Origin of the sequence: Streptomyces sp. NPDC021100, from assembly GCF_044333095.1 — a bacterium.
In the GTDB taxonomy this organism is placed as follows: domain Bacteria; phylum Actinomycetota; class Actinomycetes; order Streptomycetales; family Streptomycetaceae; genus Streptomyces.
The window spans coordinates 1-57,671 of sequence record NZ_JBIRQH010000029.1 but is presented as its reverse complement, the minus strand read 5'-3'; the positions used below and the strand labels follow the sequence as shown (position 1 = coordinate 57,671).

Sequence of the window (57,671 nt, the reverse complement as noted above, 5' to 3'; positions counted from 1 at the left end):
GGGCCTCGCGCAGGGCGTCGAGGAGCGGGCCCTGCGCGGTGTCGAGGGTGAAGGGCGGGAGATCGCCGGACGTACCGTCCTCCGCGCCCGTGGCGAGGGCGTGGATGCGCTCGCGGTAGGCGGCGGCGTAGGTCCGCACCAGCTCGGTGATGGTGTCGTCGCTGAGTGCCTTGGCGTGGCCGAGCAGGGCGACGGAGGCGGCGAAGCGCTTGAGGTCCCAGAGGAAGGGGCCGACGTACGCCTCGTCGAAGTCGTTGACGTTGAAGACGAGCCGGCCGCCCGCGTCCATGTAGGTGCCGAAGTTCTCGGCGTGCAGGTCGCCGTGGATCCACACCCGGGACGTGCGGTCGTCCAGGTAGGGGCCGGCGTCCCGTTCGTGGGCCAGGTCGTGGTAGAAGAGGCAGGCCGTGCCCCGGTAGAAGGCGAAGGCGGAGGCGGCCATCTTCCGGAACTTGACCCGGAAGGCGGCCGGGTCGGCCGCCAGCAGCTGTGCGAACGCGGTGTCGAAAACGGCGAGGATCTCCTCGCCGCGCTGGGCGGCCCGGTCGTGCTCGAGCGCCATCGCTGGTCCTCCTGGGGTGGCTCGTTCGTGCGGGTGCCCGTGCGCCCGCCGTTCCTCGCGTGAGGCTACCGTCACGTGCCGGCGTCCCATGACGGCGGGCGGCGCCGCCCGGCTCCCGGCCCGCGCCGCCCGGCCCCCGCCCGTACGCATCGCCGGCCGGTGCCGGGGGAAGACGGTGGGAGAGCACACCGGCGAGCGGGCGGGGAGGGGTCGCCATGGCGGTGAACGAGCGGTCTGCAGGAGGCGGGGGCGCGGAGGAGGAGCGGCGGCGGGCGGAGGGCTCGGCCGAGGGCCGGCTGGAGGCGGAGCGCCTCGCGGGGAAGGAACCCGACGACCGGTTCGCCAACCCGCGGACGACCCGGGCCGAACTGTCCCTGTCCGGGGCCTCGTCGGGCGTCGCCACGCTCACGGCGAGCGGCGGCAACGCGATCCCGAAGGGCATCCGCGTCGTCGACGAGTCCGGCACCCTGATCGCCGCCTACATCGGCCTGGCCCTGGACGACCTGAGCGTGGCCAAGTCGGCCCGTTCCTCGGTCGCCGGCGCGCTCGCGCGCGCTCTCGACGGCACCGACGCGGAGGACGAGGCGAAGGCGGAGTCGCCGGCCGGGGTCATCGTCGGCCGGGTCGGCGGGGACGTGCCGGTGCGGCTGACGCCGGAGGAGTTCCGGAACCGCGCCGTGGACCTGTTCGCGGGCGAACTCATCGACCTCTCGCAGGAGTTGCGGGGCGCGATCCACCGGGAGGAGGGCGGGACCTCCTGAGCCGGCGCTCCGCCGGGCGCTCAGCCTTCCGGAGGGAAGACGAAGATGGTGCAGCCCGTCGTCGTCTGCGGGATGTGGGAGGAGCCGGCGGGGGCGTGGCGGAAGGTGCCCGCGGGGTCGTCGCGTTCGCCGTCGTTGAAGACGCCGGAGACCACGAACCTCGCCCGGAACATGGTGATGCCGCCGCACCGGGAGGGCGGGCAGTTGCAGTACGCGGCTCCGCCCAGCCCGAGCAGATCGACAGCTCGCTCGCGCCGCTGCTGGACTGGGCCGCCGGCCGGCTCCACGAGCCGCTGACGCTCGACCGGCTGGCGGCCCGGGCCGGCTGCTCCACGCGCACCCTCGCCCGCCGCTTCACCGAGCAGCTCGGCGTCAGCCCGGGGCAGTGGCTGCTCGCCCGGCGGATCGTCGCGGCCCGCGAGCTGCTGGAGACCTCCGACCTGGCGGTGGACGCCGTCGCCCGCCGTACCGGGCTCTCCTCCGCGACCAACCTCCGCGGACGCTTCCTCAGCGCCCTGGGCGCCACTCCCAGCGCCTACCGCCGGGCCTTCCACAGCGCGTCGGACGCGGCGCCCGGCGCGGCCCGGGCCGCCCGCGGCCCGCGTTGAGCGCCCGGCGAACGCCCGCTACGCGCACCGCGCCGCGCCGCGCTCCGGTACCGCCGGCCCGCGCCGAGCGCTCCCGCCGGCCGGCACCCGGCACCCGTCATGGCCACCGCCCGTTGGCCGTTGGCAAGCCACCTCACGAGCCGGCACAGGAGCAGCGCCGGGCACAGCGGCCACCCGCCCGCGTGGACGGCCCGGACACCCGCGAGGGTCAGGGCGGATGGTCAGACGAAGGCCACTTCCACGACCGGCGAATGCCCCGCTCGGGACACAGGTACCGGCCCCGGATCCGAGCCTTTCGGTACGGCCAGGTCCCGTCGCAGTCGCATTGCGGGGCGCCGGAGGTGACCCGGTACGCCAACTCACCGTCGTGTGCCGCGTAGGTGCTTTACGCGCTCGGGGGCACTCATCGCGTCAATCGTCGCAATGCCTACTCATCATCACAAGTTAAAGAACAAGCAGGCAATTCACCCCTTGTAGGCACCCGGCGGTTACGTCATGATCACCCAATTGGTGCTCTTCGCCCCTCAGACGGTGCGGAGTGCCCGAAAACACCGCCCCGGCACGTGACTTCGCGTCCGGGGATCCTTCGCTGTTGAGGAGTGATAGGCAGCATGCCCGGTTCAGGAATGGCGAGAACACGTCCCGGCGGGCGCGGACGGCACAGACGCCTGCGCGGCGATTGCCTCATCGCGTTCGCCTTGGCGATGGCGTTGCTGATGGTCGGGGCCGCGGGGCCGGCGGTGGCGCAGGGGCCCACCAAGGGACCTGGTGAGGCGTGCGGCGCGCACGCCACGTCCTTCACCGTCGAACAGGACACGCCCGTGACGCTCCGGATGGGCTGCGCCCGTGACGCCGGGACGCTCGGGACGTTGGGGAAGACCGATGACGACTTGATCATCGCCCTCGATTTCCACGTTCCCCCCGAACGCCAGGATCAGTTGGACCAGGTCAAGTCGGGCTGGGCCGACTCGATACGTGCCGACCAGGACGCGGGCATGACCGTGGGTGAGTCGGTGGCCAAGCGGCTCCAGCAGCACAGCGTGGGGATCTACCCCCCCAAGGACTGGAGCAGCACCGCCGACCTCGACGGGCGCGTGGTCTCCGTCGGGGACAGCCTCGTGTTCGTGGTGGCCAAGGACAAGGTCGGTACCACGGCGAACTGGTGGCAGAAGTGGGTAGCCGGTGGTGTCTCTCTCGCCGTCACCATCGTCTCCGGAGCCGCGTGCCTGATCGCGTTCAACGTGGGGGCTCCGGCGGCGGCTCCGGTATGCGGAGCGGTGAGCGGGGCGTTGGGCGCACTCGTCGGTGAGCTGATGAACGCCTATTTCGACAACCGTTCGCTGGGCGACGCCGATGTGTGGACGGAGGCGCTGGCCGTCGCGATGTGGGGCGGCGTCAGCGGCGGCCTCGGCGGCCAGCTGCTGAAATGGGCTGCCTCGGGCACCACCTCCGTGATAGCGAATGCTCAGACGGGCCTGCGGGGCATGATGACGAAGCTGGGGAACATGGGCAATGTCCTCGGCTTCATGGCCGACCGCCTCCAGGGTATGGGTCCGAATCTGTACGCGTCCCTGCAGAGGCTCTCCCGCGGTGTCGGCCAGTCCAAGGTGCCGCTGAAGGTCATGGTGGTGGGCGATTCGATGTCGCAGGGCTATGAAGGTGACTGGACCTGGCGCTACCGCCTGTGGGAATGGTTCAAGAAGGAGAAGATCGACGTCGATTTCGTCGGCCCGTACGAGGGAACCCGGCCGCAGGAGGCTCCCAAGGCCCCGACCGCGCCGCCGCTGCAGGGGCAAGCCCCGCAACCGGCCGAGAGCGCTCCCGTCACCTCGGGCGGGTACGCCGCCGGGGTCGCGCCGGACTTCGACACCGACCACTTCGCGGTCTGGGGCCGGCAGGCCGCGCAGGACCAGAAGCTGATCGCCGAACAAGTGGCGAAGTACCAGCCCGACCTGCTGCTGGTGGGACTCGGGTTCAACGACATGGGCTGGTTCGTCAGCGGCCCGGACGGCACGCTGGACAGTATGCGGACGCTGGTCGAGCAGGCCCGCGCCGCCAAACCGGACCTCAAGTTCGCCCTGGCCAACGTTCCGCAGCGGACGTTCATCGGCGGCCGGGACGACCTTCCCGTCAACACCACGAAGTACAACGGCATGCTCGCGGACGCCATCCCGAAGTGGAGCACCGACAAGTCCCCCGTGGCCCTGGTCGACTGGGCCGGCAACTACAGCTGCGACAGGAGCAGCTGTCCCGTCGGCTACGACGGGCTGCACCCCAACGCCATAGGCGAGTACCAGATCGCCCAGGCATTCGTGCGCACCTTGCACAACAGCTACGGTCTCGGCAGTGAACTCATCGACATCCCCGCGCACATCCCGGACCGGCCGACGCCCGCGCCGGGCACGATCTGGATCGACTCCGGACCGAGCGGCATCACCCTGAAGTGGAAACCGGTCTACGGCGCCCGCGGATACACCGTCCGGCACCGGATCAAGGGCTCCGGCACCTGGAACGAGACACCGGTCAGAGCGGCCCGCTTCGACACCACCTGGACCCTCGACGGCTGGGAATGGGAATACCAGGTCCGCACCGACAACGCCGGCGACGGGAAGTCCGGGTGGTCCGAGACGCTCAGTGCCACCGCGCACCCGAAGACCGCCGCGGCACCCAAGGGGATCGTCACCCGCGCCACCGCCACCGGCGTGGACGTGTCCTGGGACGCGCCGACCGGCCCGTACACCGACACGATCGACCGGTACGAGATCATCACCTGGGACAGGGACACCCCCGGAGCATTCATCAACAGCACTGCGGTCAAGGAAAATTCAGCGCACATCAACGGGTTGCACCAGGGCCACCACTACCTCGTCGCGGTGGTCACCTGGAACGCCGCCGGCGGCGGAATGCCGGGCGTCGCCCGGTCCGTCACCGTCGGGGCCGGCACACCTCCGGCGCCCACCGGCCTGAAGGTCACCTCCACCGACGCCACCACCGTCCAACTGTCATGGAACGGGTCCGACCAGGCCGCCGGTTACCGCGTCTGGGTCCGTAACGTCAACGACGGCAGCGCGTCCAAGGCCGACGAGTACGTCACCAACGAGACCAGCCGGGGGATCGCCTTCCTCTTCCCCGGCGTCTGGAACTACGAATTCTGCGTCACCGCCGTCAACGGCGAAGCGGAATCCGGCAAGTCCAACTGCGTGATCGCACCGCGGCCTGGGATGAAAGGCAGCGGCGCGACCCCGCCGACGGACACCAAGAAGCGGGGCAACCCACTCTCCGCCCTGATCCGGGCTCCCCGGACACCGGCCGCGTCGGCCGGATAGCCCCACCTGACGAGACGGCGGTAGGGAACACCCCCTGCCGCCCCTCGCCTGCCGCGGCCGGCGGGTTGCTGCGCCGGGGCTGCGCCTTGCCGTGCGGCTGGGCGTCTTCCCGCTTCGCCGCGGGGCCGCCCCTTTCCTGTGGCACACGCGGGGAGCCGGGCGGCCGGGCCGGAGGCCGCCCCGGCTTCTGCGTTTCCGGGCATCCCGCGGCGGGCGTGCGGGCGGAAGTGAGGTTTGTCATCACCTGCGCGTGGAAAGGGGCGTGCCGGCCGGTCAGGCGCGCAGGTGCTCCAGCACCGGGGCGAACTCCTCCATGTACGGCTCCAGGATGGTGAAGTAGCCGAAGCCGTAGCGTGCGTGGTGGGCGCGCACCCGGTCGGCGATCTCCGCGACCGAGCCGGACAGGAGGGCTGGGTGGGTCGCCAGGTCCTCGTCCGTGAAGTGGGACACGTCTCCGATCAGGTCGCCCTTCCTCGCGAAGGGGTCGCCGTCGACGGTGACGATCTGGACCAGGAAGTTGAGCTCCGCGGGGGCCAGTTCGGCCGGCCGTTCGGCGGCCTCGAAGCGGCGGTAGACCGCGACGCGCTCCTCGAGGGCGTCGGGAGCCAGCAGTTGCGGCACTCCGCCCGGGCCGATGCCGCCTCCGGTGAAGGCCATGGTGGTGGCGTGCCGGGCGGCCGTGCGCAGGAGGCGGTCGCCGCTTCCGCCGATCACCACCGGGACGCGGGGCTGGGCGGCCGCGGGGACGTGTGCCGGGTCCGCCAGCAGCCGGCCGACCTCGGTCACGGTGCGGGCCAGGTGATCCACGCGCTCGCGCGGTGAGCCGAAGGGCAGTCCGGCGCTCTCGTGCTCGGCCTGCATGTAACCGGCGCCGAGGCCCAGTTCCAGCCGGCCGCCCGTCAGTTGGTCGGTCGTGGCCACCTCTCGGGCGAGCAGGGCCGGGTTCCAGAAGCCGGAGTTGAGCACGTACGTCCCCAGCCGGGGCCGCTCGGTGACCTCCGCGGCGGCCACCAGGAACGGGAACGGGGCCGGCATGCCCAGGTGGTCCGCCACCAGGATCACGTCGTAACCGAGCTCCTCGGCCCGGCGGCACTTCGCGCGCCATTCGGCGCCCGTGCCCGTGCTGAACATGTTGACGGCGAAGCGGAGAGGCCGGTCGGCCTGGTTCGTCATCGGGAATCCCCCCTCGGTGGATCGTTGACCGGCACCTTACCGGAGGACCCCTCCGATACTTCCGGCCGCCGCCCCGGGGGCAGGTGCGTCCGCTCCGGGCCATCGTGCCGTACGCGGGCCGCGCGGCGCGTGCGGTTTTCCGCCCGCCGCGGCCCGGCACGGCCCGCCGGACCCGCCGGACCCGCCGGACCCGCCGGACCCGCCGGACCCGCCGGACCCGCCGGACCCGCCGGACCCGCCGGACCCGCCGGACCCGCCGCCGAGGCTCCGCCCACGGCGTCGGCCGCCGACGGCGGCGCTTTTTCGTAACACTCGTTGCGACAAATCGCACGGCTCCTTACGGTGCCACCCATTGCCGCCTTCAGAACGGTAGACCGGAATCGACCTGCACGACACGGCAGCGAGCGGGGCCGGCTTCGCCGGCGTGACGTATTCGGCGTTCTCCGGCTGGGCCGACCGGCCCACCGATTTCACACCGATGCCGGAGGGCGAACTCACGTGCGACATCGCCGTCATCGGGGACGGTTACGCCGGCATGGCGGCGGCACTGCGGTTGGCCGAGCACGCCGCCGATGTCGTCCTGTCGGAGTCCGGGTTCTGCGGACGGGGCGGCAGTTCGCGCAACGCCGGTTATCTGCCGAACGCTTTGGCGGGTGACCCGCAGCTGCTGAACACGCTGTACGCGCACCGGCTGCCGGGTCTCGTCCGCTACGCCGACGAGGCGGCCCGCTTCACCGAATGGCTGATCGGGCGGCCGGCCGTCGACTGCGACTACGTGCCCACGGGCAACGTCATCGCCGCCGTCTCCCCGGGACAGCTCCGGCGCACCGAACGGTACGCCGGGATCCTCCGACGCGCGGGGGCGGACGCCGAGTTCGTCGAGGGCCGTGACTTCGGCCTGCCGCACACGTTCCTCGGCGGCGTCTTCGAGCGGGCCGGTGGGCTGCTGAACCCCGGGAAGTTCGCGCTCGGCCTGCGCGCCGCGCCGTCTCGGACCGCTTCCGCCGCCGGACGCTGTCGTCGCCGAAGCGCTGACGGCCGCGCGCCGGCGGCCGTTTCACCGCCGGCACGGTGCCTTCTCCGACGTCGCGGTGCTAGCGGCCGCCCAGCGCGGACACCAGGCTCGCCACCGTGACGGTGTTGAAGACGAACGCGACGACCGTGTTCGCCGCCACGGTCCGCCGCATGTCCCGCGAGGTCACGTTGACGTCGGTGGTGCCGAACGTCGTCATCGCCGCCAAGGCGAAGTAGACGTAGTCCGCCCAGGCCGGCGCCTCTTCCCCGGGAAAGTCGAGCGCCCGCTCGTCCTCCACGAGGTTGTCGGCCTGGAAGGTGACCGCGAAGGCCAGCACCACGCAGACCCAGGCGACGACGACCAGCGCGAGCGCCACCAGCGTGCGCGGGACGGCGGAGAAGGCGGTGCCGAGATGGCCGGGAAGCCAGAGCACCGCCACCACCAGAGCCGCGGCCGCGATGAAGAGGGACGCCCCGGGTCCGGGCGCGGTTCCGAGGACGTAGCGCTGTATGAACGTCCCCCGGGCCTCGCGATGGGCCCACGACCGGACCTGTCCCGGGTCGACGCCCCAGAAGGCGACCAAGGTCGACGCGAGATACGGGAGCAGGTAGGCGAAGAGTACGAACACGCCGATGTCCGCTGTCGAGACGTCCACCACGCCGCCGCCGGGGAGGACCGCCGCCGCGCACACCGCGAGGGCCAGGCTCACCGTCGACCGGCGCCGTTCGGAAAGCCAGCGGTGCACGGACGGGCCTCTCTGGACGGTCGTCGCCGGGATGGCACTGACGGGAAGGTCCCTGCCGATGCTATGAGGGCTCCGGCGCTCGGGCGGCGGCATCGAGGGCGTGTCTCGCGGTGGTTCCGCCGATGCGGACCAATGTGCACAACGAGCGTTACGTTAACGGTGTGGCGAAATCACAGGATGCCCGAGAATCCCGTCCGCCCGGCGACCGCCGATCACGGAAGCCGGCCGGCCGGGCGGCGCGGACGGCCGACGGGTGACCACGAAGCGAGACGGGCCGAGCTCCTGGAGGCGGCGGCCTCGGTGATCGCGCGGGAGGGCTACGCCAACACCTCCCTGCGCAAGGTGGCCCAGCGCGCGGGATGCACCACCGGGACGGTGACGTACTACTTCGCGAACAAGGACGAGCTGGTCGCCGCGGTGACCCGGAGCCGGTTCGACGGCTTCGACGCCATGCTCGAGCCCGGCCGGGACAAGCCCGGCATCCGGACGGTCCTGGAACGGTGGCTGTCCCGCGCCGCCGGCGCCCCCGAGTTCCGGCCCGTGATGTCCCAACCGCTCGTCCACGCACGGTACGAACCCGCCTTCGCCGCCGTCATCGAGCAGCGCCACGCCCGCCACCGCGAGATCCTCGCCTCGCTCCTGGCGGCCGGGCGGGCCCAGGGCACCGTCCGCGACGACATCCCCGCCGACCTGCTCGCCGACCAGCCGGCCGCCATCGCCGACGGCTGGATTACGAGGTTCCCCATCGAACCCCGGAGGTTCACGGCGAACCGGGTCCAGGCCCTCCTCGACGCGGCGATCACTTTGATCACCCCGCCGCCGGGCGGGGCCCGCGCAGCCGGCGGCTGAGTCAGGCCCCCTCGAAAGCCGCGGGGATCACTCGGAAGCAGCACGGATCACCCGCCGGACGCACGCCGCACGACCGGTGTGAACGGGCCGGCGGGGTGCGCCGCCGCCGATGTACGGCGCGCCCCGCCGGCCGCGGTGCCGCGGTCAGCGTCTCCGCGCCGCGCCGGGCACGCCGGGGTTGACGACGAAGTCGAAGGCCGCTTCCTTCGCGGGACCTGCCTGACGGACCGTCATGAGCAGCCGCGGGTCGAAGAGGGAGTCGGTCTGGTTGCGGGGTTCGCCGGGGAAGTACAGCTGGGTCGTGAGGATGGGGCCGCCCGGCGCCTGGACCTTGACGTGGAGGTGCCGGGTGCGGCCTGGGTAGAGGCCGGGGACGATCGTCGTGAGGGTGAACGCCCCCCGGTCGTCGGTGTATTGGTGGCCCCGCAGCCGGAAGCCGCGGTTGTCGTAGGCGCCGGCGTTGTCGGCCTGCCAGAAGTCCAGCAGGGCGTGTGCGACGGGGCGGCAGGTCGGGCCGAAGACGAAGCCGGCGACCGTGAGGCGGGTGCCGCGCATGCCCGGTTCGAGCAGGGAGGCGCGTTCCGGTGAGCTCGGTTTGAAGTAGGGGCCTTCTATCTGGGGCGGGGTGGGATCGTCCCCGTCGTCGCAGTACGGGGTGTGGGGTAAGGGCGCGTCCGCGGGCCGCCGGTCGCGGGCCAGGGCCACGCCGCCGCCCAGCAGGGCGGGCAGGGGTACGGCGAGGAGGGCCGCCTTGAGCACGGTCTTGCGGCTGATGTGCCGCCGTTGCTCGGTGCCTTCGCCAGGGCCGTGGTCGTGGCCGCCGGCCGTCCCGCCGGTGGGCAGGGTCTCGTCCGCCATGGTTCCGCCTCCTGGGGGTGGGGTGGGGGCGTGCGCCGCAGGACTTCGCCTGTGCGTTGAGGAACCTAGGGCGGCGGACGGGACGGATCGATGCACTCCGTTCGGTGAACGTGGTGTTTACTCCGGTGATTTCTCCGGTGTTCCTTCCGGTGTCCTTTCCGGCGGGCACCCGCCCGCCGCCCGGCGGAAGTCGCCGGGACTGACGCCGGTCTCCCTCCGGAAGAAGCGGCAGAAGTAGGCGGGATCGCCGAACCCCACGCGCCGGGCGATCTGGGCGACGGTCAGGCCGGAGCCGGTGAGCAGGCGTTTCGCCTCCAAGGTGCGGGCGGCGCGGACCAGTTCGCCGGGCGTCCGGCCGGTGGCCTGCTTGACGGACTCGATGAGGTAGCCGACGGAGACGCCGAGCCGGTCGGCGTAGGCGCGGACCGCTCCCCCGGCGCCCGCGGTCTCGGCGAGCAGCGCGTCGAACTCCCTGGCGACCTCGGCGGACCGGCCCGCGTCCGCCTCGGGTCTTCGCTCCCCCGGCAGCCGCAGGGCGCGGACGAGCAGGATGTGCAGGTACGCCTCCAGGACGGAGGCGTAGCCGTCGGCGCGGGCCGTGAACTCCCGTTCCATGGCCCGTATCAGGGTGCCGATCCCGGCCGTGTCGCCGCCGTCCGGACCGGTGGGCAGGCGCGGCACCCGCCGCTCCCCCAGGGCGTGCAGGAGGTGCCGGTCGTCGGGGCGGGACAGCAGGAAGTCCTCGGTGAACAGCAGGAGGACGCCGCTGAGGCCGGCGGCGCGGTCCCAGTAGTGCACCTGGCCGGGCAGGATGACGCACAGGTGGGGCGGGCGCAGCGGGTGGCGTACGACGTCGACGACGTGGGTGCCGGTGCCGGCGGTGACGTAGGCGATCTCGTAGAAGGTGTGCCGGTGGGGGTATCCGGCGCGGGACTCGGGGCCGAGGGCGTCGAAGGAGCCCATCGCGAAGGGTGGTGGGCAGGCGGCCGGGACGGCGAGCCGGTGCAGGGGCACGGGGTCGGCGGGCAGGGGTGTGTCCTGGGCGTGGGGGGCCATGCCGGGCGTCCTTCCCCGGGGCGGTCCCGGTGTCGGGGGCGGGGCGTGGGCCGCCAGGGTGCCGCATCGCGGGAGAGGCGGCAAGGCGCGGGGTTGTGGGCGCGTGGGGCCGGCTGGCGTCCCTGGGGCCCCATCGGCCCTGATCCCCCGTCAGCGGCCCTCCGTCAGCGGGCGAAGGCTCCGCGCAGCGCCACGGCGAACTCCGCCGCGTGCGTCAGGTACCCCACATGCCCGCCGGGGAACTCCGTGACCCGGGCGCCCAGTTGTTCCGCCAGGCTCGCCGTCGTGCGGTACGTGAGCGCGCGGGGCCGCTCCTCTCCCGTCACCAGGGTGCACCGGCCCGCGCGGAGCGCCTCGGTGTCCGGGCGGAAGCGGGTGAACGAGCGGAGTTCGTACTCCAGGCAGAACGCGCCGTTGGCCTCGACGCGGCTCAGCATCTCCCGCGCGGGCGCGGGCAGCGCCTCGTCCGGCTCGGGGGCGTCGTCGAGGCCGATCTCCTCGCAGAGTCGCCGCATCGCCGGGCGCGGCCCCTCGCGCCGGTGGAGGGCGTGGATCTCCTCGAAGAGGGCGTGCCAGCGGTCGGCGTCGGGCAGCAGGTCGATGACGAACGGGTCGTGGGCGACCAGTGCCCGTACCCGGCCGGGGTGGCGGGCCAGGAGGTCCATGCCGGTCATGCCGCCGTAGCTGGTGCCGAAGACGTACGCCGGCCGCCCGGGAGCGACCGCGTCCAGCAGCAGGTGGGCGTCGTGGCCGCGCTCCTCGATCGTCTGTTCCCGGGGCGGGGCCGTGAGGCGGCTGCGGGAGTTGCCGCGCGGGTCGAAGGTGACGACGGTGTGGTCCTCGGCCATCAGGCGGGCCAGCGGGCCGAACATGGCGGCGTCGCCGTCGCCACCGTTGATCAGGAGGAGGGGCGGGCCCGCTCCGCGTACCTCGTAGTGGATTTCGGCGCCGGGAACGGTGAGCGTACCTGTCTCCATGGGTCCCCCAGGGTGCCGTGCGGAGCGGACGGTCCGCAATGGTGCGGTGGTGGTGGGTACGGCGGCCGGGCCCGGTGCTACCTCGGGCAGGTCGCGTCCGTCGCCGGGAGGCGGCCGGTGGCGAGGTAGGCGTTCACCCGCCCGTCCACGCACGCGTTGCCGTACTCGCCGTAGAGGCCGTGGTGCTCGGCCCCCTCGACGGTGAGGAGGCGGGAGGACGGCAGCAGGCCGTGCAGGGCCTGGCTTCCGGCGTACGGGGTGCGCGGGTCGCCGGTGGCGGCGACGATCAGGGCGCCGGCGTCGGTGCGGACCTCGGTGGGCCGTTCGCGCGGCGGTCGCGGCCAGAAGGCGCAGGGGTTGGTGTTGTTCGCCAGCGGGCCGAAGAGGGGGTGCGCGGCGCGGGAGTCCTCGACGGCGCGCCGGTACGTCTCGGGGTCGCGCGGTGCGGCGACGTCGCCGCACAGGATCGCCGCCTGGACGCTGCCCGCCGCGGAGGCGGCCTCGCTCAGGGTGGCGGCGAGGATCTCGGCCAGTCGCCCGGGCGCTTCGACGGTGTCACCGCCGCGGGCGGCCCGGTGGAGCGCGGCGACCGAGTCGGCGAGGGCGGCGCGGTTGGGGTCCCGGTCGTCGGCCAGAGCGCTGAAGAGGAGGGACGGGACGACGGTGTCGTCCACCCGGTACGTCCGGTCCCCGGCGCGCAGGGCGAGCGGGCGCCGGGCGGCCGTGCGGACGGTGTCGTCGACCGCGGCGAGGACCTGTGCGCGGGTGCCGCCGAGCCCGTACCGGGCGTCGCGCCGCGCCGTCCAGTCGGCCCAGTGCTCCAGGGCGCGCTCGTTGGCGTCGATCGCCGTGGTCAGCAGCCGGGGGTTGTACGCGCGGGGGTCGAGGGCGCCGTCGAGGACGACCCGGTCGGTGCGGCCGGGGAACATCTGGGTGTACACGGTGCCGAGGTAGGTGCCGTAGGAGTAGCCCAGGTAGGAGATCCGGCGTTCGCCGAGGACGGCGCGGACGACGTCCATGTCGCGGGCGGTGTCGCGGGTGGTGACGTATGGCAGGACGTCGCCCGCCGCCCGGCCGCAGCGCTCGGCCAGGTCGCGCTGGAACGCGGCCTGCCGGTCGAAGCCCTGCCGGTCCGAGCCGGCGGAGCGGAGCCAGGTGCCGGTGGGCCAGTGGCAGTCCAGCGGGGTGCTGCGGCCGACGAAGCGGGGGTCCATGCCGATGACGTCGTAGCGCTTGCCGACGTCCTTCATGACCTCGCGGATGTCGGCGGCGAGGCCGAGCGACGGGCCGCCGGGGCCGCCGTTGTTGACGAGGAGCGCGCCGGCCCGGTGGGCGGTGTCGGTGGCCTTGATGCGGGAGACGGCGAGGGTGAGGGTGCGGCCGCCGGGGTCGGAGTAGTCCAGGGGTACGGTGATCGTGGCGCAGCGGGCGCCGGCCCGTTCCAGTGCCCGGCCCGTCTCGTCGTCCGGCCCCTGGAGGCAGCTCTTCCAGTCCGGCCGCTGGTGCCGGTAGCGGGCGAGCCCGGCGGACGTGGCGGGCTCGTCGCCGCCGCCCGTACCTGTGCCGGCCTCCGCCGCGGCGGGCAGGGCGGCCAGGCAGGCGGCGGCCGTCAGCACGGCGGCGGCTCTGCGCAGGGGTGTCATCGCGTCTCCTTCACCATGAGCGGGGCGTTCCGGCACCGGGCGGCCGCGGCGGCCGCCCCGAGGTGGTCCCGCGACGGATCGGCGGCGGGCGGGGCGACGCGGTCTCCGGGGCCGGGCGCGCCCTGGGCGCGGGGCGCCGGCGGCGGCGCGGCCGGTAAGACGGCGGGCGCCGGCGCGGCCGAAACCGCGACGGGGGCCGGGGCCGCCGCGACGGGGACAGAGGCCGGGGCCGAGACCGGAACGGGAACCATACGCCTCACGCTAGGCACCAGCCCGGCCCGGCTCACTGGTGAAGGCCCCCGAACGGTGGGTGGGGCCTCCCCCACCCACCCTGGATCCGACGGCGCGTCATATCAGTGCGACGCCCCCGCCACAGCGGCGCGGGCGCCCGGACGGTCACTGGTGCCAGGCGTGTCCGCCGGTGTTGCGGATGAACCGCTGCAGCACCTTGAGTGTGGTCAGGTACTCCTCGTCGGAGATGCCCCGGTGCCGTTCCGCCCACAGTTCGCGCTGGAGAACCGCGGTCTTCTCCTGGAACGCCCGCCCCTCGGCGGTGAGGCGCAGGCGCCCCTCCGCGTCCTCGGTGAGCCAACCGCGGGCCACCGTCTCGTCGATCTCCGAGGCGACGGTCTCCGCCCCGGTGTCGAGGTAGCCCTCCAGGACCCGGATCACGTCGGCGCGGGACGGAGCGGTGTCCGCGCGGGCGACCTGTTCGAGCACCCAGCACCGGGGTTGCGTCGTGCCGATCCCGGCGAGGGCGTCGCGTGTCCGGCCGACCGTGGCCTTGAAAGCCGCTGCTCCACCACTCGGGGGCGACGCGCGGGTTCACCGCCTTCGCGGGCTTCCTGCCGAGGTCGGGGGCGGGCCTCGCCGCGCTGGTCAACGCGGGTCCGACCCCGGCGGCCGGCTTCGTCCAGGCGGCCTACGAGGCGCTGTGCGCGCTGGAGCGCTGAAGGGCACGTTCCGTTCCGCGTACCGCCTACTGTCCCGTACCTCCTACCGGGCCGGCCGGAGCGAGCGCCGGGTGACCGGGAAGTCGAAGTACGTGTCCGGGAACGTCTCCGGCTGGTACGTGTAGTGCCACCACTCTTCCGGCAGGTTCCGGAAACCGGCCTTCTCCAGACCGTTCTTGAGCAGCAGCCGGTTGGCGCGCTGGGTGCCGACGACGCGCGGGTCGAGGGTGTGCGACAGGGTGTCGAAGCAGTCGAACCCGGTGCCCATGTCCAGGGAGTTGTCGGGGAAGCGGTCCCGCTGCGGGCCGTAACACGGCTTCAGCGGTTCGCCGGGGTGGTACGGGCGGGTGGGGAGCGCGGGCAGCCGGACGAGGGTCAGGTCGACCGTACTGCCCCTGCTGTGGCCGGACTTGGCCGCGATGTAACCGTCGTCGAACAGCCGCGTCTTGTCGACGCGTGGGTAGAACTCCGCCTTCATCCGCTGGTCGTCGAGGTCCTTGGCCCAGCGGACGAAGTGGTCGACGGCGCGCTGCGGCCGGTAGCAGTCGTAGACCTTGAGGGAGTAGCCCTGCCGGAGGAACGTCCGCTGCGCCCGGCGCAGTGCGGCGGCCGTGTCGCGGGTGACGACGCACAGGGGCTGCCGGTAGCCGTCGATCCGCTCGCCGGTGAAGTTGTGGCGGGTGCGGTAACGCATCTCCTGCGGGATGGTCGGGTCGACGTCCCGGAGGGCGACGAACTCCGGTGGCGCCTTGGGCTCACGGCGCTCCTGCGCCGTGGCGGTGGCGGGCACGGCCGTCACCACGAGGGCGGCGGCCGTCCCGGCGACCAGGCCGCGGAGAACTCTTCGCATCGGATCGAACCCCTTCGCGCGTGTCCGGGGTGCCGCGGTGGCGCTCGGCACCCGGCGGCATCCTGGCGGAGGCGCGCCGGGGCCGTCCAGTGGACCGGGACGGCGGAATCGGTCATGCCGACCCGGCCGGCTCCCCGGCCGTCTCACGCCGCCGGGCGCCGCGCGTGGAAGATCCCCCATCGCAGCCGTCCGCTCCGGGCCGCGTCCACCCACAGCGGCAGGTTGAGGAGGAGGCCCTGGAGGTAGTCGGGGCTGATGAGGTCCCGGAGGGTGTCCTTCCGGGATTCGGTCTCCTCGGTCAGCCGGACGTAGTGGCGCACGAGTTGCTCGCTGTGGTCGTCGAAGCCGACGTCCTCCAGGCCGAGCGCGGTCAGCCGTTCCCGGTAGAACGACGGTGTGGCCAGCGCGTCGACGCCGAGCCGGGCGACGACGGGCCGCAGGGCCTCGTCGGGGGTGCCCTCGGCGGCCATGACGTCGGTGAACGCCAGGGCGCCGCCGGGTGCCAGGACGCGTGCCGCCTCGGCCAGCGCGCGGGCGCGGTCGTCGCTGTGGCAGAGCGCCTCCAGCGAGCAGACGGCGTCGAACTCGCCGTCGGCGTAGGGCACGTCGTGGAACGAGCCGGTGACGACGTCGACGAGACCGTCCAGGCCGCGCTCGGTGTTGGTCTTGCGGTGCCGTGCGTTCTGCGCCTCGCTGAGGTTGAGGGCGACGACCCGGCACCCGAACCGCCCGGCCAGGTAGCGGGCGGTGCCCCCGTACCCGGAGCCGAGGTCCAGAGCCCGCCGCCCGGGCCCCAGCCGGTCGGCGAGGTGCGCCGACAGCCGCTCCACGGTCCGCCGCGACGCGTCGGCGACGGGCTCCCCCTCCCGTTCGTAACTTCCGGTGTGGATGTCCTCGCCGCCCCAGACGGCGTCGTAGAAGGCGTCCACGTCACGGGTCTCGTAGTAGCGCCGCGTCGCCTCGTCGTGTCGCTGCACTCCGCTCACCTCACCTTGGGGGCTGGGCCTTGGGCTGAACCTTGGGGCTGATCGTTTCCGCCCGTCCCCAATCTGCCGTCGTGGACGGGCGGTGAACAGAGGGCGTGGCCGGGGCGGCGGTTACGGACGGGTGTGCCGGGCGGTCAGCGCGCGGGCGCCGCCGGTTTCTCCGGCGGCTCCGCGATCTCCCGGACGTTCTCCCCCCAGGGCGAGGCCGAAGACGGAGTCCGAGTGCTCCCGGTACCGCCACGCGGCCGGGTCCGCGAGCAGCCGGTCGAGTTCGGCACCGGTGATCCGCCGCCCGTCCATCCAGGCGGGCGGCTGCGGCCCCTCGTACACGTCGATGTACCCCTTCCGGCACCACTGGGAGACGATCTCGGCGAAGAGCGGGACGTGCCGCTCCCATTCCTCCTCGTCGTCACTTTCCGACCAGTCGGAAAGGAACACCCAAAGGTCCGAGCCCTCCCGGGAATTCCAATAGACGTACTCTTCCTCTTCGGTGATCCAGTACATGCTCGGTGCCCGGGAGTTCCTGTTCGGCCTCGGCGGGGAACGCGGCGTTGTCGTCGCTTCCCGCCAGCCTAGTGAGGCCGGGCCGCCTCCGGTCAGGCGGGCTGCCTGCGCGTGGCCACATAGGCGAAAGGCGCCGAGACGCCGGCGCTGTGGTGGTCGGCCGCCGAAAGAGCCAGTTCCAGGCGTTTCCGCGGCTTCAGGTCGAGATCCGCCGTGGCGTGCAGGGCGCCCAGCGCGAATCCCTCGCCGCAGCCCACGGCGGCGTACCCGTCGGCGGGTTCGGCTATCTGATAGTCGTCGTAGACGGCGAACAGACGGCCGTTTATGCCGACGAGGAATGTGCCGGCGGATTCCTGTTCGGCGTCCTTGCGCGCCCAGCCGCCGTCCTTCAGGCACTTGCGCAGCTTGTCGACGAAGACGGTCGTCATGAAGCGGTCCAGGTCGCCGGCGGGTTTGGGGGCGCGGAACGCGTGGTGCAGCAATTGGCCCATGCGGAAACTGGTGGTGAAACCCATGACGTACGGGCCGTTCCGGAAGATCTTAGGATCCCGGCGAACGGTGATCCGGAGGCCGGCGACCCCGGCCGAATCCCCGCCCAGGTGCACCCGCCCGTTGTGTACGAGCCCGGTGATCACGGTCATGCGTCGTCCCCCTCCGCTGTACCCCTGCTCCTCTGCTCCCCTCCTCGATTACTGCGCCCGGGGCGGCGGCCGGAAACCGGCGGCCGGGCTCAGCGGGTGACGGCGGTCTCCCGTTCGAGGCGGGACAGCTTCTCGGGGTTGCGCACGGCGTAGAGGCCGGTGACGCGGCCGTCGTCGAACCGCACCGCCAGAAGGGTGTCGACCGCGCCGTCGAGCCGGACGACCAGGGCCGGGAAGCCGTTGGCCCACACGGGGCGCAGCGACGCCGCAGCGGCAGGGATCCGGGCGAGCACCCGGGCCACCGTCCCGGCCCCGCCCAAGTCCCTCCGGGAACCGGTCTGCCTGCGCGCCGGCCAGATCAACGGCTGCGGCTTCTGCGCCGACGTCCGCACCAAGGAGGCCACGGCCCCCGGCGAGTCCCCGCTCCGGCTCGGCCTGGTCGCCACCTGGCGCGAGTCCACCGTGTTCACGGACGCCGAACGGGCCGCGCTGGCGCTCGCGGAGGAGGGCACCCGGCTCGCCGACGCCCACCAGGGCGTGTCCGACGAGACCTGGGCGCGGGTGCGCGAGCACCACGACGACGATCAGGCCGCGGCGCTGGTCGGGCTCGTCGCCATGATCAACGCGGCCAACCGGTTCGGCGTGATCCTGCGCCGGCCGGGGGGGCTCGTACGAACCCGGCGTGTTCGCCGTCCTGCGGGACTGACCGGCGGGACCGGCCGGGGGACGGCCGGGGGACGACGACAGCCGTGGGCGGCGTCCGGAAGGGACGCTACCCACGGCTGTCGTTGGTTTCCGCCGGTCAGTAGGCGGAGTTGACGTTGTCCATCGAGCCGTACTTGTCGGCCGCGTAGTTGCAGGACGCGACGATGTTGGCCACCGGGTCGTAGATGTCCCAGGACGTGCCCTCGACGTGGTACGCCTTGAACGTCGGGTCGATGATCTGCAGCAGACCCTTCGACGGCACACCGTTGACCGCGTTGACGTCCCAGTCGTTGATCGCGTGCGGGTTACCCGTCGACTCCCGCATGATGTTCCGCTTCACACCGTCGTAGGAGGCCGGGATGCCCTTGGCCTTCATGATGTCCAGAGCCTGCGAGATCCAGCCCTCCAGGTCATTCCCGTACGCCTTCGGCGCCGGAGCGGCGGGAGCGGCCGGCTTCTGCAGCGGCTTACGGGCGGTGGAGCGGTTCGCGGCCTGCTTCTGCGCACGGTCCTTGTCCGCATCGGCCTTCGCCTTGGCATCCGCCTTGGCCTTGGCATCCGCCTTCGCCTTGGCGTCGGCGTCGGCCTTGGCCTTGGCGGCGTGCTTGGCCGCGGCGGCGTCCGTCCGGGCCTGCTCGGCCGCCTTGTCGGCGGCGTCCGCCCGCTCGGCGTCCTGCGTCTGGGCGAAGGTCTCCGCGTTCCAGGCCACCGGCTTGACCGGCGCCGGAGCGGCCACGGCGTGCGAGGCGGCACCGAACGCGACGGCGGCGGCACCGGCGGCGGTCAGCGCCGCGGCGGAGAACTTGTGGGCCTTCGTCAGACGGGTATAGCCGGAGTGAGTGGAACGCATGAGAAGGGTGAACCTTTCGGATCGGGGAACCGCGACGGGCCTGGACCGGCGCAAAGAAAAGCGCCGTTCTCGGTCGGACGGCGCCGTGCGGTCCCACCATTCTTAGCGGCGGTGAAATCCCCTGGCAAAGACCGCTTCTACGGCCCTCTTTCGCAGGTCGGAGCCCGTCCGGACGCGAGCGCTCCGGGGCCTTCGCGGGCGGTGGCGCGGCGGCCGGATACGGCCTAGCACCGTAGGTGACGCGGGTCTCATGGGCGGGCTCACATCCGCCGCCCCTCCGGCTCACGGCACGTCGGCCGGGCGCTACTCGGCGGAGCCGGATTCCGGGGCCGGCGCCGGTCCGTGTTCGATCGCCCGACGCGGGGCGAGCACCCCATCCGGCGCAGGGCCGCCGGATGCCGGACGCCGGGCCGGGCGCAGGGACAGGAGCCACGCCGCGTCCGGCGTCGGCCTCCGCGGCCCGCTCGGGACCGGGCTTCGCGCCCTTCGCGGGTGGGCGGTCCACCACTCGACGCGGAGCCGGAGCCGCGCCCGGCACAGGCAGGGAAACCACGCCCCGCCCGCGACCGGACCCCGGTCCCCCGGAGGGCCGGACTTCGCGCCCGGCACAGGACGGCTCACCGCACCCGACACAGAGCCGGACGCACCCGGCACACACACGGAAACCGCACCCCGCCCACGACCGGATCCGACGCCCTATGCGCAGCCGGGCTCGACGCCCCGCACGGGAACGGGCGCACCCCGCACGGAACCGGGTTCCCCGCCCGGCCCGGGGGCAGGCACCACCCCCCGCCCAGGCGCGGCATCCGCGCCCGTCGCGAAGCCCGGTTCCCCGCCCGGCGCGGGCGCACGCGCCACGCCGCGCGCTGGCCCGGATTCCCCCTCCGCCCCCGCCCCCGGTTCCGTCAGCAGTTCCCCCGCACACGCGGCGAAGGCCGTCACCAACCCGCTCCGGTCCCCCGCCCGGGTCGCCAGGACCACGTGGCTCGGCTCGACGCCGTCCAGGGGGACCACGGTCAGGTCAGGGCGGAGGCCGGCTGTCGCGCCGGTGGCCATGATGGCGACGGCCTCGCCCGCCGCCACGTGCTCCAGCTTGTCCTCCATGGACTCGATCAGCGGGCCGCCGGGTGCCGGGCGGCCGTCCGGTCGGGGGTCGATGCGCCAGTACGCGTCCCATACCGGGTCGGAGTCGCGCACCCGGGGCAGGGGCTCGTCGGCGATGTCGTCCAGGGTGGCGCTCTTCCTGCCGGCCAGCCGGTGGTCGCGGGGCACGACGAGGACCCGTGGCTCCGAGTACAGGAGCGTCACACGGAGTCTTTCGGTGGGGAAGGGCAGCCGGGCCACCACGGCGTCCGCGCGGTGGTCGAGCAGGGCCGTGCTCACGTCGTCCCACCGCAGGTGTACGGTCGCCACCTCCGCTTCCGGATGCCGGCGGCGCAGCTCGCGCACCGCGGACGTGACGATCAGGGGCGGGAGGACGCCGACGGTGACGCGGTCGGGCCGGGCGGCGGCGCGGGTACGGGAGGCCGCCTGCGCCGCGGAACGCAGGAGCGCCTTGGCGAGCGGTAGGAAGACCTCTCCGGCCTCGGTGAGCCGGGTGCCGCGCGGGGTGCGGTCCAGCAGCCGGGCGCCCAGCCGCCGCTCCAGGCTCCGGATCTGCCGGCTCAGCGACGGCTGGGCGATGCGCAGGGTTTCGGCGGCGCGGCCGAAGTGCCGGTGCTCGGCGACGGCGGTGAAGTAGCGCACCAGCCGCAGGTCGAGATCCGGCGCGGGGCCTGCTGGTTCGGGCATGCCGGAAGCGTACTCCCGCCGGGTACGCGGAGGTTCCCGCACGCACGCTCTGGTCTGCGGTGATGCCTGTATCGCATGACCGTATGCGGAACGGGACCTGGATCCGGCGCGCTCTCCGCCCGGAGGATGGGGCCGTCGCCTCCGCCGCCGTTCGGGCACCGGGCGGGGCGGGCGGTACCGCATCCCCCCTTCGCACCTCTGGAGTTCACCATGCGTGTCTTCGTCACCGGCGCCTCCGGTTTCATCGGTTCCGCCGTCGTCCGGGAACTGCTCGGCGCCGGGCACCAAGTCCTCGGTCTCGCCCGTTCCGACCGGAGCGCCGCCGCCCTCGCGGAAGCCGGTGCCGAGGTGCACCGGGGTGACCTCGACGATCCGGAGAGCCTGCGTGATCCGGCCGCCGCCGCGGACGGCGTCGTCCACCTCGCCTACCGCCACGACCTGATGTACGCCGGGGACCTCACCACCGCGGGCGAGGTCGACCTGCGGGCCGTGGAGGCCCTCGGCGCGGCGCTGGAGGGCTCCGGCAAGCCGCTGGTCTCGGCCTCCGGCTCCGCGATCGTCCAGGCGTCGGGACCGCTCGCGACGGAGGAGGACCCGGCCGCCCCGGGCACCCACCGGACGCCGGCGGAGGACGCGGTGCTCGCCCTGGCCGGGCGGGGCGTCCGTGCGTCCGCCGTCCGCCTTCCCCCGACCGTGCACGGCCGCGGCGACCGCGCGTTCCTCCCTGAGGTGATCGGCCGCGCCCGCGCCCGCGGGGTGTCGGCGTACGTCGGCGACGGCGCGAACCGCTGGCCCGCCGTGCATCTGCTCGACGCGGCCGTCCTGTTCCGGCTGGCCCTGGAGTCCGCGTCGGCCGGGAGCCGCCTGCACGCCATCGCGGAGGAGGGGGTGCCGTTCCGCGACATCGCGTCCCTCGTCGGCCGCCGGCTGGGGCTTCCGGTGCGGGGTCTCTCCGGCGACGAGGCCGCCGCCCATTTCGGGTGGCTCGCCCCGTTCGCCGGGCTGGATGCCCCCACCTCCGGCGCCCTGACGCGGGAGCGGCTGGGCTGGCGTCCCGTCCGCCCCGGCCTCCTCGCGGACCTGGAGGAAGGGCACTACTGGCAGGTGTGACGAGGCACGCCCCGGCCACACACGTGCATTTCGCAACCAGTGCAAAGCACAAGGAAAACTTCCTATAGCCCTTCTCGACTCCCTTCAAGCCCCGCTGAACCAGCCGGGGTTGAGGTCCCTCGTGGATGCGGAACGGAGCTCGCCGCAGTCCGGCGGAGGCTCGGATCCGTCACGCGAAGGGGTGAGGTGCCTGGCTCTTCGTCGCGCCCGCGACAGGGCGGAGGCGGCCGCCCGGCGCGCTCGTGCGGCGCCGGGCCGTGCCGCGAGCGCCACTCCTCGGCCGCCGGCCCGGCGGGGCCGCCCGTCGCGGTGAGCCGCACCACGCGGGGAAGACGCCCCGCCGGCAGGACGGCGGCGGGGCGCCCGGACCCGTTACGGAGTCTCCTCCCGCGCCGTCGCCCGGTGCCGGACGCCCGAGCGTACGGCCCAGCGGAAGACGCCCAGCGCGAAGACGGCGACGGCGAGGGAGTCGTAGGGGGCCGGGAGGCGGCCCGAGCCCTTGAAGGTGCCCAGCCAGGACAGCAGGGTCAGCACCGCCAGGTAGCACACCAGCCAGGCGCCCTCGCGGAGTTCGGCGGCGAGCGGGCCGTCGGCGGCGGAGCGCCGCATGGCGAGGAAGATCAGCAGCCCGGCCAGCACGACGGGCAGGGCCAGCCGCAGGTCGTGCCAGCCCGACCAGTACACGAACTCGGTGGCCACGACGAAGCTGACCGGAGCGATCCAGCGCAGGCCGGGCACCCAGCCCGCCATCGGGGTGCCGGGGTCGGCGCGGAAGACGGCGACCGCCACGGCCGAGGCCGCGTAGATCAGCAGGTACATGTCGCCCATGATGCTGACGATGCGCTGCCACTCGCCGAAGGGCAGCAGGAAGACGACGATCACCACGAGGTTCAGGGCGAGCGCCCGGTGCGGGATGCCGGACCGGCGGTCCACCCGCATGAACGTCCGGGGCAGGGTGCGGTTCTTGGCGAGGGCGTAGGTGTGGCGGGCGTTGAGGGCCACGCCGACGTACGCCGAGCCGCCGGGCGAGAGCACCGCGTCGGCGTAGAGCAGGCTGGAGAGCCAGTGCAGGTTGAGGATCAGGGCGAGCTGGCCGAAGGGCGACTCCAGGTCGACGCCCTTCCAGCCGTGGCCCAGGAGGCTCTCGGGAACGGTGAAGAGGAAGGCGAACTGGAGCGCCAGGTACATCAGGAGCGCCAGGCCGATGCCGGTGAGGACGGAGGCCGGGATGGTGCGGCGGGGGTCGCGTGCCTCGCCGGAGAAGTCGAGGGCGGCCTGGAACCCGTTGACCGAGTAGACGATGCCGCCGCCGGCGAGGGCGGAGAGGCAGGCGGCGTAGCCGTAGGGGGCGAAGCCGCCGTGGTCGGTGAGGCGTCCGGAGTGCCAGCCGGAGGCGAACAGGGCGATGACCGTGACGACCGGCACGGCGATCTTGAAGATGGAGACGAGGTTGTTCAGCCGTGCGAACAGGCGGACCGCGAACCAGTTCAGCGCCGTCAGCAGCACGCTCAGGCCGACGGCGAGCGCGAGGCCGGTGGGGGTGAGCACATGGCCGCTGTAGAGGTCGGGCAGGTAGTGGTCGGCGTACTGCATGATGGCGCTGATCTCGGCGGCGGTGCCGCCCACCGACAGCAGGACGGACCAGCCGATCAGCGTCCCGACGAGCCGCCCTCCGGCGTACAGCGGCCAGCGGACCGTGCCGCCGCCCTCGGGCCGTGACGCGCCGAGCTCGATCATCACCAGGGCGACCAGCCCGCAGAGCACGCCGGCGCCCACCCAGGTCAGCAGGGAGGCGGGCCCGGCGGTGCGGGCCGCGTACATCGCCGCGAAGAGCCAGCCGGACCCCACGATGTTGGAGAAGCCGATGGCGGTGAGCGCCCAGAAGCCGAGGTCCCGCCGGAGCCTGCCTTCCTGCACGGCCGTCTCGACGGCGGTGTCCGCTGCGGCGTCGTGATCCGCTGGCACGTTCTCTCCCTGTCCGAGGCGTCCCGACGAGGTGCGGGTGAACGGTCACTCAACCTTAGGTGACACCTCGTCATTCCCTCCGGTCCCACGGGGCCCCTCGTGTCCCGGAGGGTGTGCGGTTCCGTGCACGGCGACAAGTGATCGAAATGGCCGGAAGTCGTCGCATGGGCGACCTGCCCGATGATGAGCACAACGCGCACAACGTCCCCCACTGGAGAATCGCCGCCGCCCGGCCGCACGGACGAAGGGTTCCTTGCACGCACGCCGTTCGATTTCAGCCAATCGAATTTCCGTCAACTGAACACTTTTATAAGGTTGTTGCGCGAACAGGGGGCGGAATGGCAGGTTCCGTCACGCCACGCTCAGGGTGACCGCAATCAACCGAACTGGGTTGCTATGTTTACGGCTCATGGCCCAGGTATGGTCGCGCGCTGGGGGGAATATGGATGTGCTGCGCAGTCCGGATAATGCCGAACGTAAGGCGGAGTTGGCCGCGCTCGGGGGGTTACTCACGGAAGCAGGGGCGGGGCGTGGGAGTGTCGCGCTGGTGAGCGGACCGGCGGGCAGCGGAAAAACCCACCTCCTGCGAACATTCTGTAAAGAGGCGGAGAATTCCGGCGCTCTCGTGTTGACCGCCATGGCGTCCCGGGCCGAGTCCGGACTGCCGCTGGGCGTGATGGACCAGCTGTTCCGGTGCGAGACGCTGCCGGGGGGGCTCCGGCGCCGGGCGACCGCGCTGCTGGCCGACGAACCGCCCGGGGCCCGGGGGCCCGACGCCGGGCCGGGGACGATGAACCAGCCGAGCGTCGAGGTGGCCAACGGTCTGCGGTCGATCCTGCTGGAGCTGAGCGACCGCGGCCCCGTCGTGGTGGGCATCGACGACCTCCAGTACGCCGACGGCCCGTCCCTGCAGATGCTGCTGTTCCTCCAGCGCCGGATGAAGACCTCCCGTGTGCTGCTCCTGCTCGCGGAGCTGTCCACGGTGCGCTCTCCCCATCCCGTCTTCCACGCCGAGCTGTTCCGCCAGCCGAACTGCCGCAAGATACGGCTGGACCTGCTGAGCCGCTCGGGCGTCCACACCCTGATCGAGGCCCGGCTCGGCCCGGCGAAGGCGCGGGAGCTCACCGAGGCGTACCACGCGGCCTCCGGCGGCAGTCCGCTGTTCCTGACCGCCCTGCTGGACGACCACGAGGCCGCCCACCGCCCGGGCGGCGAACCGGCCGCCCTGGAACCGGCAGCCTCCGAGGCGGCCTTCCGCACCGCGCTGACCGACTGCCTCTACCTCGCGGAGCCGTCGGCGCTGGCGGTCGCACGGGCGGTGGCCGCGCTGGGCACGGCCGGTTCCCCGGCCCTGATCGGCCACGCCCTCGGGATGAACACGTCCACGGTGGAGCACGCCATCGCCTCACTGGCCGCCACCGGACTGCTCGGTCCGGAGGACTTCCGGCACCCCGCGACCCGCACGGCCGTCCTGGCGGAGACGCCGCCCGACACTCGGCACGACCTGCATCTGCGGGTGGCGGCCGCGCTGCACCACGCCGGGGCGCCGCCGGGTCCCGTCGCCGAGCAACTGCGCGCGGCGGAACGGGCCCCCGAGGCATGGATGATCAATGTCCTGCGGGAGGCCGCGCGCGGCGCGCGCGGCGCCGGCCGGCGGGCGACCGCCTGCGCCTACCTCGATCTGGCCCTGAAGGACTGCGCGGACCGCCGGCAGCTCGCCGCCCTCACCGCGGACCGGATGCGCGTCGAGTGGCAGAAGTCGCCGCTCAAGGCCATGCGGCACGTGGAACTGCTGTGGGAGGCGCTGCGGGCCGGGCATCTGAACGGCCACGACGCCGGGCTGCTGACCCGCGGTCTGCTCTGGCACGGCAGATACCGGGAGGCCCGGGAGGCGCTGGCACTCTGGAAGGCGTACGGCGCCGCGTCCGACCCCACCGAGTCGGAGGAGCTGGCGGCCCTCACGACCTGGATGGCGTACTCGCATCCGTCGCTGATGACGTCCCCCGGCGGAACCCTGGCCACCGCGCCGCGGACCGGCCCGGACGCGGCCCGCCCGTTCGGCCGGCACGCCGTCAGCGTGCTCTACCGGCTGCTCGCGGACGGCGCCGGCGAGGCCGCCGCGGCCCGTGCCGAGGCCATCCTGCACAGCGTCGTCCTGAGCGGCGCCACCCTGGAGTCACTGCACGCCGCCCTGCTGACCCTGCTCTGCGCCGATCATCCCGACAAGGCCGCCGCGTGGAGCGACGAACTGCTCAAGGAGGCCGAGCAGCACGACGCGCCGATGTGGCAGGTCGTGTTCGCGACGATGCGCGCGGACGCGGCGTTCCGGCAGGGCGACATGGCCACCGCCGTGCGCCACGGCGAGATCGCGCTGGCCCGGATCCCGGCGTCGGCCTGGGGCGTCGCCATCGGCAGCCCGCTCGCCGTGCTGATCCTCGCCACGACCATGATGGGACGGCACGACGAGGCGGTGCGGTACATCCGGCAGCCCGTGCCGGACACCATGTTCGAGGCCCGCTACGGCCTGCACTACCTCCACGCGCGCGGCCACTTCCACCTGGCGACGGGCCGGCCGGCGGCGGCGCTCACCGACTTCGAGAGCTGCGGCCGGCTGGCGACCGCCTGGAAGCTCGACCTGCCCGCCCTGATCCCCTGGCGCGGCGGCGCCGCCGAGGCCGCGCTGGCCCTGGGGCTCACGACCCGGGCCCGGGCCCTCGTCGAGGAGCAGCTGACGCGGCCCGGCACCCGGCAGCCCCGCACCCGGGGCACGTCCCTGCGGCTGCTGGCCGCGACCGGGGCGCCGGAGGACCGGCCGGGGCTCCTGCGCCAGGCCGTGGAGCTGCTGCGGCCGGACACCGGCCGCTTCGAACTCGCCCGGGCGCTGGCCGATCTCCGGGACGCCCACGAGGCGCTGGGGGAACGCGAGGCGGCCGAGGAGGCGGGGCGGCGGGCCGCCGAGATGATGGCGTCCTGCCAGGTGCCCGCGGAGTGGGAGCGCCCCGAGGTCGTCGTCCGGCCGGCTCCGGCCGCGCCGGCCACGGCGGTTTCCGCGCCTTCGGACGTGGCGCCGACCGCGTCCGGGCGGCCGGCCGGTCCAGCCGGTCCGCTCAAGGAGCCGAGACCGCCCGCCGCCGAGGTGCTGAGCGACGCCGAGCGGCGCGTCGCCGAACTCGCCGCGGCGGGCGTGACCAACCGGGCGATCGGCCGGAAGCTGTTCATCACCGTCAGCACCGTCGAGCAGCACCTCACCCGGGTCTACCGCAAGCTGGACGTCAGCCGGCGGAGGGACCTGGCCGCCCGGCTGGGCCTGGACGCACCGGACGCCGAGTCCGCCTGAGCGGCCGGTTCCGGTGCGCCGGCCCCGCCCGCGCGCCCGCTCGTGGATCCGCCGTCACGGCTCGTAGATCCACTCCAGATAGCGTTCGATCTCGTCCGCGGCCCGGCGTGCGCCGCCCGCCCGGCGCGCCTCGCGCTGGAGTCCGCGCACCCGGTGCAGGGTGTCGGCGTCGTCGAGGAGGGTGTGGACCGCCTCCACCAGCCGTTCCGGAGCGGCGGCCTCCGGCGGCAGCCGTACGCCGAGGCCGAGTTCCGCCACGCGGTCCGCCACCACCCGTTCCGACGCGGTCGTCGGCACGGCGACCAGCGGGGTGTTGAAGTAGAGGGCTTCCATGACGTTGCCGGCGTCCGGATGGCAGATGTACGCGGAGGCCCGGCGCAGCACCACCGAGCGCGGCACCCGGGCGTGCACCTCCACGTTCGGGGGTAACCCGCCCTGGTCCCGGCCGCGGTCGTCCGCGCCGCCGGTGGTGACGACCAGGTGCAGCGGCAGGCGGGCCAGCGCCGTCGCGCACTCCCGGAGGTAGCCCGGGTCCCGGTGGAGCAGCGCGGGGTCCAGGGCGAGGAACACCACGGGCAGCCCGTCCCCCGCCGGCATCCAGCGCTCGTCGATGCGGCGCTCGGGGATGCACGGCCCGACGAACGCCACCCGGCTGTCGAAGCGGTCCCCGCCGCTCTGGAACGCCCTGGGCATCAGGGCGATGGACAGCGGCTCGGCCCGGGTGTAGAAGTCCTGCGGCGGTGCGCCGGCGTGCTCGGCGTAGGCCAGGAACCGGGCCAGCCGTCTTCGCAGCCCGTCGGGGAGGCGTGCCAGGCACTCCTCGGACGACCGCCCCTCGGGCACCGGGGCGTCGGGCCCGCGGCCGTCGTCCCAGGCGAACGAGGGGTAGACCTGGACGCCGGGCCGGTTCCAGCGGCAGGTGAGCAGGCGGGCGACGACGCGGGTGGAGGACTCGTACAGCACGAGGTCGGGGACGTCGTCGGCGAACTCGGCGTGAATCTCCTCCGCGCAGTCGAGCGTCTCCTCGACGCTGGAGAGGTCGAGCGCCGCGGCCGGGTCCCGCGCCTCTCCGTACGGCCCGTATTCGGGCCGGGACTCGGGCACGAGGACGTCCACGCCGGCGGTGGCGGCCCGCTCGGCGAACTCCATGGTGGTGATGTACGTGATCCGGTGGTCCCTGCGGCGCAGTTCGCGCACGATGGGCAGCATCGGCCGGGTGTGCGCCTCGTCCGGCGCGCTGATCACGGCAATGGTGTAGCAGGGCTTGGGGGGCTCCTTCTCCATGAGCGCGACGCCCCCTCGCGGCACGGGTCCGAGGTCCCTCCCACCGGCCCGCGCGGTACCCGGACGAATTCTCACGGGGGTCACATGCCCCGGTATCAACTCGCTGATGAGATCGCATCCTTGGCCTGGCGCCGGAGCGTAGCACGCGTGCGGCGCGGTGCGGACGCATCCGACGGCCCGCCCCCGGCGGCCGGGCATTCCCGGCCGTTCCGGTGGCGGTCGAATGCGCGACGGATGTCGCTTGTACAGGGGAAAGACCCGCGTCCGGTCCTTCGAACTTTTCGCGAAACCGTCTGTGCGTATGCCCCCCGTGACTGACTTTCCGGTGGCAGGATCCGGCAATCGTGGCATTGATCACAAACAGGGCCAGAAGCTGACGGAGTATCAGGAAAGCCATGACGGGAGGCCCCGGCGTGCCGGTCGGGCACCGCCGGGACCTGGGACCCGTCGTCAAGTCCGTGCTCAGCGCCCGCCGCGGTGCCCGTCGAGTGCCGCCACCCACGCCTCGACGGCGTCGGCCGTCGTGTCCGACGCGCCTTCGAGGAGGGTGAAGTGGTTGCCGGGGACCTCGCGCAGGGTGTGCGCGGCGGGCCAGGAGGAACGCCAGTCGGCCTCGCCTTCCCCGGCCTCCGCCTGCCCGGGGAAGGGCTCCGTCGGCCGGACGAACAGCACGGGCGCCGCCACGGGCCCGGGGGCGCACCGGGTGATGAAGAGGCTGTAGCGGCCCATGGCGGAGAGCCGGTCGGCGGTGAACGTCCCGAAGACGTCCTCGCGTTCCAGCATGCCGTCCAGCATCCCCGCCCACAGCGCGTCGCCGCCGGCGCCGGTGTCGTCGTCCGCGTCGTCGGTGGGCAGGTAGGTGTCCAGCAGGACGATCGCGGCGGGCCGCGTGCCCCCGGCCTCCAGCCGGCCGGCCGTGGCGTGCGCGAACTGCCCGCCCGACGAGTAGCCCACCAGGACGAACGGCTCGTCGTCCGCCAACTCCCGTACGCTGTGCGCGAAGTGGTCGACGGCGGCGTCCACGGACGCGGGCAGCGGTTCGCCGGCCGCGAAGCCGGGCGAGGTCACCACGTGCACGTCCCGCACGCCCCGGAAGTGCGCGGCGAGCCGCGCGTACTGCTGGGGACCGGCGAGGGCCATCGGTGACGGGAAGCAGATCAGGGCCGGGCCCCGGGAACCGCGGGCCAGGGTCACCGGCTCGCGCACGCCCCGCGCCTCGGCGGCGGTACGGAAGGAGGGGCGCAGGTCGGCCGCGGCGTTCAGCAGGGCGGTGCCCGCCGCCATCTTCCCTTCCCGGACCGCCGCCCGGAACAGCTCGCTCAGCGTCTCCGCGGGGCGCGGTACGGCGGACACCTCCCGGACGGAACGAACAGCGCCGTCGGGGAGCGCGGGGGCCGTGTCCAGCGCGGCCCGCAGGTGCGCGGCGAGCCGGGCCGGGCTGCCGAGATCGAACACCGCGGCGGGGTCGATGTCCAGCCCGGTGGCCCGCCCCAGGGCGCGGCGCAGTTCGGCGGCGGACAGCGAGTCCACGCCCGCCTCCAGGAACCCGCGTTCCGGGTCCACCTCGGCCACGGACCCGTACCCGAGCACCAGGGCGACGTGTTCCACGACCAGCTCGGTGAGCGCCTTCTCCCGTTCCACGTCCTGGAGTTCGGCCAGCCGGGCACGGAGCCGCTCGGGAGCGGCCGGGTCCTCCCGTGGTTCGGCGGCCTCCGGCGTGTCCTGTCGGGCGGTGCCGGAGCCGGAGCCGGGTCCGCCGAACAGGGCGGGCGAGTCGATCCAGTAGCGGCGGTGCTGGAACGCGTAGGTCGGCAGGTCCACCACACGCGCGCCACTGCCCTCGAAGAACGCCGCCCAGTCCACGGAGACACCGGCGGCGTACAGCCGTCCCACGCCCGCCACCACCGCCGGGGCCTCGTCCCGCCCCTTGCGCAGCAACGGCACGACGGCCGCCCGCTCGGCCTCGTCCGGCTCCAGGCACGCCTCCACCATGCCCGACAACACCGCGTCGGGACCGACCTCGACGAACCTGACGGCACCACGCGCCACGACGGCCCGCACGGCGTCGGCGAAGCGGACGGGGCGGCGGACGTGCTCGACCCAGTAGTCGACGCTCGTCAACTCCTCTGCCGTCGCCGCCAGTCCGGTGACGGTGGAGACGATCGGGATGCGGGGCTCGGCGAACGACAGGCCGGCGACGACCGTGCGGAAGTCCTCCAGCATCGGGTCCATGAGGGGTGAGTGGAAGGCGTGGGAGACCTTGAGTATCGAGGTCTTGCGGCCTTGCTCGCGTAGCTTGTCCACGATCGCGGTGACCGTTGCCTGCGCACCGGAGACCACGACCGCGCGCGGGCCGTTGACCGCGGCGACGGAAGCATCCTCAGCATCACCGAGCAGACCGAGGGCTTCCTCCTCGGTGCACTGGAGGGCGGCCATGACCCCGCCTTCGGGCAGGGCCTGCATCAGCCGGCCGCGTGCGGCCACCAGCGTGCAGGCGTCCTCCAACGACAGCACCCCGGCGATATGGGCCGCCGCGATCTCCCCGATGGAGTGCCCGGCCAGCACCTCAGGACGGACACCCCACGACTCCACGAGCCGGAACAGTGCCGTCTCGATGGCGAACAGGGCGGGCTGTGCGTACTCCGTGCGGTTCAGCAGCTCGTCGTCATCGCCGAAGAGGACGTCCTTAAGCGGCTGTTCGAAGTGCGCGCACACCTCGTCCAACGCCTTGGCGAACACCGGGAACGCCTCGTACACCTCCCGGCCCATCCCTGCCCGCTGTGCGCCCTGTCCGGTGAAGAGGAAGGCGGTTTTGCCGGTGGTGCGGGCCGTGCCCTGGGTGAGGCCGGGGGCAGGGGTGCCGTCGGCGAGGGCGGTCAGGGCCGTGACGAGGTCGGCGCGGGTGCGTCCGGTGACCACGGCGCGGTGGTCGAAGTGGGCACGGGTGGTGGCCAGGGAAAGACCGATCGACGCGAGGCCGTCATCGTCCGAAAGCGCCTCCCGCAGGCGGCGGGCCTGGGCGCGCAGGGCCTGCGGGGTGGTCGCGGAGAGCGGCCAGAGCACCGGGCCGGTAAACGTCTCCGGGGCGGGAGCGGGGGCCTCCTGCGGTGCTTCCTCCAGGATCACGTGCGCGTTCGTCCCGCTGATCCCGAAGGACGACACCGCCGCGCGGCGTGCCCTGTCCGACGTCCAGGGGCGGGCTTCGGTGAGGAGTTCCACCGCGCCCGCCGTCCAGTCCACCTTCGACGACGGCGCATCCACATGCAGCGTCTTGGGCAGCACACCATGACGCATCGCCATCACCATCTTGATGATGCCCGCCACACCCGCCGCCGCCTGCGTATGCCCCAGGTTCGACTTCACCGACCCCAGCCACAACGGCCGTTCCGCCGCACGGTCCTTGCCGTACGTCGCCAGCAACGCCTGCGCCTCGATCGGATCGCCCAGCGTCGTCCCCGTACCGTGCGCCTCCACCACGTCCACCTGCTCTGCCGACAGCCGTGCGTTGGCCAGCGCCGCACGGATCACCCGCTGCTGCGCCGGACCGTTCGGTGCCGTCAGCCCGTTGCTGGCGCCGTCCTGGTTGACCGCGGACCCCCGGACGACCGCCAGCACCCTGTGCCCGTTCCGCCGCGCGTCCGACAGCCGCTCCACCACGAGCACGCCCACGCCTTCCGAGAACCCGGTGCCGTCCGCCGCCTCGGCGAAGGACTTGCACCGGCCGTCGGGGGACAGCCCGCGCTGGCGGCTGAAGTCGACGTACGTGCCCGGGGTGGCCATGACGGTGACGCCGGCCGCCAGGGCGAGCGAGCACTCGCCGTTGCGCAGGGCCTGCCCGGCCAGGTGCAGGGCGACCAGCGAGGACGAGCACGCCGTGTCCACCGACACCGCCGGGCCCTCCAGTCCGAGCGTGTAGGCGACGCGGCCCGACACGACGCTGCCGCTGCCGTAGCTGTTGACGTAGTCGTGGTACATGACGCCGGCGAACACGCCCGTCCTGCTGCCGCGAAGGGCGCGCGGGTCCAGCCGGGCGTGTTCCAGCGCCTCCCACGACGTCTCCAGCAGCAGCCGCTGCTGCGGGTCGAGGGCGTGGGCGTCGCGGGGTGCCACGCCGAAGAAGGCGGCGTCGAAGTGGGCGGCGTCGTAGAGGAATCCGCCGTGGCGGGTGGTGGAGGTGGCGTCGTTCCCGGCATCGGAGTCGGGATCGGGGTCGGGGTCGTACAGGGCGTCGACGTCCCAGCCCCGGTCCTCCGGGAACTCCGCTATGGCGTCGGCCTCCTCGCCGACCAGCCGCCACAGGTCCTCCGGGGAGCTGACGCCGCCCGGGTAGCGGCAGGCCATGCCGACGATGGCCAGCGGTTCGCGCAGGGCGCCGGACAGTCTCCGGTTCTGTTCGCGCAGCCGCTCGGTCTCCTTGAGCGAGGTCCGGAGGGCGTCGACGAGCTTCGCCTCCGGGGCGGCGACGGCCTGCCGGGGCGCGGGGTCGGGCCGGCCGGGCCGGCTCGGCTGACTGGGCTGGGTCATGGTGATGTCACTTCTCCCGCGTCATGTCAGTGGCGTCGAGGACGTCGACGTCCTGGTGGCCCGATCCGCCGTGCTCCTCCGGGTCTTCCCCGAAGACGTCGTGGGCGTCGTAGGCGTCGTACTCGTGGTCGTACTCGGCTCCGTCCGCTCCGTCGCCGTCCCGCGCCGCGCCCGTCTCGGCGAGGGCCATGCTGATCAGGGCGTCGGTGTCCATCGCGTCGATGGAGTACGCGGCGCCGCCCGCCTCCTCGTCGGCGGCCAGGGCGTCGGTGCCGAGCCCCGCGAGCTCCAGGAGGCTGTCCATCAGGCCGGCCTCCCGCAGCCGGGAGAGCGGGATGGCGGCGAGCGCCGCGCGGACGCGGTCCTCGGCCGAACCGGAACCGCTCCCGTCCGCCGCCGGCTCCTCCTCCAGCCGGGGCGCGAGCTCCTCCCACAGGTGGTCGGCGACGGCCCGGCTGCTCGGGTGGTCGAAGGTGAGCGCGGCGGGGAGCCGGAGGCCGGTGGCGGCGTTGAGGCGGTTGCGGAACTCGACGGCGGTCAGCGAGTCGAAGCCCAGGGCGTTGAACGACCGGTCGGCGTCGACGCCCTCGGCGTCGGTGTGCCCGAGCACCGCCACGACCTGCGCCCGGACCACCTCCGTCAGCAGGTCCCGGCGATCCGCCGCGGGTGTCTCCGCCAGGCGGGCGAGCAGGTTCCCGGTGCCGGCGGACGGCTCCTGGGCCGACCGCGCGGTGCGCCGGGCCGTCGTCCGGACGAGGCCGCGGAAGAGGGGCGGCAGCTCTCCGGGATCGCCCTGCGCCAGGAGGCGCGGGTCCAGCGCGACCGGGACGAGCAGTGCCTCGTCCGGGGGCGCGAACCGCCCGCTGCCGGTGAACGCCGCGTCGAACAGCGCCAGGCCCTCCTTGGCGGAGAGCGCGCCGGCGCCCGAGCGCGCCATGCGCCGTACGTCCGCGTCGCTCAGCCCGCCGGCCATCCCGCTGTCGTCCGCCCACATGCCCCAGGCCAGCGAGGTCGCCGGCAGTCCGGCGGCCCGGCGGTGGTGTGCCAGGGCGTCCAGGAAGGCGTTGGCGGCCGCGTAGTTGCCCTGTCCCGGTACGCCCAGGGCGCCGGCGATGGAGGAGAAGAGGACGAACGCGGACAGGTCGAGGCCTCGCGTCAGCTCGTGCAGGTTCCAGGCCGCGTCGGCCTTGGGCCGGAGCACGGTGTCCATGCGGTCGGGGGTCAGCGAGCCGATGACGCCGTCGTCGAGCGCGCCGGCGACGTGCACCACGGCGGTCAGCGGGTGCTCGGCGGGTACGGATTCGAGGAGCGCCGCCAGCCGGTCGCGGTCGGCGATGTCGCAGGCGGCGAACGTCACCTCGGCGCCCAGTTCCGCCAGTTCGGCCGCCAGTTCCGGGGCGCCCGGGGCGTCCGGGCCCCGGCGGCTGGCGAGCAGGAGGTGTCGTGCCCCGTGCTCGACCACCAGGTGGCGGGCGACCAGCACGCCCAGGGCGCCGGTGGCACCCGTGACGAGGATCGTGCCGTGGCCCTCGCGGGCCTCGTCGGGGCCGGCGGCCCGTACGGTCGCGGGGACCCGGGCCAGCCGGGGTACGGACAACTCTCCGTCGCGGACGGCGAGATACTCCTCGCCGGTGGCCAGTGCGCGGGGCAGGGCGGCGAGGGAGGCGTCGGTGCCGTCGGTGTCGACGAGCACGATCCGGCCGGGGTTCTCCGCCTGGGCCGACCGCACCAGCCCGCCCACCGCGGCGCCCGCGAGGTCGGTGACCTCGGTGGCGCCCGCCGGTGCCGCGCCCCGGGTGACCACGACGAGCGTCGAGCCGGCGAACCGCTCGTCCGCCAGCCAGGACTGGAGGTCGGCCAGCATCCGGTGGGTACGCTCACGTGCCGCACCGGCCTCGTCGTCTCCGGTGCCCTCGGCCACGGCCGGCAGCACGACGACGTCCGTCGTACCGGCGTCCGGCAGTCCGGGGGCCGCTTCGGCGCTCGTCACCTGACCGGCCTCGGCCAGCACCCGCGACCAGGCGGACGCGTCGGGGCCGGCCACCGTCCACGTCCCGGCGGGGACGCGGGCGGGCGCCGGGACCGGGGTCCAGTCGACGCGGTAGAGGGAGTCGTGGTACTCGGCGCGGGCCTGGGCGAGCTGCTCCTCGGAGATCGGCCGTACGTCCAGCCGCTCCACCGAGACCACCGGCCGGCCGGTGGCATCCGCCACCTCCAGCCCCACCGCGCCCTCGCCCAAAGGCGACACCCGCACCCGCAGCGCCGACGCACCCGTCGCGTGCAACTCCACACCGGACCAGGCGAACGGCAGACCGGCCCGCTCCCCCACCCCCGTCAGACCCACCGCATGCAGCGCAGCGTCCAACACGGCCGGATGCACGCCAAACCCGTCCACGCTCACACCATCCGGCAACGCCACCTCGGCGAACACCTCGTCACCCGACCGCCACGCGACCCGCAGCCCCCGGAACACCGGCCCGTACACCAGCCCGCCCTCGGCGTACCGCTCGTACAGGCCCTCGACCGGCAGCGGCTCCGCGCCCTCCGGCGGCCAGACGCCCAGGGTGGCACCGCCGTCGCCGGGGCTCACCGTCCCCAGGGTGCCGCTCGCGTGCCGGACCCACACGCCGTCGCCCAGCGTGTCCTCAGAACGTGAGTGAATACTGAAGGCGCGGTCTCCCGAGGCGTCGGGAGCCTCGACCACGAGCTGGGTGTGTACGTCCCCGTGCTCGGGGAGGACCAGCGGCGCCTCCAGGGTCATCTCCGAAAGAACCGTGCGTCCTACCTGGTCACCGGCCGCGATCGCCAGGTCCACGAAGCCCGTGCCGGGGAAGAGGACGGTGTCCCCGATCGCGTGGTCGGCGAGCCAGGGGTGCGTCCGGAGGGAGAGCCGGCCGGAGAACAGCAGCCCCTCCGAACCGGCCAGCGACACCGGCTTCCCCAGCAGCGGATGACCGCCGGCACCGGAGGCCGCGCCGAACGGGGAGTAGCCGTCGATCCAGTAGCGGCGGCGCTGGAAGGGGTAGGTGGGCAGGTCGACCGGGCCGGTGGGGGCTGTGGCGTTGAGGGCTTCCCAGTCGACGGGCTGGCCCTGGACCCACAGGCGGGCGAGGGCGGTGAGGGCCTCCGGCTCCTCCGGGCGGTTACGGCGCAGCAGCGGGACGCAGGTGGCGGTGGCGTCGTCGGGGAGCGCGGCGGTGGCCATCGCGGTGAGGACGGCGTCGGGGCCGATCTCCAGGAAGGTGGTGATGCCGTCGGTGATCAGAGTCGATACCGCGTCGGCGAAGCGGACGGGGCGGCGGACGTGCTCCACCCAGTAGTCGGTGCTCGTCAACTCCTCTGCCGTTGCCGTCAGTCCGGTGACGGTGGAGACGATCGGGATGCGGGGCTCGGCGAACGACAGGCCCGCCACGACCGTGCGGAAGTCCTCCAGCATCGGGTCCATGAGGGGTGAGTGGAAGGCGTGGGAGACCTTGAGCATCGAGGTCTTGCGGCCTTGCTCGCGCAGCGTCTCCACGATCGTGGTGACTGTTGCTTCCGCGCCGGAGACCACGACCGCGCGTGGGCCGTTGACGGCGGCGATGGAAGCGTCCTGGGCGTCACCGAGGAGGGTGAAGGCTTCGTCCTCGGTGCACTGCAGGGCGGCCATAACACCGCCCTCGGGCAGGGCCTGCATCAGCCGGCCGCGTGCGGCCACCAGCGTGCAGGCATCCTCCAACGACAGCACCCCGGCGACATGGGCCGCCGCGATCTCTCCGATGGAGTGCCCGGCCAGCACCTCAGGACGGGCACCCCAGGATTCCACCAGGCGGAATAGTGCCGTCTCGATGGCGAACAGCGCCGGCTGCGCGTGCTCCGTGCGGTTCAGCAGCTCGCCGTCCTCGCCGAAGAGGACGTCCTTAAGCGGCTGTTCGAAGTGCGCGCACACCTCGTCCAACGCCTTGGCGAACACCGGGAACGTCTCATACAGTTCCCGGCCCATCCCTACCCGTTGTGCGCCCTGCCCGGTGAACAGGAACGCCAACCGCCCTTCCGCAGCCGTGCCGCGTACCAGACCCGCCGCGTCCTGCCCGGCCGCCAGTGCGGCGAGCCCGGCGGTGAGGTCCGCGCGGTGGGTGGCGGTGAGGACCGCGCGGTGTTCCAGCTGCGCCCGCGTCGTCGCCAGCGCCACCGCCACCTCCCGCACCCCCGGAGCATCCTCACGCTCCAGCAGGTCCAGCAGCCGCGCCGCCTGGGCCTTCAGCGCGTCGGCGGTCGCGCCGGACACGGGCCAGAGCGGCGTCGGGGAGCCGTCCGCCTCCTGCTGCGCGGGGACGGGTTCGGGGGCGGCCTGTTCGATGATGACGTGGGCGTTGGTGCCGCTGATGCCGAAGGACGACACCGCCGCGCGCCTGACGCCGTGGGACTCCCACGGGCGGGATTCGGTGAGGAGTTCCACCGCGCCCGCCGTCCAGTCCACCTTCGACGACGGCGCGTCCACATGCAGCGTCCTCGGCAGCACACCATGACGCATCGCCATCACCATCTTGATGATGCCCGCCACACCCGCCGCCGCCTGCGTATGCCCCAGGTTGGACTTGATGGAGCCGAGCCACAGCGGCCGTTCGGGAGCGCGGTCGCGGCCGTACGTCGCCAGCAGTGCCTGGGCCTCGATCGGGTCGCCCAGCACCGTGCCGGTGCCGTGTGCCTCCACCGCGTCCACCTGGTCCGCCGACAGCCGTGCGTTGGCCAGCGCCGCACGGATCACGCGCTGCTGGGACGGGCCGTTGGGAGCCGTCAGCCCGTTGCTGGCGCCGTCCTGGTTGACCGCCGAACCCCGCACGACCGCGAGCACGCGGTGGCCGTTGCGGCGCGCGTCCGACAGCCGCTCGACCACGAGCACGCCGACGCCTTCGGACCAGCCGGTGCCGTCCGCCGCGTCGGCGAAGGACTTGCACCGGCCGTCGCGCGCCAGGCCGCGCTGGCGGCTGAACTCGATGAAGGTGGCCGGGGTGGACATCACGGTCACGCCGCCGACCAGGGCCAGCGAGCAGTCGCCGTTGCGCAGGGCCTGGCCGGCCAGGTGCAGGGCGACGAGCGAGGACGAGCAGGCCGTGTCCACCGTCACCGCCGGGCCTTCCAGGCCGTAGGTGTAGGCGATGCGGCCGGAGACGATGCTGCCCGCGCTGTGGCTGGTGGGGTAGTCGTGGTACATGACGCCGGCGAAGACGCCGGTCCTGCTGCCCTTGACCGTCGCGGGGTCGATGCCGGCGCGCTCGAACGCCTCCCAGGACGTCTCCAGCAGCAGCCGCTGCTGCGGGTCGGTGCTCAGTGCCTCGTTGGGGCTGATCCGGAAGAAGTCCGCGTCGAAGTCGGCGGCGTCGTGCAGGAAGCCGCCCTTGTCGACGTAGGTGGTGTCCGGGCGTTCGGCGTCCGGGTCGAAGAGCGCGTCGACGTCCCAGCCGCGGTCGTCGGGGAACGCGGAGACGGAGTCGCGGCCGTCGGCTACCAGGCGCCACAGGTCCTCGGGGGACGCGATGCCACCCGGGTAACGGCAGGCCATGCCGACGATGACGATCGGATCGTCGCCGTGGGCGCTCTCCTGGACGGCCGGGGTGCCGGTGGGTGTGTCGAGCGTGCCGAGGAGTTCGTCGTGGAGGTGGCGTGCGAGGTCGCCGGCGGTCGGGTAGTCGAAGACGAGCGTGGCCGGGAGCCGCAGGCCGGTCGCGGTGTTGAGGCTGTTGCGCAGCTCGACGGCGGTGAGGGAGTCGAAGCCCAGGTCGTTGAAGGCCCGGTCCGGCGCGATCGCGGCCGGGTTGGCGTGCCCCAGGACCGCGGCCACCTGTCCGCGCACGACGGCGAGCAGGGCGCGTTCCCGCTCGGCCGGCGGCAGCGCGGACAACTGCCGGTGCAGGGTGTCGGCGGTGCCGCCGTCGCTGACGGCCGCGGTGCGCCGGACGGCGGGGACGAGGTGGTGGTAGAGGGTCGGGAGGGACGGGCCTTGCGCCCGCAGCGCCTCGACGTCCAAACGCACCGGCACCAGCGCGGCGTCCGCGCGAGCCCCGGCCCCGAGCAACCGCAACCCCTCATCCGTCGACAGCGGCAGCACACCACCACGCGCCATACGGGCCCGGTCCCCCTCCGAGAGACCGCCCCCCATACCACCCACCTCGCCCCACAGACCCCAGGCCAGCGCGGCACCCGGCAGGCCCGAGGCCACCCGCGACTCCACCAAGCCATCCAGGAAGGCGTTGGCCGCCGCGTAGTTGCCCTGACCCGGCGCACCCAACACACCCGCGGCCGACGAGAACACCACAAACGCGTCCAACGACAACCCGGCCGTCAGCTCATGCAGATTCCAGCCGCCCAGCACCTTCGGACGCAGCACAGCGGCCAGCCGCTCCACCGACAACGACCCCACCAGACCGTCATCCAGCACACCCGCCGCATGCACGACAGCACGTAGCGGGAACTCCTCGCTCACGCCTGCGAGAACCCCGGCCAACGCCTCACGGTCCGCCACATCACACGCCGCGACGTCAACCGACACCGCACCCGCTTCCAACAGCGAAGCCACCAACCCCTGCGCACCCTCGGTCCCACCACCACGACGCGACGTCAACACCAAACGCCGGACGCCACGCTCCGCCACCAGCCAACGGGCCACCACCGCACCCAGGCCACTCAGACCACCCGTCACCAACACCGTGCCCTCAGCCGACATCAGCGTCTCAGCGGCAGCGGGCACAGCCGCACGCACCAGGCGCGGTGTGAACAACGCGCCCTCACGCACGGCAAGTTGCTGCTCGCCCGCCGCGAGGACGCGGTGCAGCAGGTCCGACGGCACAGCAGCCTCGCCCCCGTCCAGATCCAAGAGCACGATCCTGTCCGGGTGCTCCGCCTGCGCCGACCGCACCAGGCCGCCCACCGCCGCGCCCGCCAGGTCGGCCACGTCCGAGCCGCCGGCCGACACCGCGCCGCGCGTCACGACCACCAGCCGCGACCGCGCGCACCGCTCGTCTTCCAGCCACACCTGTACGGCCGACAGCACGCGCTCCAGCACCACGCTCACGTCGCCGGGCACATCCGGTATCGCACCGCCGAACACCCGCAGCACCACCACATCCGGCTCTCCGGACACACCCGCCAAGTCCTCGAAGTCCACGGCGACGGCAGCCGGCTCGGACACCGCCGCCGGCGTCACCGCCGGCACCCAGTCCACGCGGTACAGCGACTCGTGGTACTCGGCGCGGGCCTGGGCGAGCTGCTCCTCGGAGATCGGCCGTACGTCCAGCCGCTCCACCGACGCCACCGGCCGGCCGGTGGCATCCGCCACCTCCAGCCCCACCGCACCCTCACCCAAAGGCGACACCCGCACCCGCAGCGCCGACGCACCCGTCGCGTGCAACTCCACACCGGACCAGGCGAACGGCAGACCGGCCCGCTCCCCCACCCCCGTCAGACCCACCGCATGCAGCGCAGCGTCCAACACGGCCGGATGCACGCCAAACCCGTCCACGCTCACGCCATCCGGCAACGCCACCTCGGCGAACACCTCATCGCCCGACCGCCACGCGACCCGCAGCCCCCGGAACACCGGCCCGTACACCAGCCCGCCCTCGGCGTACCGCTCGTACACGCCGTCCAACGGCACCGGCTCCGCGCCCTCCGGCGGCCACACACCGAGAACGGAACTGCCGTCACCGCGACGCACCGCGCCCAGGACGCCGCTCGCGTGCCGCACCCACACACCGTCGCCGGCCCCGTCCTCGCCACGGGAGTACACACGCACCGAGCGGCCCCCGGCGCTCTCGGGCGCGCCCACCACCACCTGCACCTGCACGCCGCCGCGGGCCGGCAGGACCAGCGGGGCCTCCAGCGTCAGGTCGTCCAGGACGCCGCAGCCGACCTGGTCGCCCGCCCGGATGGCCAGTTCGACGAAGCCGGTGCCGGGGAAGAAGACGGAGCCGCCGACGACGTGGTCGGCCAGCCAGGGGTGGGTGTGGACGGAGAGGCGCCCGGTGAAGAGGAAGCCCGCCGAGTCGGCGAGCGCCACGGCCGCGCCGAGCAGCGGGTGGTCGGTGGCGCCGAGGCCGATGGCCGCCGGGTCGCCCTGGTCGGCCGGGGCCTGGGACCAGAAGCGGCGGCGCTGGAAGGCGTAGGTGGGGAGGTCGACGCGCCGGGCGCCGCTGCCCTCGAAAAGTGCTGCCCAGTCGACGTCGCCGCCGGCCGCGTACAGCCGGCCGAGGCCGGTCAGCAGCGACCGCGCCTCGGGCCGTCCCTTGCGCAGCAGCGGCACGCAGCACACCGCGCCCTCCGGCCGTTCCGCGTCGTCCGCCGCGAGGCTCGTCTGTGCGAGGCCGGTCAGGACGCCGTCGGGGCCGATCTCGACGAAGCGCGTCGCCCCGCGGTCCGCCGCGCCGCGGACGCCGGCGTCGAAGCGCACGGCCTCGCTGACGTGCCGCAGCCAGTACGCGACGGAGCACAGCTCCTGTGGGCCAGCCACGTCGCCGGTGACGTTGGACACGACCGCCAGGCGGGGCTCGGCGAAGGTCAGTTGCTCCAGGACCTGCCGGAAGGCGTCCAGCATCGGTTCCATCAGCGGCGAGTGGAAGGCGTGCGACACCTTCAGGCGGGACGTCTTCCGCCCCTGGTCCCGCAGCTGTCCGGCGATGCGCTCCACTTCGGCCTCGGGGCCGGAGAGGACGACGGACCGGGGGCCGTTGACGGCGGCCAGGCCGGTCCGGTCGGCCGTCGCGAGCAGCGGCAGGACCTCGTCCTCCGTCGCCTCGACCGCGATCATGGCGCCGCCGGCCGGGAGCTCCTGCATCAGCCGGCCGCGCGCGGCGACCAGTCGGCAGGCGTCCGCGAGGGTGAGCACCCCGGCGGCGTGCGCGGCGGCGATCTCCCCGATGGAGTGACCCATCACCACGTCCGGGCGTACGCCCCAGGTCTCCAGGAGGCGGTAGAGGGCCACCTCGACCGCGAACAGGGCGGGCTGGGCGTACTCGGTGCGGTCCAGAAGGTCCGCTGCGGCCGTTCCTTCGGCCGTCTCCTCGTCCGCGAACAGCACGTCCTTCAGCGGGCGGGGCAGCAGACCGTCGAGCCGCTCGCAGACCTCGTCGAGCGCACGGGCGAAGGCGGGGTACGCCGCGTACAGCTCGCGTCCCATGCCGGCGCGCTGCGCGCCCTGCCCGGTGAACAGGAACGCGGTCTTCCCGCCGGTCCGCGCGGTGTCCGGCGCGGTGCCGCCGTCCGCCAGGGCGCGCAGGCCGGCCAGCAGCTCGGCGGTGTCGGTGCCGAGGACGGTCGCGCGCCGGTCGAGGGCTCCGCGTGTCGTCGCCAGGGACCAGCCGACGTCCTGAGGACGGAGTTCGCCGTGCTCCTCACCGTACTTCTCGACGTACGCGGCGAGGCGGGCCGCCTGGGCGCGGAGGCCGTCCTCGTCGCGGCCGGAGAGCGGCCACGGCACGAGGGCACCGGTCGCCGACGGGGCCGGGTCCGCGGGCTCCGCCTGCTCGACGGGTTCCGCCTGCTCGATGATCACGTGGGCGTTGGTGCCGCTGATGCCGAAGGAGGAGATGCCGGCGCGGCGCGGCCGGCCGGCGTCCCAGGCGACCTCCTCGGTGAGCAGGCGCATGGCGCCGGCCGTCCAGTCGATGTGCGCCGAGGGCGCGTCGACGTGCAGGGTCCTGGGCAGTACGCCGTTGCGCATCGCCATGACCATCTTGATGATCCCGGCGACGCCGGCGGCGCCCTGGGTGTGCCCGATGTTGGACTTGACCGAGCCCAGCCACAGCGGGCTGTCGTCCGGGCGGTCCTGGCCGTAGGTGGCGAGCAGGGCCTGGGCCTCGATCGGGTCGCCGAGGACCGTGCCGGTGCCGTGGGCCTCGACGGCGTCCACGTCGGCGGGGGCCAGTCCGGCGTTGGCGAGTGCCTGGCGGATGACGCGCTGCTGGGAGGGGCCGTTGGGGGCGGTGAGGCCGTTGCTGGCGCCGTCCTGGTTGACCGCCGAGCCGCGGACGTGGGCGAGCACCCGGTGTCCGTTGCGGAGCGCGTCGGAGAGCCGCTCGACGACCAGGATGCCGACGCCCTCGCCCCAGCCCGTGCCGTCGGCGCCGGCCGCGAACGCCTTGCAGCGGCCGTCGCGGGAGAGGCCGCGCTGGCGGCTGAACTCGACGAAGGCGGCGGGCGACGCCATGACCGTCACACCGCCCGCGAGGGCGAGGTCGCACTCGCCGTTGCGCAGCGCCTGCCCGGCCAGATGCAGGGCGACGAGGGAGGACGAGCAGGCCGTGTCCACCGTCACCGCCGGACCCTCCAGGCCGTAGGTGTAGGCGATGCGGCCGGAGACGATGCTCCCGGAGCTGGCACTGCCGGTGTAGTCGTGGTAGACGACGCCGGCGAAGACGCCGGTGGGGCTGCCCTTGAGGGTCGCGGGGTCGATGCCCGCCCGTTCCAGGGCCTCCCAGGACGTCTCCAGCAGCAGCCGCTGCTGCGGGTCGGTGATCAGCGCCTCGTTGGGGCTGATGCCGAAGAAGTCGGCGTCGAAGTCGGCGGCGTCGTGGAGGAAGCCGCCCTGGTTGACGTAGGTGGTGTCCGGGCGGTTCCCGGTGGGGTCGTAGAGGCGGTCGGTGTTCCAGCCGCGGTTGTCGGGGAAGTCGGTGATCGCGTCGCCGCCGTCGGCGACCAGGCGCCACAGGTCCTCCGGGGACGCGATGCCGCCGGGGAAGCGGCAGGCCATGCCGACGATGACGATCGGGTCGTCGGTGCGGAGGGCGGTGGACGGCAGGACGGTGGCCGCGGCCACCTCGCCGGAGACCTCGGACAGCAGGTGGTCCGCGAGGTCGCCGGCGGTCGGGTAGTCGAAGACGAGCGTGGCCGGGAGCCGCAGGCCGGTGGTGGCGTTGAGGCTGTTGCGCAGTTCGACGGCGGTGAGGGAGTCGAAGCCCAGGTCGTTGAAGGCCCGGTCCGGCGCGATGGCCGCCGGGGTCGCGTGCCCGAGCACCGCGGCGACCTGCCCGCGCACCAGGTCCAGGACGGCCTCGTGGCGCTCGGACGCGGGGAGCGCGGCGAGCCGTTCGCCGAGCGTGCCGACGCTCGCGGACGAAGACCGCGCGGTGGCCTGGCGGCGGGCGGGGCGGCCGGTGAGGTGGTGGTAGAGGGTCGGGAGGGACGGGCCTTGCGCCCGCAGCGCCTCGACATCCAGACGCACCGGCACCAGCGCGGCGTCCGCGCGAGCCCCGGCCCCGAGCAGCCGCAACCCCTCATCCGTCGACAGCGGCAGTACACCACCACGCGCCATACGGGCCCGGTCCCCCTCCGAGAGACCGCCCCCCATACCGCCCACCTCGCCCCACAGACCCCAGGCCAGCGCGGCACCGGGCAGGCCCGAGGCCACCCGCGACTCCACCAAGCCATCCAGGAAGGCGTTGGCCGCCGCGTAGTTGCCCTGACCCGGCGCACCCAGCACACCCGCGGCCGACGAGAACACCACAAACGCGTCCAACGACAACCCGGCCGTCAGCTCATGCAGATTCCAGCCGCCCAGCACCTTCGGACGCAGCACAGCGGCCAGCCGCTCGACGGACAGCGAGCCCACCAGACCGTCGTCCAACACACCCGCCGCATGCACGACAGCACGTAGCGGGAACTCCTCGCTCACGCCTGCGAGAACCCCGGCCAACGCCTCACGGTCCGCCACATCACACGCCGCGACGTCAACCGACACCGCACCCGCTTCCAACAGCGAAGCCACCAACTCCTGCGCACCCTCGGTCCCACCACCACGACGCGACGTCAGCACCAGACGCCGCACCCCACGCTCCGCCACCAGCCAACGGGCCACCACCGCACCCAGACCACTCAGACCACCCGTCACCAGTACCGTGCCGTCGACCGACTCCAGGGTCTCGGCAGCAGTAGGGACACCCGCACGCACCAGGCGTGGAACGAAGAACGCGCCGTTACGCACGGCCAGTTGCGGCTCATGCGAGGCGAGGGCGCGGCTCAGCAGGTCCGACGGCAGGGTAACACCGTCCCCTTCCAGGTCCAGGAGCACGATCCTGTCCGGGTGCTCGGCCTGCGCCGACCGCACCAGGCCGCTCACGGCGGCGCCCGCGAGGTCCGTGACCTCGGCGCCGTCCGCCGACACGGCACCCCTGGTCACCACGACGAGCGTCGAGTCGGCGAACCGCTCCCCCGCCAGCCACTCCTGTACGGCGAGCAGGACGCGCTCCAGGGTCGCACTGACGTCGCCGGCAACCTCCGGCACCCCGTCGCCGAACGCCCGCAGCACCACCACGTCAGGCGCTCCGGACACACCCGCCAGATCCTCGAAGTCCACGACGACGCCGGCCGGCTCGGACACCGCCGCCACCGCCGGCGCCGGCACCCAGTCCACGCGGTACAGCGACTCGGGGTACGCCGTCTCGCCACCGGCGGCCAGTTCGGCGGCCCGGGCGGGGCGGACGGTCAGGGTCTCGACCGAGGCGACCGGCTCCCCGGCGGCGTCGGCGATGTGCACGGCCACACTGTCCGCGCCCAGCGGCGAGAGGCGTACGCGGAGGGCGGACGCGCCGGTGGCGTGCAGCGCGACACCGCGCCACTCCGCGTTCCACCGCAATTCCACGGCCTGTTCGCCGTCCCCGTCGGCGCCCGGCAGCGCGAGCGCCTGGACGGCGGCGTCCAGGGCCGCCGGGTGGAGGCCGAAGCGCTCGGCGTCCTTGGCGGCCTGCCCGGACAGGGCGACCTCGGCGTACAGCGTGTCACCGTCGCGCCAGACGGCGCGCAGCGCCCGGAAGGCGGGCCCGTACACCAGACCGGCCCCGGAGAACCGCTCATACAGGTCCTCGACCGGCACCGGTGCCGCTCCCGCCGGAGGCCATGCGGCGAGGCCGGCGTCGTCCGTCCCGGTGGGTGCCGCCGAGCCGAGCAGGCCCGTGGCGTGCCGGGTCCAGGACGCGTCGCCCACCGCGCCCTCGGCGCGCGAGAACACCCGCACCGACCGGGCGCCGGACGCGTCGGGCGCGCCCACCGCCACCTGGACCTGTACTCCGCCTCGCGCGGGCAGGGCCAGCGGCGTCTCCAGCGTCAGTTCGTCGAGCACGCCGGAGCCGACCTGGTCGCCCGCCCGGATGGCCAGCTCCACGAAGCCGGTCTCCGGGAACACGACGGACCCGGCGGCGGCGCGGTCGGCGAGCCAGACGTGGCCGCCGGCGGAGAGGCGGCCGGTGAACAGCGCGCCGTCGGAGTCGGCGAGCATCATGGCGGCGCCCAGCAGCGGGTGGTCGGCCGCGTCCAGGCCGATCGAGGCGATGTTCCCGACGGCCGAGGTGTTCTTGATCCAGTAGTGCTCGCGCCGGAAGGGGTAGGTGGGCAGGTCCACGAGCCCGGCCGGGCCCACGGGGTGGAGCGCCGTCCAGTCGACGCGGTGGCCCTGGACCCACAGGCGGGCGAGGGCGGTGAGGGCCTCGGTGGCTTCCGGGCGGTTGCGGCGCTGGAGGGGTACGCAGGTGGCGGTGGTGTGGTCGGCCGCCATCGCGGTGAGGACGGCGTCGGGGCCGATCTCCAGGAACGCGCTCACCCCGTCGGCGGCCAGGGTGGCGACGGCGTCGGCGAAGCGGACCGGGCGGCGGACGTGCTCGACCCAGTAGTCGGCGCTCGTCAGCTCCTCTGCCGTCGCCGCCAGTCCGGTGACGGTGGAGACGATCGGGATGCGGGGCTCGGCGAACGACAGGCCCGCCACGACCGCGCGGAAGTCCTCCAGCATCGGCTCCATCAGCGGCGAGTGGAAGGCGTGCGAGACCTTCAGCATCGAGGTCTTGCGGCCCTGCTCCCGCAGCGTCTCCACGATCCCGGTGACGGTGGCCCGGGCGCCCGAGACGACGACGGCGCGCGGACCGTTGACCGCGGCGACGGCCGCGTCCTCCGCGTCACCGAGCAGACCGAGGGCTTCCTCCTCGGTGCACTGGAGGGCGGCCATGACCCCGCCTTCGGGCAGGGCCTGCATCAGCCGGCCGCGTGCGGCCACCAGCGTGCAGGCATCCGCCAGGGACAGCACCCCGGCGACATGGGCCGCCGCGATCTCTCCGATGGAGTGCCCGGCCAGCACCTCCGGCCGCACTCCCCAGGATTCCACCAGGCGGAACAGCGCCGTCTCGATGGCGAACAGCGCGGGCTGCGCGTACTCCGTGCGGTTCAGCAGCTCCCCGTCCTCGCCGAAGAGGACCTCCCGGAGCGGCTGTCCGAGGTGTGCGTCGAGGTGCGCGCACACCTCGTCCAGCGCCCGCGCGAAGACCGGGAACGTCTCGTACAGCTCCCGGCCCATCCCGATCCGCTGCGCGCCCTGCCCGGTGAACAGGAACGCCGGCCGCCCTTCCGCGGCCGTCCCCGTGATCACTCCACCGGCGCCCTCGCCGGCGGCCACCGCACCCAGCCCGGCGGTCAGTTCGCCGTGTCCGGTGCCCAGCACCACCGCGCGGTGTTCGAGCTGTGCCCGTGCCGTCGCCAGCGTCGCCGCCACGTCCCGCGGCTCGGGGGCGTCCTCGTGGTCCACCACACCGAGCAGCTGCGCCGCCTGGGCGCGGAGGGCCTCGGCGGTGGCGCCGGACACCGGCCAGAGGACCGGGCCCCGGGCGTCGTCCCCGGCCGGAAGGTCCTGCTGTTCGGCGGGGTCGGCGGCCGGGGCTTCCTCAAGGATGATGTGGGCGTTGGTGCCGCTGATGCCGAACGAGGAGACGCCGGCCCGGCGCGGCGCGGCGCCGTCCCACCGCACGTCCTCGGTCAGCAGCCGCACCAGCCCGGCCGACCAGTCGACCTTGGACGACGGCGCGTCGACGTGCAGCGTCCGCGGCAGCACCCCGTTGCGCATCGCCATGACCATCTTGATGATGCCGGCGACGCCCGCCGCCGCCTGGGTGTGCCCCAGGTTGGACTTCACCGACCCGAGCCACAGCGGCCGTTCGGGGGCGCGGTCGCGGCCGTACGTCGCGAGGAGCGCCTGGGCCTCGATCGGGTCGCCGAGCTTCGTGCCGGTGCCGTGGGCCTCGACCGCGTCGACCTGGTCGGAGGAGAGGCGGGCGTTGGCCAGGGCGTCCCAGATGACGCGCTGCTGCGACGGGCCGTTGGGGGCCGTCAGTCCGTTGCTGGCGCCGTCCTGGTTGACGGCCGAGCCCCGGACGACCGCCAGCACCCTGTGCCCGTTGCGGCGCGCGTCCGACAGCCGCTCCACGAGCAGCACGCCGACGCCCTCGGACCAGCCGGTGCCGTCCGCCGCCTCGGAGAACGCCTTGCAGCGGCCGTCGGCCGCCAGGCCGCGCTGGCGGCTGAAGGCGACGAAGGGGCCGGGCGTGGCCATGACGGTCGCGCCGCCCGCGAGGGCGAGGGTGCACTCGCCCTCGCGCAGGGCCTGTACGGCGAGGTGCAGCGCGACCAGCGAGGACGAGCAGGCGGTGTCGACCGTCACCGCCGGGCCCTCCAGGCCCAGGACGTAGGAGATGCGGCCGGAGAGGACGGCCGCGTTGCTGCCGGTGGCCATGTAGGCCTCGGACTCCTCCGGCAGCTTCAGGTCGAAGTACGTCTGGCCGTTGGTGCCGACGAAGACGCCGACGCGCTCGCCGCGCAGGGTGTCGGGGGCGACGCCGCCGCGTTCGAACGCCTCCCAGGCGGTCTCCAGCAGCAGCCGCTGCTGCGGGTCCATGGCGAGGGCCTCGCGCGGCGAGATGCCGAAGAACGCGGGGTCGAACTCGGCCGCGTCGTAGAGGAAGCCGCCCTTGCGCGGGTAGTCCGTGCCGTCGCCGTCCCCGCCGGTTCCGGCGGCCGGCGCTTCGGGGGCGTCGCCGGTGTCCCAGCCGCGGTCCTCGGGGAAGCCGCCGATGGCGTCGGTGCCGTCGGCGACGAGCCGCCAGAGGTCCTCGGGCGAGCGCACGCCGCCGGGGAGCCGGCAGCTCATCGCGACGATGGCGACGGGCTCCTGTCCGGCGTTCTCGATGTCCCGGAGCCGCTGCTTGGTGGCATGCAGGTCCGCGGTGGTCCGCTTGAGGTAGTCGAGCAGCTTCGCTTCGTTCACGTTCGCCATCAGGGCCTCGCCGTGTCTCGTTTCCCGTGGACTGCGTGTGCGGGAGGGTCGGGAAGTGGGGTGGAAGGTAGGGGGACGGGGACGGGTCGACGGGTCAGGAGAGCCCGAGTTCCTTGTCGAGGAAGTCGAAGACGTCCTCGGCCGTCGCGGAGTCGAGGCGGTCGGCGACGGAGGGTCCGTCCGCCGGTGCCGCGCCGGCCGCGCCGGGCGTGCCGCTCGCGCCGTCGTGCTCGGCGAGCCGGGCGGTGAGGCGGTCGGCGAGTTCCCGGAGCCGGTGGCCGATCCGGGTGCGTGCGATCTCCTCCGCCGAGAGGGAGTCCGCCGCGGACTCGATGCGTTCGAGCTCGGCGAGGACCGGGACGGCGGGTGCCGCGCCGCCCGCGCACAGTTCGCCGTGCAGGTGCGTGGCGAGGGCGTCGGGGTTGGCGTAGTCGAAGAGGAGGGTGGCCGGCAGGGTCAGGCCGGTGACGGTGCTCAGCCGGTTGCGGAACTCGACCGCGGTGAGCGAGTCGAAGCCGAGTTCGTTGAAGGCCCGTCCGGACTGCACGGCGGCGCTGTTCTCGTAGGCGAGGACGAGGGCCACTTGGTCGCGGACGAGGGTGAGCACCTCGCGCCGCTGCTCGCTCTCGGGGAGCGCGGCGAGCCGGCCGACCAGGTCCGACGGGGCCTCTGCCGCGCCGGCCGGGTCGCCGGCGGGGGCGGTGGCGGCGGCCCGTACTTCGGGCAGCGCGGACAGCAGCGGGCTGGGGCGGGTCGCGGTGAACGACGGCGCGAGCAGGGGCCAGTCGGCGTCGAAGACACCGACGCAGGCCGCCGGGCGGTCCAGGGCCCGCCGGAGGGCGGTCAGGCACACGTCGGCGTCCATCGGGGCCAGGCCGCGCCACCAGGAGCGGTCCTGCGAGGCCTCCTCGCCCGCCATGCCGCCGCCGTCCCACGGACCCCAGGCCACCGAGGTCGCGGCGAGGCCGAGGGCCCTGCGGTGTTCGGCCAGGGCGTCCAGGTAGGCGTTGGCCGCGGCGTAGGCGCCCTGCCCCGCGCTGCCGAGCAGTCCGGCGATCGAGGAGAAGGTGACGAACGCCGTCAGGTCGCGGTCCCGGGTGAGCTCGTGCAGGTTGCGGGCGGCCGTCACCTTGGGGCGCAGGACGCCGGCGAGCCGGTCGGGGGTGAGGGAGTCCAGGACGCCGTCGTCCAGGACGCCGGCGGTGTGCACGACCGCCGTCAGCGGCCGGTCTTCCGGGAGCCCGTCGAGGAGCGCGGCGAGGGCCGTGCGGTCGGCGGCGTCGCAGGCGGCCACGGTGACCTGGGCGCCCAGTGCGGTGAGTTCGGCCGCGAGGCCGGCGGCGCCCGGGGCGTCCGGGCCGCGGCGGCTGGTCAGGACGAGGTGCTCGGCGCCGTCCCGGGCGAGCGAGCGGGCGACGTGCGCGCCGAGCGCGCCGGTGCCGCCGGTGATGAGGACGGTGCCGTGCGGGGGCCAGGGGTGGCGGGGTTCCTCTGGGGCGCCGGCCTTGGCCGCGTCGTCCGAGGGCGCGTCGTCCGAGGGCACGTCGTCCGAGGGCACGCTGTCCGAGGAAGCGCTCTCCGAGGCGCCGGCCGTGGCACCGGTCGTGACACCGGTCGCGGCATCGGACGTCGCGTCAGCCGTGGCACCGGTCGTCGTGCCGAGGCCCGTGTCGGCCGGTACGCGGACGAGCCGGCGGCCGAAGGTGCCCGAGGCGCGGACGGCGACCTGGTCCTCCGTTCCGGTACCGGTGTCCGGGGCGGCGGACGCGCCCGCCAGGACGGCGGTGAGCCGTTCGGCGGCGCGGTCGTCGGGTGCCGGCGGGACGTCGACGAGTCCGCCCCAGCGGCGGGGCTGCTCCAGGGCGGCGACCCGGCCGAGGCCCCACACCTGCGCCTGCTCCGGGTGCGGCAGTTCCTCGGCTCCGCCGACCGTGACGGCGCCGCTGGTCAAGCACCACAGGGGGGCGTCGACGGCCGCCTCGCCCAGGGCCTGGGCGAGGGCGACCGTGGCGTTCAGGCCGCCGCCGGCGTCGCGCTCGTCGAGCGCGAGGAGGGAGACCACTCCGCGTATGTCGCCGGCCCCGTCGAGCGCGGACCGCAGCCGGTCGGCGAGGGCGGCGGCGGACGGTCCGGACGCGTCGATCGCGTCGGACGCATCCGGGCTGACGTGCCGGACGTCGGCGCCGTGCCCGGTCAGGGCCGTGCCGAGCCGCTCGGTCCACGGCCGGGCGGCCGGGCCGTCCGGGGAGACGACGAGCCAGGTGCCGGCCACCGCGCCGGCGTCGGGGGCGGGCGGGGTGAGGGGCTGCCAGTCGATGCGGTAGCTCCAGGCGTCGGCCGTCTCCTCGGTGACCCGGCGGGTGTGCCAGGAGGCGAGCAGCGGCAGCACCGTGTCCAGGGCGTCCCGCTCGGCGCCGGGGCCGGCGCCCAGGGCCCCGGCGAGGGCGCCGGTGTCGGTGCGGCGCACCGCGTCCCAGAAGGCGGTGTCGGCGGCGCCGGTGCGGGCGGCCGGGCCCGGGGTGCCCGCGGCGTCGTCCTCCCACCAGTAACGCTGCCGCTGGAACGGGTAGGTGGGCAGGTCCACCCGGCGGCCGCCCCAACTTCCGGCTACAGCGGGCCAGTCGACGGCGGTGCCGTGTGCGTGGAGTTCGGCCAGCGCCGTGGTCAGGGTCCGCGGTTCGGGGCGGTCGGCGCGGAGCAGCGGGACGAAGACCGGAGCCTCGGAGCTGGTGCCGGTGTCATCCGTGACGCAGCGGCGGGCGAGGGCGGTGAGGGTGGTGCCGGGGCCGAGTTCGACGAAGGTGCCGGCGCCGTGCTCGCGGAGCGTGGCGATGCCGTCGGCGAACCGGACGGTCTCGCGGACGTGCCGCACCCAGTACTCGGCCGACGCCAACTCGTCGTCCGCGCACGGTTTTCCGGTGAGGTTGGAGACGAGGGGGATGCGGGGCGGGGCCGTCGGGAGGCCGTCGACGGCCTTGCGGAAGTCCGCGAGCATGGGGTCCATGCGGGGCGAGTGGAAGGCGTGGCTGACGCGCAGCCGTGACGTCTTGCGTCCCCGCTCCCGGAGTTGATCGGCGGCGTGCAGGACGGCGTCCTCGTCGCCGGAGAGGACGACGGACGCCGGCCCGTTGACGGCGGCGACCGCGAGCCGGTCGCCGAGGAGCGGCCGTACGTCGTCCTCGGACGCCTCGACGGCGACCATCGCGCCGCCCGCGGGCAGCGCCTCCATCAGCCGGGCCCGGGCGGCGACCAGGGTGCACGCGTCGTCCAGGGTGAAGACGCCGGCGGCGTGGGCGGCGGCGATCTCGCCGATGGAGTGGCCGATCAGCAGGTCGGGGCGGACGCCCCACTCCTCCAGCAGCCGGAAGAGGGCCACTTCGACGGCGAAGAGGGCGGCCTGGGCGTGGCCGGTGCGGTCGAGCCGCTCGGCGCGGGCCGTGTCGTGCCCGTCGCCGTGGATCCACATGGTCTCCCGCACCGGCGTGTCGAGCCGCCGGTCGAGGGCGGCGCAGACGGCGTCGAGGGCCGCCGCGAAGGCGGGCTCGGACGCGTACAACTCTTGTGCCATTCCGGGGCGTTGGGCGCCCTGGCCGGTGAACATGAAGGCCGTCCGGACGCCGGTGCCGCGCGGGGTGCCGCGCACCAGCCCAGGGGTGTCGTCACCGGCGGCCAGCGCGTCGAGGCGGCGCAGCAGCCCGTCGCGGTCGTCGGCGACGACGGCGGCCCGGTGGTCGAAGACGGCGCGGGTGGTGGCGAGGGAGAAGGCGACGTCCGCGGCGCTCGCGGGGCCGCCGTGCGGGGCCGGTGCGGTGAGGTGGGCGCGCAGCCGGGCCGCCGCGTCGCGCAGCGCCCGGTCGTCGTGTGCCGACAGCAGCCAGGGCAGCGGGCGGGCGGGGGCCTCGGCGGCGTCCGGGGCCTCGGCGGCCGGCGGCTCCTCGATGATGACGTGGGCGTTGGTGCCGCTGAGGCCGAAGGAGGAGACGCCGGCGCGGCGCGGGGCGTCGCCGCTCCACTCCACCGGCTCGGTCAGCAGCCGGACGTTCCCGGCCGACCAGTCGACCTTCGGCGTCGGCTCGTCCACGTGCAGGGTGCGGGGCAGCGTCCGGTGCCGGATCGCCTCGACCATCTTGATGATGCCGCCGACGCCGGCGGCGGCCTGGGCGTGCCCCATGTTGGACTTGACGGAACCGAGCCAGAGAGGCTGGTCGTCGGGGCGGTTGCGGCCGTAGGTGGCGAGGAGGGCCTGGGCCTCGATGGGGTCGCCGAGGACGGTGCCGGTGCCGTGCGCCTCGACGGCCTGGACGTCGGCGGGGGTGAGGCCGGCGTTGTCGAGGGCCTGGCGGATGACGCGCTGCTGGGAGGGCCCGTTGGGGGCGGTGAGGCCGTTGCTGGCGCCGTCCTGGTTGACCGCCGAGCCGCGGACGACGGCGAGGACGGGGTGGCCGTTGCGCCGCGCGTCGGACAGCCGTTCCACCAGCAGCACCCCGGCGCCCTCCGACCAGCCGGCGCCGTCCGCCGCGCCCGCGAAGGACTTGCAGCGGCCGTCCTTGGCGAGGCCGCGCTGCCGGCTGAACTCGACGAACATCTCCGGCCCGGCCATCACGGTGACGCCGCCGGCCAGGGCCAGCGAGCACTCGCCGTTGCGCAGCGACTGCGCGGCCAGGTGCAGCGCGACCAGCGACGACGAGCACGCCGTGTCCACCGTGAGCGCCGGGCCCTCGAAGCCGAAGGTGTAGGAGACGCGGCCGGACACCAGGCTGCCGGCCGTGCTGCCGCCCGCGTAGTCGTGGTACATCAGGCCGGCGAACACGCCGGTGCGGCTGCCCTTGAGGGTGCCGGGGTCGATCCCGGCCCGCTCGAACGCCTCCCAGGCGACCTCCAGCAGCAGCCGCTGCTGAGGGTCCGTCTCGGGCGTCTCCCGGGGGCTGAGCCCGAAGAACACCGGGTCGAAGTCGGCCGCGTCGTACAGGAACCCGCCCTCGCGCACATAGCTGCGCCCGGGCCGGCCGGGAGCCGGGTCGTACAGCGTGTCCATGTCCCAGCCGCGGTCGGTGGGGAACTGCCCGACGACGTCGGTGCCCGTGTCCACCACCCGCCACAGGTCCTCGGGGGAGGTGACGCCGCCCGGGTAGCGGCAGCCCATGCCCACGATCGCGATCGGCTCGTGCCGGCCGTCCTCGACCTCGCGCAGCCGGCGCCGGGTCTCGTGGAGGTCGGCCGTCGCGCGCCGAAGGTAGTCGCGCAGTTTCTGGTCGTTCGCCATCGAAGTGTGAGCCAATCTCGGACGGTGGATTCCGGGGCGTCGGGGTGGTGGGCCGCCGGGCGGCGGCGGGCGTGCGGTCGCGTCGGCGGCGCACCGCCCGGGGGCACGGGTGCGCCACCGGACGGTGGTACGGCGGAGGCCGCGCTACGGCGTTCCGAGCTCGCCGTCCAGCGCGGCGAACAGCTCGTCGTCGGTGGCGGACTCGAAGGCCGTGCGGGCGTCGGCGCGCGGCTCGTCGCCGCGCTCGTCCCGCCACCGGCGCAGCAGCGAGTCCAGCCGGGCCGCGACGTCGGCGTGCTCCCGGTCGGGGACGCCGTCGGCGCCGGCCGCGGCCAGCAGGGCGGCCTCCAGGTCGTCGATCCGGTCGGCCAGCGACCGTCCGGCCCCCTGGTCCGGCACCAGCTCGGCGGCGAGGTGCGCGGCGAGCACGGCCGGGGTGGGGAAGTCGAAGACGAGGGTGGCGGGGAGCCGCAGCCCGGTGGCCGCGTTCAGCAGGTTGCGCAGGTCGACGGCGGCCATCGAGTCGAAGCCGACGTCCTTGAACGCCCGCTCGGGATCGACGAGTTCACCGCTGCCGTGACCGAGTACGGCGGCCGTGTTGCTGCGCACCAGGTCGAGCAGGACGAGGTCGCGCTCGGGCTCCGGGAGGCCGGCGAGCCGGTGTGCGAGCGCGTCGGCGCCGGCACCGGCGGACGGAGCGCCGGCCGCCGGCCGCGCGGCACGGCGCGGCCGGGTGCGGACGAGGGTGCGCAGCAGGGCGGGCACCGTCGCGCCCCGGCCGTTCAGGGCGGCGGTCTCCAGGCCGACGGGCACCAGCACCGGGCCGTCCGCCGCCAGGGCCGCGTCGAGCAGGTCGAGCGCCCGGGTGGTCGGCAGCGGGCGCATGCCCATGCGGCGCAGCCGCTCGACGTCCGTGTCGGCCAACTGGCCGCCCATGCCCTGTTCGCCGCCCCACAGGCCCCAGGCGAGGGAGAGGGCGGGCAGGCCCTGTTCCGTGCGGTGGCGGGCGAGGGCGTCGAGGAACACGTTGGCGGCGGCGTAACCGGCCTGCCCGGCGCCGACGAAGAGGCCGGCGGTGGACGAGAACAGCACGAAGGCGGCGAGCGAATGGTGGGCCGTCAGCTCGTGGAGGTGCCAGGCGGCGACCGCCTTGGGGCGCAGCGCCGTGTCGACGTGGTGCGCCGTCTGGGTTTCGATCAGGCCGTTCTCGGCCAGTCCGGCCGTGTGGACGACGGCGTTCAGCGGGTGGCCGGCCGGGATGTCGGCGAGCAGCTTCTCCAGCGCGGCGCGGTCCGCGACGTCGCACGCCGCCACCCGCGCCTCGGCGCCCGCCGCGCCCAGTTCCCGGCACAGCTCGCGGGCGCCGGGCGCCTCCTCGCCGCGCCGGCTGACCAGAAGCAGCCGGCGGGCGCCGTACCGGGTCACCAGGTGCCGGGCGACGGCGGCGCCGAGGCCGCCGGTTCCACCGGTGATCAGGACGGTGCCGTCGGGGTCCCAGCCGGCGCCGAGGACGGCGCCGTCGGACGGGGCGGCGGACCGTTCCCGGACGAGCCGCGGCGCCCACACCGCGCCGTCGCGCAGGGCGAGTTCGGCGTCGTCCGTGGCGGCGGCGCCGGCGCGCAGCCGGCGTCCTGACGCGGGGGTGCCGTCCCAGTCGAGGAGCAGCAGCCTTCCGGGGTGCTCGGCCTGCGCGGCGCGCACCAGGCCCCACAGGGGTGCGTGCGCCAGGTCGACGGCGGGGCCGGACGCGGCGTCGGGCCCCGCCGCGCCGCTGGTGAGGACCACCAGGCGGGAGGCGGCGAACGCCGGTTCGGCGAGCCATTCCCGTACGGTCGCGAGGACGTCGGTGACGGTGGTACGGACCCGCTCCGGCAGGTCGGCGCCGCCGTCCGGCCCGGGCCCGTCGCACGGCAGCACTACCGTGCCGGGCACGGCGCCGGGCGCCGCGGCGAGCGAGGCGAGGTCGGCGTACCCGCGCGTCTCGGGCCCCAGCGCGGCGGTGAGCAGCGGATCGGGCGCGGTGCCGACGAGCGCCCAGCCGCCGTCCTCCTGCTCCGGCAGTGGCGGAACGGTCCGCTCCGCCCACACCGGGCGCAACAGGGCGGCGCCGTCGGAACCGTCGGCCCCCTCCCCCGCCGGGCGCACGGCACCGGCGTCCACGGCCCGAGCGGCGAGCGACCGGATCGTGAGCACGGGTGCCCCGGTCCCGTCCGCCACCAGCACCGACGCCTCGTCGGGGCCGTGCGACGCCACGCGGACGCGCAGCGCGGCGGCCCCCGTCGCGTGCACCGTGACGCCGCTCCACGCGAACGGCAGCCGCGGACCTTCCGCGGCGGCCTGCTCGTCCGCCTCGTGGAAGAGGTTGGCGTGCAGGGCCGAGTCGAGGAGGGCGGGGTGGAGCAGGTAGGACGCGGCGTCGTGCTGGGCCTCCGGCGGGAGGGCGACCTCGGCGTAGGTGGTGTCGCCCTGCCGCCAGGCGGCCCGGAGCCCCTGGAAAACCGGGCCGTAGTCGTACCCCTGGTCGGCGAGCCGCTCGTAGGCGGCGTCGAGCGGGACGGGGCGGGCGTCGGCGGGCGGCCACGCGGCGAGCTCGTCGCCGGCATCCTCGGCGGCGGGGTCCTCGGCGGCGAGTCCGCCGGTCGCGTGCAGCGTCCACTCCGCGTGATCCGCTGAGCCCGCCGACCGCGAATGGACGGTGACGGTACGGCGGTCCGCCTCGTCCGCCGGTCCCACCGTGATCCGCAGATCGACGGCCCGGTCGGCGGGCACGACGAGGGGCGCCTGGAGCGTCAGTTCGTCGAGGTACGGGGTGCCGGCCTGGTCACCGGCGTGCAGCGCGAGTTCGAGAAGGCCGGTGCCGGGGAGCAGGGTGGTCCCCAGGATGGTGTGGTCGGCCAGCCAGGGGTGGGTACGGGTGCCGATCCGCCCGGTCAGGACGACGGTGTCCGTGTCCGGCACGGCGACGGCCGCGCCGAGCAGCGGGTGCCGCGCCGGCACCTGGCCCAGAGCCTCCGGGTCACCGGCTCCCGCGCCGTCCTCCAGCCAGTAGCGGCGGCGTTGGAAGGGGTAGGTGGGGAGGTCGACGAGTCCGGCCCGGCCGGTGGGGTGGAGTTGTGTCCAGGTGACGGGGTGGCCGTGGGTCCAGAGGTGGGCGAGGGCGGTGAGGGCTTCTTGTGCCTCGGAGCGGTTGCGGCGTTGGAGGGGGAGGCAGGTGGCGGTGGTGTGGTCGGCTGCCATGGCGGTGAGGACGGCGTCGGGGCCGATTTCGAGGAGGGTGG

Annotated in this window: 23 protein-coding genes and 7 pseudogenes (1 of these 30 running past the window's edge); 8 read left to right on the top strand and 22 right to left on the bottom strand. The window is 74.1% G+C overall.

The features are described 5' to 3' along the window. A protein-coding gene (locus ACH4PU_RS33530) for a DUF2252 domain-containing protein (RefSeq protein WP_398280852.1) crosses the window boundary here: on the bottom strand, positions 1-562 show its 5' end (the start). 773 nt of this gene lie to the left of the window's left edge; 562 of the gene's 1,335 nt are visible here — the first part of the coding sequence; its start codon is at positions 560-562; its stop codon lies beyond the left edge, outside the window. A 215-nt stretch (positions 563-777) separates the two neighbouring features. Between ACH4PU_RS33530 and ACH4PU_RS33525 the strand changes: the two genes are divergently transcribed. Further along, positions 778-1,323 carry a hypothetical protein gene (locus ACH4PU_RS33525; protein WP_398280849.1) on the top strand — a complete coding sequence of 182 codons (546 nt, stop codon included), beginning with the start codon at positions 778-780 and terminating at the stop codon, positions 1,321-1,323. Positions 1,324-1,343: 20 nt separating this feature from the next. On the opposite strand, the pseudogene ACH4PU_RS33520 reads toward ACH4PU_RS33525, so the two are convergent. Continuing rightward, positions 1,344-1,481, bottom strand: a pseudogene (locus tag ACH4PU_RS33520) (anti-sigma factor); the annotation flags it as partial. 1 nt (position 1,482) lies between these two features. Here ACH4PU_RS33520 and ACH4PU_RS33515 point away from each other — a divergent pair. Further along, positions 1,483-1,931 (top strand): annotated as a pseudogene (locus ACH4PU_RS33515) (helix-turn-helix domain-containing protein); the annotation flags it as partial. A 611-nt stretch (positions 1,932-2,542) separates the two neighbouring features. Further along, positions 2,543-5,257, top strand: a complete 2,715-nt coding sequence (locus tag ACH4PU_RS33510; RefSeq protein WP_398280846.1) for a fibronectin type III domain-containing protein — start codon at positions 2,543-2,545, stop codon at positions 5,255-5,257. Positions 5,258-5,530: 273 nt separating this feature from the next. Here ACH4PU_RS33510 and ACH4PU_RS33505 read toward each other — a convergent pair whose 3' ends face one another. Next, complete coding sequence (locus ACH4PU_RS33505; RefSeq protein WP_398280843.1) at positions 5,531-6,430, bottom strand: TIGR03621 family F420-dependent LLM class oxidoreductase; 900 nt, start codon at positions 6,428-6,430, stop codon at positions 5,531-5,533. A gap of 424 nt (positions 6,431-6,854) precedes the next feature. Between ACH4PU_RS33505 and ACH4PU_RS33500 the strand changes: the two genes are divergently transcribed. Further along, positions 6,855-7,565: an NAD(P)/FAD-dependent oxidoreductase gene (locus tag ACH4PU_RS33500; protein WP_398280840.1), complete on the top strand. Its 711-nt coding sequence runs from the start codon at positions 6,855-6,857 to the stop codon at positions 7,563-7,565. On the opposite strand, the gene ACH4PU_RS33495 is transcribed toward ACH4PU_RS33500, so the two are convergent. Then, positions 7,525-8,190, bottom strand: a complete 666-nt coding sequence (locus tag ACH4PU_RS33495; protein ID WP_398280837.1) for a DUF1345 domain-containing protein — start codon at positions 8,188-8,190, stop codon at positions 7,525-7,527. The two genes, ACH4PU_RS33500 and ACH4PU_RS33495, sit on opposite strands and share 41 nt — an antisense overlap. A 177-nt stretch (positions 8,191-8,367) precedes the next feature. Between ACH4PU_RS33495 and ACH4PU_RS33490 the strand changes: the two genes are divergently transcribed. Beyond that, positions 8,368-9,039: a TetR/AcrR family transcriptional regulator gene (locus ACH4PU_RS33490; RefSeq protein WP_398280834.1), complete on the top strand. Its 672-nt coding sequence runs from the start codon at positions 8,368-8,370 to the stop codon at positions 9,037-9,039. A 162-nt stretch (positions 9,040-9,201) separates the two neighbouring features. On the opposite strand, the pseudogene ACH4PU_RS33485 reads toward ACH4PU_RS33490, so the two are convergent. The 10 genes and pseudogenes from ACH4PU_RS33485 to ACH4PU_RS33440 form a co-directional block, all read right to left on the bottom strand. Then, positions 9,202-9,897, bottom strand: a pseudogene (locus ACH4PU_RS33485) (dioxygenase); the annotation flags it as partial. 117 nt (positions 9,898-10,014) lie between these two features. Next, on the bottom strand, positions 10,015-10,953 hold the full coding sequence (locus ACH4PU_RS33480; protein ID WP_398280831.1) for a helix-turn-helix domain-containing protein: 939 nt from the start codon (positions 10,951-10,953) through the stop codon (positions 10,015-10,017). A 164-nt stretch (positions 10,954-11,117) separates the two neighbouring features. Then, positions 11,118-11,930 (bottom strand): alpha/beta fold hydrolase, encoded by an 813-nt coding sequence (locus ACH4PU_RS33475; RefSeq protein ID WP_398280828.1) that lies wholly within the window; start codon positions 11,928-11,930, stop codon positions 11,118-11,120. A gap of 77 nt (positions 11,931-12,007) precedes the next feature. Next, on the bottom strand, positions 12,008-13,573 hold the full coding sequence (locus ACH4PU_RS33470; protein ID WP_398280826.1) for an alpha/beta hydrolase: 1,566 nt from the start codon (positions 13,571-13,573) through the stop codon (positions 12,008-12,010). Positions 13,574-13,969: 396 nt separating this feature from the next. Further along, a pseudogene (locus tag ACH4PU_RS33465) lies at positions 13,970-14,368 on the bottom strand (MarR family transcriptional regulator); the annotation flags it as partial. Between the two features lie 201 nt (positions 14,369-14,569). Then, entirely contained in the window at positions 14,570-15,376 is an 807-nt protein-coding gene (locus tag ACH4PU_RS33460; protein WP_398280823.1) for a M15 family metallopeptidase, read from the bottom strand. 143 nt (positions 15,377-15,519) lie between these two features. Beyond that, the gene (locus tag ACH4PU_RS33455) at positions 15,520-16,353 is read right to left on the bottom strand and encodes an SAM-dependent methyltransferase (RefSeq protein WP_398280820.1); all 834 of its coding nucleotides are present in this window, start codon (positions 16,351-16,353) and stop codon (positions 15,520-15,522) included. A gap of 120 nt (positions 16,354-16,473) precedes the next feature. Next, the gene (locus ACH4PU_RS33450) at positions 16,474-16,800 is read right to left on the bottom strand and encodes a hypothetical protein (protein WP_398280817.1); all 327 of its coding nucleotides are present in this window, start codon (positions 16,798-16,800) and stop codon (positions 16,474-16,476) included. Positions 16,801-16,958: 158 nt separating this feature from the next. Continuing rightward, complete coding sequence (locus ACH4PU_RS33445) at positions 16,959-17,507, bottom strand: hypothetical protein (RefSeq protein WP_398280814.1); 549 nt, start codon at positions 17,505-17,507, stop codon at positions 16,959-16,961. An 89-nt stretch (positions 17,508-17,596) separates the two neighbouring features. Next, a pseudogene (locus ACH4PU_RS33440) lies at positions 17,597-17,821 on the bottom strand (RNA polymerase subunit sigma-24); the annotation flags it as partial. Between ACH4PU_RS33440 and ACH4PU_RS33435 the strand changes: the two are divergent. Continuing rightward, positions 17,787-18,213 (top strand): annotated as a pseudogene (locus ACH4PU_RS33435) (carboxymuconolactone decarboxylase family protein). The pseudogenes ACH4PU_RS33440 and ACH4PU_RS33435 sit on opposite strands and share 35 nt — an antisense overlap. A gap of 96 nt (positions 18,214-18,309) precedes the next feature. Here ACH4PU_RS33435 and ACH4PU_RS33430 read toward each other — a convergent pair. Together ACH4PU_RS33430 and ACH4PU_RS33425 are read right to left on the bottom strand one after the other, a co-directional pair. Then, positions 18,310-19,062 (bottom strand): transglycosylase SLT domain-containing protein, encoded by a 753-nt coding sequence (locus ACH4PU_RS33430; RefSeq protein ID WP_398280811.1) that lies wholly within the window; start codon positions 19,060-19,062, stop codon positions 18,310-18,312. Positions 19,063-19,959: 897 nt separating this feature from the next. Then, positions 19,960-20,853: pseudogene (locus ACH4PU_RS33425) on the bottom strand (LysR family transcriptional regulator); the annotation flags it as partial. A 210-nt stretch (positions 20,854-21,063) separates the two neighbouring features. Between ACH4PU_RS33425 and ACH4PU_RS33420 the strand changes: the two are divergent. Further along, on the top strand, positions 21,064-21,963 hold the full coding sequence (locus ACH4PU_RS33420) for an SDR family oxidoreductase (protein ID WP_398280808.1): 900 nt from the start codon (positions 21,064-21,066) through the stop codon (positions 21,961-21,963). 372 nt (positions 21,964-22,335) lie between these two features. Here the strand turns inward: ACH4PU_RS33420 and ACH4PU_RS33415 are convergent, their stop codons facing one another. Beyond that, entirely contained in the window at positions 22,336-23,928 is a 1,593-nt protein-coding gene (locus tag ACH4PU_RS33415) for an APC family permease (protein WP_398280805.1), read from the bottom strand. Between the two features lie 409 nt (positions 23,929-24,337). On the opposite strand from ACH4PU_RS33415, the gene ACH4PU_RS33410 reads away from it, so the two are divergent. Next, a complete protein-coding gene (locus ACH4PU_RS33410) occupies positions 24,338-27,265 on the top strand; it encodes an AAA family ATPase (protein ID WP_398280802.1) in 2,928 nt (975 codons plus the stop codon). 54 nt (positions 27,266-27,319) lie between these two features. On the opposite strand, the gene ACH4PU_RS33405 is transcribed toward ACH4PU_RS33410, so the two are convergent. The 5 genes from ACH4PU_RS33405 to ACH4PU_RS33385 all read right to left on the bottom strand — a co-directional run. Continuing rightward, positions 27,320-28,549 carry a macrolide family glycosyltransferase gene (locus ACH4PU_RS33405; RefSeq protein WP_398280799.1) on the bottom strand — a complete coding sequence of 410 codons (1,230 nt, stop codon included), beginning with the start codon at positions 28,547-28,549 and terminating at the stop codon, positions 27,320-27,322. A 462-nt stretch (positions 28,550-29,011) separates the two neighbouring features. Further along, a complete protein-coding gene (locus tag ACH4PU_RS33400; protein ID WP_398280796.1) occupies positions 29,012-33,073 on the bottom strand; it encodes a type I polyketide synthase in 4,062 nt (1,353 codons plus the stop codon). A gap of 7 nt (positions 33,074-33,080) precedes the next feature. Next, positions 33,081-49,121 (bottom strand): SDR family NAD(P)-dependent oxidoreductase, encoded by a 16,041-nt coding sequence (locus ACH4PU_RS33395; protein WP_398280794.1) that lies wholly within the window; start codon positions 49,119-49,121, stop codon positions 33,081-33,083. A gap of 103 nt (positions 49,122-49,224) precedes the next feature. Next, positions 49,225-54,408 (bottom strand): SDR family NAD(P)-dependent oxidoreductase, encoded by a 5,184-nt coding sequence (locus ACH4PU_RS33390; protein WP_398280791.1) that lies wholly within the window; start codon positions 54,406-54,408, stop codon positions 49,225-49,227. Between the two features lie 129 nt (positions 54,409-54,537). Next, the coding region (locus ACH4PU_RS33385) for an SDR family NAD(P)-dependent oxidoreductase (RefSeq protein ID WP_398280788.1) at positions 54,538-57,671 on the bottom strand (3,134 nt) is incomplete at its 5' end.

Excerpts from the sequence above, each read along its gene's own strand:
- ACH4PU_RS33525 (WP_398280849.1), top strand. The coding sequence starts at position 778 with ATGGCGGTGAACGAGCGGTCTGCAGGAGGCGGGGGCGCGGAGGAGGAG.
- ACH4PU_RS33510 (WP_398280846.1), top strand. The coding sequence starts at position 2,543 with ATGCCCGGTTCAGGAATGGCGAGAACACGTCCCGGCGGGCGCGGACGG.
- ACH4PU_RS33505 (WP_398280843.1), bottom strand. The coding sequence starts at position 6,430 with ATGACGAACCAGGCCGACCGGCCTCTCCGCTTCGCCGTCAACATGTTC.
- ACH4PU_RS33490 (WP_398280834.1), top strand. The coding sequence starts at position 8,368 with ATGCCCGAGAATCCCGTCCGCCCGGCGACCGCCGATCACGGAAGCCGG.
- ACH4PU_RS33480 (WP_398280831.1), bottom strand. The coding sequence starts at position 10,953 with ATGGCCCCCCACGCCCAGGACACACCCCTGCCCGCCGACCCCGTGCCC.
- ACH4PU_RS33475 (WP_398280828.1), bottom strand. The coding sequence starts at position 11,930 with ATGGAGACAGGTACGCTCACCGTTCCCGGCGCCGAAATCCACTACGAG.
- ACH4PU_RS33470 (WP_398280826.1), bottom strand. The coding sequence starts at position 13,573 with ATGACACCCCTGCGCAGAGCCGCCGCCGTGCTGACGGCCGCCGCCTGC.
- ACH4PU_RS33460 (WP_398280823.1), bottom strand. The coding sequence starts at position 15,376 with ATGCGAAGAGTTCTCCGCGGCCTGGTCGCCGGGACGGCCGCCGCCCTC.
- ACH4PU_RS33445 (WP_398280814.1), bottom strand. The coding sequence starts at position 17,507 with ATGACCGTGATCACCGGGCTCGTACACAACGGGCGGGTGCACCTGGGC.
- ACH4PU_RS33430 (WP_398280811.1), bottom strand. The coding sequence starts at position 19,062 with ATGCGTTCCACTCACTCCGGCTATACCCGTCTGACGAAGGCCCACAAG.
- ACH4PU_RS33420 (WP_398280808.1), top strand. The coding sequence starts at position 21,064 with ATGCGTGTCTTCGTCACCGGCGCCTCCGGTTTCATCGGTTCCGCCGTC.
- ACH4PU_RS33410 (WP_398280802.1), top strand. The coding sequence starts at position 24,338 with ATGGCCCAGGTATGGTCGCGCGCTGGGGGGAATATGGATGTGCTGCGC.
- ACH4PU_RS33405 (WP_398280799.1), bottom strand. The coding sequence starts at position 28,549 with ATGGAGAAGGAGCCCCCCAAGCCCTGCTACACCATTGCCGTGATCAGC.
- ACH4PU_RS33400 (WP_398280796.1), bottom strand. The coding sequence starts at position 33,073 with ATGACCCAGCCCAGTCAGCCGAGCCGGCCCGGCCGGCCCGACCCCGCG.